Source organism: Vibrio sp. J2-3(2022) (assembly GCF_021725735.1).
GTDB classification, from domain to species: Bacteria; Pseudomonadota; Gammaproteobacteria; order Enterobacterales; family Vibrionaceae; genus Vibrio; species Vibrio diabolicus.
Window position 1 is genome coordinate 440885 of sequence record NZ_JAKKCK010000003.1, and the last position, 57671, is coordinate 498555.

Sequence of the window (57671 nt, forward strand, 5' to 3'; positions counted from 1 at the left end):
GTACTTTGTTGTTCGCTACTCAGCCGAACGGTCAGAAACTCGCTCACTGATCCCTCCAAAACGACGGCGAACTACGGTCACCGTCTCTCTATTTGTACTTTGCAAAAGGCTTCGGATACGTACACGTGATTCATCCACCAACACTTGTGCATCCAATTCAAAAAAGGCGCTATCCACACCCAAATAGCCTTTGGCGTTTTTCTTTACATCTTCGCTCAAGCCAGCCATTTCTGACTCTGCTAAAAATTCATCAATGCTATCCCACCCATCAAATGGGCGTTTTTCAATTAGCTGAATCGCATCACTACTGCTTAAGTTTGGTGAGAACATTGCCACCAAAATCGGAGCTTGCTCGACTTCAATCGTATTTACGTTTAAACGCCAATCATCACTAGGCAATGCGCAGATTAGCGGTTCCAATTTTTGGAAAATCTCACCACTCACCTGATAAACCGCTCGTAACTCGGTGGCATCTGCCATCCAGCCATTTGACGCTAAATACGCGGGTTTCATCGCTTCATATGTGCTGTCTTCGACCCCGGTTGTGGAGCGAACGGTGTCATCAGCATCAATGTATTCCCAGGTAGAGTCTGCAATGATTTCTGCCTGATACGATTCAACATCCGATTCTTCCAATAAACGCTGTAGCACGTTGACTAAATACGGTCTTGCGATTTGCTGTCCTGTCGGTTGCACACGGCTCAATACATTGAGGTTAAAGCACGCTTGTTTGTCTCTAATTCGTCCCGCCGCTTGACCATAATCTAGCGGATAGACTTGTTCTTTTATTGCCCACGGCTGACTCATATTGATCGTATCGGTGTCTTTGTAGCTTTGCTCGATACCGACTTTTGCCAACGCCTCTACCCCAAGGCTATACCAATACGCTTGCTGGTAGTTAACTTGATTGGCGCCCCGCTGAAACTGCAAAAACAAACGCTCCGACATACTGGCGGCAACTGTCGCCATAATCGCCAGTAACATCAGCACAATAATCAAAGCGACACCGCGCTGACGATTAACCATTATTGCTGCCTCCTGAACTTCCTTCTTTCTGACTCAATGTGCCATCAGGAGTCAGATAGGTGCGGGCAATCTCTCCATAATCTTTGAGAGTAAGGATCACAGAAACCGCTTTCGGTAGCGATTTTTCATCATCCCACTCTTTTTTCCATTGTTTACCATCGTAAAAACGCATATCAAACGATTCGACCTGCGTCAGCAATGGGGTAACGATGCCTTGTTGACCCACTGGCGTGTCAGGGTAGCGCCACCATACTCGTTGTAATGTTTCTTCTTTTAAACGATAGCCAACCTTAGTGACCTCCCCTCGGGGAAACTGCTGTTGAGGGTTGTGCCATCCTAAGCGAGCAAACATTAGCCCTTTAGTGTCGGAGTCGAGCAAGTAATCTGACCAAAAAATCAGTTGGCTCGCGGGCTCTTCACCATTTGTCCGCGTTTGGCGCATCGCCATTTGACGAAAGTCATTATCCATCATCACCATGGCGCGCTGAATTTCATTTAAGCGCTGAGTTCGCTCTTGTGATAGCGCATTGCTGCGCTGCACTTGCGATACCACTTGATACGCGGCGACACTTAAACTGGCAAAGATGGCAATCGAGACCAACACTTCAATAAGTGTAAAACCTTTTGCCAGTTGGCGCTTACTTGCACGTGGATTCTTATTGCGCCACATAACTTCGTACCGTCACGACTGGGCTCGCGTTTTTCTCGAGCGCGACACTCACATCAAATGCTTTCAGCAATGGCTGCGTGGTGGCAACAGGCGTGATTTTCCAGTACCAAGTGCGCCCAGCCAGCTCTTCTGTGCCGTTCTTTACTTTAAGTTCACTGGTACTCAACATCACGTTGGCCATCTGATTATCCACAACCATGGCTGCAAACATTTTTTCTTCTAAATAACTGATCGTATTAATATGCTGGCTCACCGAGCGAATGACGCTGATGGCAGCGGTGGCGAAAATAGCCAGTGCGACCAATACTTCCAGTAGTGTCATGCCTCTCGTCCGGCGATGACTCCAATGTGGGCGAGCTTGCTTAGAATTGCGCATTCTCATCCTCTTTCACTTCTTCGCCCGGCGCTAGTAACAAGATTTGTCCACTTTCTTTGCCGATGACTCGCCACCCGTCATTAAAGGCGTCACCATTTTGCGGAAAAAAAGACAGAGTAAATGGCGTAACTTCTGCACTGGAGAAGATAAACACTTGCGGTGGCTTAACTTTCTTTTCGTCGTCGTCTTCTTCAGCAAACATGTCTTCATCAAAAAGAGAGCCCGGTTTGAATAGGCGATCATCATTATCCCAAGCACCGCCACCTAGCTCGAGCAGTAGCGTAATGTCATCTTCCAACTTGGTTTTGCTCGGAATCTGCTTTAACTCCAGAGGCTGCCAACCTTCCGCGGTCAAACTCAGTAGAGCGTACGTTGATTTAGCGTCATCCACACGAACGCCAAAGTCTTTACCGCTTAGTACGGCTTCTTCGTTAAGCAGCTGTAAACGCTGAAAAAAGCTTTGAGCATACTGTTTGGAAAGATCTTTTTGGCTGATCGGTAATGTCGTGATCACGGCCACTGCCGTGAGGGATAGCAAAACCAGCACCAATAGAATTTCTATCAATGTAAAACCGTTGTGTTTTCGCATTTGCTTCATTAGTGCTGGCTTAGGCTCTATTTATTGGAAATCTTGCATGTTCCAGTTGCCAATATCTGCAGCTGGACCTTCTCCACCCTCTTGGCCATCTGCGCCTAGAGTGAAGATGTCAATCGTACCGTTATCGCCAGGGCTTAGGTACTGGTACTGGTTACCCCAAGGGTCATTAGGAAGACGTTTGATGTAACCGCCATCACGGTAGTTACGAGGCTCTGGGTTAGAAGGCTTGCTAACTAATGCTTCCAGGCCTTGGTCTGTCGTTGGGTAAACGCTGTTATCCAACTTGTACATATCTAGGGCATTTTCCAGCGCTACGATGTCCGTAATCGCTTTTTGTTGGTCAGCCTTCTCTTTGTTACCCAATAGGTTTGGAACAACGAAACTTGCCAAAATACCAAGGATAACGACAACAACCATCACTTCTAAAAGTGTGAAACCGTGTTGTTTACTACGCTTAAATTTCATTTTTTTCTCCGAAAGTTAGATTCAAGCCATGCCGTAAGTAGACACGTCTTAATTCGAATTTATCCGCTCATCAAGTTATTCATTTCTAGCATTGGCATCAAGGTCGCCATCACAATAAACAACACTAATCCAGCCATTAAGGCAATTAATGCCGGAGTGAATACGCCTAACGCAATATTGACTGTAGATTCAAAGTTTTGATCTTGGTTATCGGCAGCACGCGTCAACATGCTCTCCAATTCACCACTTTGCTCACCACTGGCGATCATGTGTAGCATCATTGGTGGAAACAGACGAGTTTGATCTAACGCCTTACGCAGGCTGGCACCTTCTCGAACGTTATCTGCAGCAAGTAACACTTGCTGCTTCACATAGCGATTAGACATAACATCCACCGCGACACGCATGCCTTCTAGAATTGGAATCGCACTGGAAGTACAAATCGAAAGTGTTCGTGCGAATCGTGCGGTATTCAAACCTCGAGAGATTTTGCCCAATAGCGGTAGACTCAAGATTTTTCTATCCCAAGCTAAGCGAAAGTCTGGTTTTTGCAACGCCAGTTTGAGCCCATAGAAAAACACCACCAGCACGACGAAGATGATAAGCCCCCAATCTTGCACAAACTCACTGGCTGCCAGTAAGAACTGTGTTGACTGAGGTAACTCTTGTCCCATCTGAATGATTGGCTCAATGATTTTGGGTACCACTGTCGCTAATAAGAAAGAAACAATAACAACCGCAAACACCACTAAAACCACCGGGTAAATCATGGCTTGAAGCAGTTTGGAACGCATCTTCTGACGGTTTTCGACGTAGTCCGCCAAACGCTCTAATACCGTATCAAGATGGCCTGACTTTTCACCCGCCGCAACCATGGAGCGATAGAGCTCATCAAACACGTGGGGGTAATCAGCAAAACTGTCGGCGAGCGGATAACCCTCGGTTACTTTCGAGCGAACCGCAGCCAGCATAGAACGAATTCTCGGCTTTTCAGCCTGCTCAGAGACCGCGCGCAAACATTCTTCCAGAGGCATACCTGATTGGACTAACGTGGACAATTGACGTGTGATTAGTGCCAGCTCAGATGTTGAGATGCCGCGCTTAAAGCTGACTGAGCCTGAAGACTTAGCCGATTTAGCTTTCGTCTCAACCACTTCAATCGGGATCATCCCTTGCTCTTTGAGTCGCTGGCGCACTTGTCGGGCGTTGTCCCCTTCTATCGTGCCTTTTTTATGCTTGCCTTTTGCATCTAGCGCTTTGTACTCAAATGCCGCCATTAGGTTTCCTTCGTCACTCGCATCACTTCTTCAAGTGACGTAATACCACGACGTACTTTGCTTAGACCATCACTGCGAATACTTGGCGTATGGGCGCGAACAGCTCTCTCAATTTCTTGCTCACCAGACTCTCGGTGAATCAATTCTTGCACTTGCTCATCGACCATAATGAGCTCGTGGATACCTGTTCGACCTCGGTAGCCTTTTTGGTTACACGCTTCGCAGCCTTTAGCACGGTGTAGCTCTAGTGGTTCATGCGCTTCCATACCAAACAGTTTCTTCTGTTCAGCATCGGCTTCATACGGTTCTTTGCAACTCGGGCAAAGCGTACGAACCAAGCGCTGTGCTAACACACCCAATAACGATGAAGAAATAAGGAATGGTTCAATGCCCATATCGCGTAGACGCGTGATCGCACCAACAGCGGTGTTGGTGTGAAGGGTCGACATTACTAAGTGACCCGTTAAGGACGCTTGCACTGCAATTTGTGCGGTTTCTAAGTCACGGATCTCACCGACCATCACCACATCAGGGTCCTGACGCAGAATAGCACGCAAGCCACGCGCAAAAGTCATGTCGACCTTCGGGTTCACCTGAGTCTGACCGATGCCATCAATGTCAAATTCAATCGGGTCTTCAACCGTTAAGATATTGCGTTCGTTACTGTTGATCTCTTGCAAGCCAGCGTACAAAGTCGTCGACTTACCAGAACCCGTCGGGCCGGTGACCAAGATAATACCGTGAGGACGCTGAATAAGATGACGGAAATTGTCGTGCACGGAAGGCGTCATACCTAAGCTATGCAAATCGAGACGCGTCGCGTTTTTATCCAACAGACGCATAACTACTCGCTCACCATGTGACGACGGCATTGTAGAAACACGCACATCAACCGCACGACCACCAATACGCAGCGAGATACGACCATCTTGAGGTACACGCTTTTCTGCAATATCCAGCTTCGCCATGACCTTCACTCGCGACACTAACAGTGGTGCAAGCTTACGACTTGGAGTGAGCACTTCACGCAATACGCCATCGACACGGAAACGAATCGAAAGGGTTTTCTCGAAAGTTTCGATGTGAATATCCGACGCCCCTTCTTTGATCGCTTCACCCAACATCGCATTGATCAACTTAATGATTGGTGCATCGTCTTCTGACTCTAGCAAGTCTTCATCATGCGGCAGCTCTTCAGCCAATGAGAAAAAGTCGTCGCTATCGGCACCGATGTCTTCCATCAATTGACGCGCTTCAGACGAGTCACGCTGATAGGCTTCGGTCAGCTTTTTATCAAAGGCTTCTTTATCGATAGGCTGCGGTACGAAGCTTTTCTTCAGCACACGACGGACTTCGACCAGAGCCGCTGGGTTGAGCGGCTCGACATAGTAAAGAATGGGCGGACGCTCAGGATGCTCTGTCTCTAGCACCAGTTTAAAGCGATTGGCAAAACTGAATGGCAGACGACGCATACTTGGCGCTGTGTCTAACATATCAACCATTAGTTGTTTTCCATTTGATCAATAAACGCTTGGATCTCGGTTGGGTGCTGACGCTCCTGGCCAAAGGCCGGCATGACAGGGATCTTCTCGTCAGCCATCAACTTCAATCCTTGATCCGCTTTGTAGAGCTGCTCTGCGCGAATAAAGTTGTATTTGCGCTGTGTAATGCCGTCTGCGGTCATACCATCACGAATAATCGTCGGCTTGATGAACACCATCAAGTTACGCTTTTCTGTTTGCGTGCTGGTTGATTTGAACAAATGACCAAGCACTGGGATGTCACCCAGTAGCGGTACTTTTGACTCACTTTCGAGTGCACGTTCATCAACCAAGCCACCAAGAACCAGCATCTGACCATCTTGGATCATGACTGAGGTATTTAACTGACGCTTAGCAAAGCGAACGTCAACCGCACCGTTTGCACCTAATACATTGGACACTTCTTGCTCGATATTTAACTGAACAGAGTCACCTTCGTTAATTTGTGGCACAACCTTAAGCTTGATGCCCACTTCTTTACGATCAACCGTTTGGAATGGATTATCGTTGTTTGAGCCAGCCGTAGAGCCTGTGATAACAGGCACTTCTTCACCAACAATAAATGATGCTTCACCATTATCCATTACGGTGATACTTGGAGAAGATAGAATGTTTGAGTTGGAGTCAGTCGCTACGGCACTGACTAAGGCAGTCCAGTCCCCCATCACGATGCTCATCGCAGCACCGTTAACACCGCTCAGTGCCGATGCAAGAGTAGAATAGTCACCAGATTCAGTAACATCATATGGCGTTCGTTCGCCATTCGCATTTGTGTAGTATTCAGTTCGAGTTTGATCTTTTGCTTCTTCTAGACCAACCATCACCTGACCAATCGGTGCACCAGAGTTACCGTACTGAATCACCGCACCGGTTTCCAGTGAGCCCCACTGAACACCTAAGTTAATGCCGTCACCTTCTGACATTTCAACGATCAGCGCCTCAATCAAGACTTGAGCACGACGAATATCAAGCTGAGCAATAACATCTTGTAGCGCATTCATGATATCTGGTGGAGCCGTTAATACTAAGGCGTTGGTCGCTGCGTGCGCAGCAATCACCACTTCACCACGCTGGGCACCTGACGCTTTCTGGCCGACTTGCTTTTCAGCTTGTAGGTTATCGGAGACACCTTTTAGTACATCCACCAAATCTTCAGCTTTCGCGTTCTTCAGGTAAACCACGCGGTTGTTACCTTTGGTCGCCATTTCAACGTCAAGTTGACGAATCAATCGCTTCAGACGCGCACGTACTTTAGGATCGCCAGAAATCAAAATCGCGTTGGTACGTTCATCGGCAACAATTTTAGGCTCAAGGAACTCAGGCGTGCTCTTCTGATTGGTGCTTTTATTCAGTGCTTCAACAATACGCACCATTTCAGCAGCAGAAGCATTGCGCAGTTCCACCAGCTCAATTTCTTTATCACCCGCTTGGTCAACACGCTTAATGATTTCTGCTAAGCGATTTACGACCGCCGCACGACCTGTGATTAAGATGATGTTCGCTGGATCGTAGTGAACTACGTTACCAGCACCAGCATTATCAATCAGTTGACGAAGTAGAGGAGACAACTCACGAACCGACACATTACGCACCGCAACAACTCGAGTGATAACGCTGTCGCCTTGCGCGCTGCCATCACCTAATACAGGGATTGCTGACGTTTTTGAGTCTTTCGCTTTGATAACCTTAAGTACACCGTTGTCCATTTCTACGACGGCGTAGCCGTATACTTCGAGTACGTTAAGGAAAAAGCTGTAGTATTGCTCTTCGTTAAGCACGTCATAGCTGCGGACATCGATTTTACCGCGCACTGAAGGGTCAACAATGATGGTCTTTTCGAGATTACGACCCACTATGTTGATGAATTCTTGAATATCAGTGCCTTTAAAGCTGGCACTAAATTCGTTTGCTATTGCACCTGGGACGCAGAGTAAACTTCCTGCTAGTAGCCAAGCACTTTTGCTGAACCAATGTTTCACGTATGTCTCCCTGAACTTACGCCGGTTGCCTAAGTCTTACAATTGGATATAGATATCGTACTGTTGGCCGTCGCGCTCAACAGTTAAATTTAATTCTTGCGGATCGCTCATCACTTGCATCAGTTGTACTGAAGAAGACGGGTCGCTTAAATCGATCCCGTTAAGTTGCACCGCAATATCACCAGGTTCTAGACCCACATCATTAAACAGCGCGGCATCACGACCAGGTGACACTCGATAACCAACAATGCCCCCGTCTCTTTTGACGGGTGAAATGGTGATGTATTTGAAAACGCTTTGTGGATCTTTCGCAATTTCCTCTCGGATTTGCTCTAATTTTTCTCCAACGTCAGACGTTGATTCTGCTCGTTGAGATTGGGCTCTGGCTATCTGCGGCGATTCAGATAGCTTCTTATATTCTATACCCTGCATCATTAAGGTCTCGTCTCGACCTTGGTTATCAATGATGACGCGATCCACTAATACGGCTTTTAGTGTCGCACGCGTACCTTCAATTTCTTCACCTAAACCATACGTTGCTTGCTTGCCACGGTTGGCAATGACAGCAAGGCTGGTATTCGCATCACTGCTTGCAACCGCGCCAACCAGTGTAAGGTTAAGGCGCGTCTTAGGAGCGTCTTTAACAACAGGTTGTTCTACAACTGCAGGCTTTTGTTCAGTGAATTTACCGAATAGGTTGGCATTCTGAAGGGCATTAAAATCTATCGCGTCGCCTTTATTGCTCGCAACAACGCTGCTCGTCGATGGACGCCATTGCGGCACTTCCGACGATTGAGGTATGGCTAACCATACAATTTTGCCAAGTATCCATCCGGTTATCGCAATAAACAGACAGGTGAGCAACAAGCTAAGTTTGGCTTGAATTGTATAATTATTGGACTTGATCTGAGCCAGTAGCGGTCTGCTTGATAATCCTGCACTTAGCTCTAAACGTTTCACTGAATGGATTCCTTTATTCTAACGTTCGTCATGTAAGCTATAACAATAGCTATCGACTTTAAATTGCTAAATTTGCAATAAAATTATTACTCAACAAAGAGCAGTGAACTATATCACAAGTTGTCTTTCATACCTTTTTCTTATGCAGTTTTTGCCAACTCCCTTGAAAAAAATACGCCTTGACTCCATCTGTAGGTGAATAATCCATCACTCATTGCCATATTCGGGCAGTGATTAGATAGCGTAGTGTTCTATGAGTTCCCTAAATGAAGCCGTTAGGCTAGATAAATGGCTATGGGCCGCAAGATTTTATAAAACCCGCTCTATCGCTCGTAACATGGTCGATGGTGGTAAAGTCCACTATAATGGCCAACGAAGCAAACCGAGTAAAATCGTTGAAGTGGGCGCCGAAGTAAGACTTCGTCAAGGCAACGAAGAAAAAACGGTGATCATCGAAAAAATTTCTGATCAACGCCGAGGCGCTCCCATCGCACAGACCTTGTATCGCGAAACTAATGAAAGTATAGCGAAACGTGAGGAACACGCGACTCAACGTAAGCTTAATGCCCACAACCCAAGTCCAGAACGCCGCCCAGATAAAAAGCAGCGCAGAGACATCATTAAGTTCAAACACCAATAAAAGCCGGAATTACCAACGAGGAAAGCACTCCATGGCAAATAATGTTTTAAACCGCTACCTATTCGAAGATCTTTCAGTGCGTGGCGAGTTGGTACAATTGGATGAAGCGTACCAACGTGTTATCTCCAGCAAGGAATATCCGGCAGCAATAGAGAAACTGCTGGGTGAGCTACTCGTTTCAACCACTCTTTTAACTGCCACTCTTAAGTTCGAAGGCTCAATCACCATTCAGCTACAAGGCGACGGCCCTGTATCTCTTGCCGTTATCAACGGTGACCACAAGCAACGCGTTCGTGGCGTGGCTCGCTGGGAAGGCGATATTGCCGATGATGCAAGCCTCCACGATCTCATGGGTAAAGGTTACCTCGTTATCACTATCGAACCGAAAAACGGTGAGCGTTACCAAGGTGTTGTTGGATTAGAAGGTGATACTCTAGCCGACGTACTAGAAGGCTACTTCGCAAACTCAGAGCAGCTAAAAACGCGCCTATGGATCCGCACGGGCGAGCATGAAGGTAAAGCCCACGCAGCAGGTATGTTGATTCAAGTAATCCCTGATGGCACTGGTTCACCAGATGATTTCGAGCATCTAGAGCAACTGACTGACACGGTAAAAGATGAAGAGCTATTTGGTCTAGAAGCTAACGAACTACTATACCGCCTATATAACCAAGACAAAGTGCGCCTTTACGAACCGCAACCTGTCGAATTCCATTGTGGCTGTTCTCGTGATCGTAGTGGTGCCGCTATCATCACCGTTGAGAAAGCTGAAATTTATGACATTTTGGCTGAAGTAGGATCCGTTTCTTTACATTGTGATTACTGTGGCACGACCTATACGTTCGACGAAGCGGAAGTCACCGAGCTGTATGCACAAGCTTCTGCGGACAAGAAAACCCTGCATTAATTTACATAGCTTATCAAGCACGTAATTTACCCTACAAAATGCCAGCTTAATGCTGGCATTTTTGTGATCAACTCCTCGTAATGCCTCGCTTCAAGCGTAATAAAACAACTGCTTAATTTTAAACAATTAATAATGATTTTGCCCTAGCGCAAAGGATTGCGTGCACGATAAACTATTCCCACCAATATGTGACGGGTTACCTAAAACCTTATTGAAATCATGGATAAATTTTGAGCTATCTCCCTGTTTTCTCCCCGCCCCGTTGCTAGCATGGTGAGCAGATTAAAATTAAAACATTCTTACAAAATCCCTACAAAAATCCTTATAAGGAGCACCTATGACCGTTATGGAACATACTAAGGCTGCAACACTTGATCTAACCAAGCACGGACTGCATAACGTTAAAGAGGTTATTCGCAACCCTAGCTACGAAATGTTGTTTGAGGAAGAAACGCGTGAAGACCTAACAGGTTATGAGCGTGGCGTGGTTACTGAACTAGGTGCGGTTGCCGTTGACACTGGCATCTTTACTGGTCGCTCACCAAAAGATAAATACATCGTCAAAGACGCTACGACAGAAGAGCATATGTGGTGGACGTCTGATCAAGTAAAAAATGACAACAAACCAATCACTCCAGAAGTCTGGGACGAGCTGAAAGAACTGGTCACAAACCAGCTTTCTAACAAGCGCTTGTTTGTTGTTGACGGTTACTGTGGTGCAAACCCAGATACGCGTTTGAGCATTCGTGTTATCACGGAAGTCGCATGGCAAGCGCACTTCGTTAAAAACATGTTTATCCGTCCAACAGAAGAAGAATTGACAACATTTGAACCAGACTTCGTGGTAATGAATGGCGCAAAATGCACTAACCCAAAATGGGAAGAGCAAGGTCTGAACTCAGAAAACTTCACCGTATTTAACCTAACCGAGCGCATGCAACTTATCGGTGGTACTTGGTACGGCGGTGAGATGAAGAAAGGCATGTTCGCAATGATGAACTACTTCCTTCCATTAAAAGACATCGCATCAATGCACTGTAGCGCTAACATGGGCAAAGACGGCGACGTAGCGGTATTCTTTGGTCTCTCTGGTACCGGTAAAACCACACTATCAACTGACCCTAAACGTGCGCTAATTGGTGATGATGAGCACGGTTGGGATGATGACGGCGTCTTCAACTTCGAAGGTGGTTGTTACGCGAAAACCATCAAGCTATCGAAAGAAGCGGAGCCAGACATCTACAACGCAATTCGCCGTGATGCACTGCTAGAAAACGTAACGGTACGTAGCGATGGTTCTATCGACTTTGATGATGGTTCGAAAACAGAAAACACTCGTGTTTCTTACCCTATCTACCATATCGACAACATCGTTAAGCCAGTATCAAAAAGCGGTCACGCGAATAAAGTGATCTTCCTATCAGCGGACGCATTTGGTGTGCTACCTCCAGTGTCTAAATTGACACCTGAGCAAACTAAGTACCACTTCCTATCTGGCTTTACTGCAAAACTGGCAGGAACAGAGCGTGGTATTACTGAGCCAACGCCAACCTTCTCTGCATGTTTTGGCGCAGCGTTCCTAACGCTTCACCCAACTAAATACGCAGAAGTACTGGTTAAACGTATGGAAGCAGCAGGCGCTGAGGCTTACCTAGTGAACACAGGTTGGAACGGCACTGGCAAACGTATCTCGATTCAAGATACGCGCGGAATTATTGATGCGATCCTTGATGGTTCGATTGAAGATGCACCAACTAAGCACATTCCTATCTTCAACCTTGAAGTACCAACTTCACTACCAGGTGTGGATCCAAGCATTCTAGACCCTCGTGACACGTACGTTGATCCACTTCAGTGGGAAAGCAAAGCGAAAGACTTGGCTGAACGCTTTATCAATAACTTTGATAAATACACGGACAATGCGGAAGGTAAATCTCTGGTTGCCGCTGGCCCTCAGATTGATTAAGTCGAGTAACAACGACGTCGCGTAAACCACAGTGGTAAGTGGGCAGCCACTTATCACTTTACGTAGACCAAGTTACAAAAAACCGCTTCAAGCCCCTCTTTTGAGGGGCTTTTTATTGAATACCGCAGAATATTGATACAAGCTAAAGCCTATCTAGTTTTATTTAATAGCAAACGTAGGTTCTAGCAGGGATGAAAACAGCGCGTCGAGTTCTAATTCTGTTACTGGTTATCTTAGTTGCCATTCCGGCCACTATGATTGCGCTGTTAACAACATCTTACGCCGATGCAACTTGGCGTCTGCTATCAAACAGCATTTCCTTGCCCTTTCAAGCAGAAAGCGTGCGTTACGATTTTCCCTACCACCTAACTTTACAGGGTGTGAACACAAACGTAGACGACGCTTCTTATATCGAGCAAGTCGATTTATGGATGAATCCCGATGTTTATCGCGATGGTAAATGGATCGTTGATAGCTTATTGATTGATGGACTTAATTTGCAGTATGGCGCGCCAAAGCTCAAGCCTTTAGATAACGTTTTGTTCCATCAAATCGCGCTCAAACATATTGATTACGCCGACGAGCAGTTTTCTGGTAATGGCATTGACCTTCAAATTCAATCACCACAGTGGAATGGCCAGTTAATACCATATGGCGAGGTTCAACTTGCAGCCGACCAGATCTATTGGAATGGCGAAGCCTTTAATCAGGTCTTGGTCGACATGGACTACAAACCGCAAGACAGTACGCTCTATGGCACTTCATTTAACTGGCGTAACAGTCAAATTTCAGGGCAAGGCGAGCAGTATCCACAAGGCTGGTCTTTAGTGAATGTGACCATCAATAAGTTGCAACTCAATCATATCCAGCTCCAATCACTGCTTGCTAAGCCTTGGCAAGCAATACCATTCAAGATTAATCACATTAATAGCTTAGACTTACTGAACGCCGATATTGAATGGGGCGATTGGCACTGGCAAAACTTAGAGCTCTCCGTAGAAAACGCCACACTGCCACTATCTCTCTGGGAGACAACGGCTCAAGTTTCATTGCAGGCGGATAGCGTCCGATTCCAACAGCAAACCGCAATAGAGCCGCGTTTAAGTGCTGCTATAGAGCCTGGAAAAATCCAGCTCAACGATCTCAGCTTAGATTGGCAGCAAGGTCGTGTGCAGGTCTCTGGGGTGTTCACTCCAACGCAATGGCAACTCGAAGAAGCCTCCATTCAAGGCCTCAAGTGGGCAATACAACCTGAAGATAACCAAAACTGGTGGCACGCAGCCATCAGTAAGTTAGATCATGTAACAATCCAACGACTCGACATCGAGCGCAGCCAGATCATTCAGCTATCTCACGAACCTTATTGGCAGTTCTCCGGTTTAAACATCGAAGGGCAGCAGCTTGATCTTAAACAGGTCAATCAACGTTGGGGCCTTTGGCATGGCGATCTGGACGCTAGCGTTGTAAACGCCAGTTATAACCAAGTGCTCACGTCTCATGCTGCACTTGCCATGCAAAGTGAGAATGGCTTTTGGAAACTGACACGCCTTTTTGCACCACTCGAGCAAGGCTACGTAGAAGGCATCGGACAGATAAACCTAAGTACTCCGAGCCAGCCTTGGGCACTCAACCTCAATGCCGATGGCATTCCCTTATCACTCTTCCACGATTATTTACCCAACACACTGGCCATTGATGGTTTTTCCGATCTCAGCCTCGATCTACAAGGGTTATCAGGTGATCGCAACATGTTGGCCTACAGCTTATCGGGTGAAGTGGAAGCCAACCTACGAGATACCCGTTTAAAGTCCCAAGCGAATCATTCTCTCAAAGCCATTACCTTAAGTCCGCTGCGTTTAACCGCACAACGAGGGGAAGTCGCCATAGAACCAGTCACCATTTCAGGGAAAGCTATGAGTGGTAGGGTTTGGGGCGAGTTTGATATGGCCAACAACCCGCTAAGTGGCATTATTTATCAATGGAAAGAGTCGTGCGGGAGCGTTGAGGGCGATCTACTCAGTGGCGAAATCCATCATAATGAGTGTTTAAAAGCACCAGCACCAAAAGAACCGGCTGATGTTGAAAGCACTCCACAAACAAGTGAATCAGCCATGGAGCTGCCAACTGCGATTGATAACCTCAATGTGGAGATTCAAGAGGAAGAATTTTCCGAAGAAATTGTCGAAGAAGACGAAGCATCTGTCACTGATCCCACCACAGAGGAACAAATCCTCCCACCGACAGAGCGAGAAAACGAAACAGATAAGCGCCCTACAGATCAGTAAGGCGCCCTCTCAATTAACAGCTGAGTAATTGCGAATAGTTCGGTATCAGCATATAGGTACCAACAAAATCTACGGCTGGCGTGTCGCCACTATAAATCACCACGTGAATGACGATGCGTGCTTTACGCCCTGACTCCAATCGATCTAGGTCACCACTGATCCCATCCAACGAAGTACTTGCCACGGGGTTTTGTTCGACTGGTTGACGATAACGAATCGAGCTGTCGGCCAACACAATATCACCATGCAAACCGCGCTCTTTAAGCAGCAGCCACGTCATACCCCACCCCGTCAAGGTAGCTAAAGTAAAAGCCGACCCCGCAAACATGGTGTTATGCGGATTAAGGTTTGGATTAAGTTGCGCGCAGCATTCAAACTGGTAACCCGTGTACTGGTTAATTTTTATCCCCATTTTGTCGCTAATTGGGATCTGTTGCTCCCAGCGCTGCTGAAGTTCAGTGCACCATTCTGGGCGACGCAACACATTCGCCATCGGATCCAATGGTTTCACCATTTGCTGGTGACGCACAGGACCGCGCTCGTCGGTCAGTTCACCGCGACGCTCAAAGCCATTTTTCTCGTAAAATGCGATGGCATCTTCACGGGCATTACACACCAAGCGCTTCGCCCCTTCTTGGCGTGCTAACGACTCTAGCGCGACCAAAACCAGCGAGCCCATACCTTTACTGCGGCGATTATTTTTAACCGCCATATAGCGGATTTGGCCATCATTATCCGGCGTAATGTATAAACGACCGATCGCCATAGGACGACCTCGGCCATCAACAATCATACGGTGATGGCTCATTTCATCGTATTCATCGCGTTCAGAGCCAATTGGCATACGCCATGGCTCACGAAGCAGTTGCCAGCGAAACTGATAATACTTGTTTATCTGATTATCGGTTTTGGGAGTAATGAGTTTGAACATATCAATCCTTTGAAAGCACAACACTAATAAATGTCGGGAAAATCACTCCAAGCCAATTCCATGAGCTTGGAGTTAAAGCTTAGACCATGGCGCTTGTGTTACCAGACTAGACCTGCAACCAAAACGTCACCGGACCGTCATTCACTAAGGACACTTTCATATCGGCAGCGAAGCGGCCACGCTGTGTGGGTAAAACTTGTTCACACAAATCAGAAAAGTAATCATACAAGCGCTCAGCATCAGCAGGATGCGCACCGCGAGAAAAGCCAGCACGAGTGCCTTTTTTTGTATCCGCAGGTAACGTAAATTGAGAAACTACCAGCACTTTGCCTTCTACCTGTTTGACATTCAGGTTCATCTTACCTTCATCATCTTCGAACACGCGGTAGGTCGTAACACGCTCCATCAAGCGTTTTGCTTTGGCCTCATCGTCGTCTTTCTCTACTCCTAATAAGACCAGCAGACCACGATCAATTTCCCCTACGACTTCACCATCCACACGGACGGCAGCTTCACTGACTCGTTGAATTAGCGCTATCACTACTCTCGCTTCCTTCATCTGTTAACTGAGATTCAGCGGTCGAGTGTATCATGTCTAAATCTTCACTCCAGTGCTCTCGCTCACCAAGCGCAGCTGTGACTTCCGCACCCAATAACACGATCATCCAGCATAAATACACCCAAACAAACAAGATAGGAATCGCGGCTAACGCTCCGTAAATGAGCTGATAAGATGGGAACTGCGTGATGTAGAGTGCAAAGCCCTTTTTACTTAATTCGAACAGTATCGCAGCGACTGCTGCCCCCATCGCGCCATGAGCCAGGTGCACTTTTTTATTCGGCACCAGAATATATAAGCCAAGGAAAGCGAAAAAAGACAACAACAGCGGTAACCAACGTAAAAACAGATTGAACGCACCAGATAATGTCTCGTTCTCTAAAATTTGCAGTGATGTTACGTAGGACGTCGCCGCGATACTCGCACCGACCATGATCGGCCCTAACGTGAGTACCATCCAATACATAGAGAATGAAAAGACTAAACGGCGCTTGTCTTTAACTCGCCAAATGTAGTTTAAGTTCTTATCAATGTTCGAAATCAGCATGACTGCAGCAATGAATAAAAACCCACCGCCAACCGCGCTCATTTTGCCCGTATTCGCCACAAATTCCTGCAATGCCGTATGTACAGCTTCCCCAGATGCCGGAACAAAATTCTCAATAATGTAGCCTTGCAACACCTCACCGACGTTCGCAAAAACGGGAAATTTCGACAATATTGATAACAATACCGTCAGCATTGGCACAATGGATAACAAGGTAATGTAGGCAAGATAGCCCGCGTTCACATTGACGCGATCATGCGTTAATCGCTTAAGAAGATACTTAAAAAACGCGACGCAACTTGGCAGTAGATTGATTAATCTTGCCTTGTAACTCTCTGATAACTGGTTCATAGTTCATCCCATAATTAGCGTCGAGGACATAAGAATGCCTTATTTATTAGCAATTGTACTATCAATTTTCACTTTAACAGGGTGTCAATCTGCTTATTACTCAGCGATGGAGCAAGTTGGGTACCATAAACGAGATATTATGGTCGACCGCGTTGAAGATGCCAAAGAATCTCAACAAGATGCACAAGAAGAATTCACCAGTGCACTTGAAGCCTTATCTGCGATCACTAATTTTGATGGTGGTGAGCTAGAAAGTGTCTACAACAAAATCAATGACAAGTACGAAGACAGCGAAAAAGCGGCGCAAGACGTTCGTGACCGCATTGCTGCGATTGAAGACGTTTCCGGCGCACTGTTTGATGAATGGCAAGACGAACTAGAGCTGTACTCGAGCGCGAAATTGCGCCGCTCAAGCGAGCAAAAGCTACGTGAAACCAAAGCCTCGTATAAAACCATGCTTAGCGCAATGAAGCGTGCAGAGAAAAAGATGACGCCGGTACTAAATACACTGCGCGACAACACGTTGTACTTGAAACACAACCTTAACGCCAGTGCAATTGGCTCTCTACAAGGTGAGTTCTCTAGCTTAGAGAAAGACATTCAGTTTGCCATCAAACAGATGAACGAAGCGATTGCAGAGTCTGATAAATTCCTGCAAAAGCTCAATCAAAAGTAAATGATTCAAACCTCCTCCTAGCGAGGAGGTTTTAGTCTGCGACCTCACCAACTAAACCGATGACTCTTCGAACAAAGCCTACTCGTTCTAGCACACTGCCCCATGGCACTTCTACCACTTCGTAACCCAACTCAGCATATATATCCACTAAGGATTGATGAATCTCCAATGCTTCTTCAAAGCTGTGTGGACGCACTTCATCTTGCACGTAAATGGATGCTTCAGGTCGACAAGTAAACACCTGACTATGATACCCAGCACTTTCGGTTAAGAAAGCTTGGTCAACCTTACAACCGCCCACTTGTAAGTAAGCAATGATGTCTGGGATGGCGCGATCAACAAACGCAATGTCATGACAACGCGCATCACTCTTTTGCTTGCTCATCAAGTCGAGACACAATTGAGCAAACTCAGGCAGGTTCGTCCACGGCAAGATACCGTCGTCTAACTGGTTTTGCTGTTCAATCAGCGTACGAGAGCTCTCTGCAAACGTCGCATACCCTTGCCGCTCTAATGCATTCAGTAGGGTGGTTTTCCCCGCACCTGGGCCACCAGTAATCACAATTGGCTTCATGCTGATATTTTCATTCTCTAGATACAAAAAGCCCTGAGCATAACTCAGGGCTTCTTCTTAATTGAATCGCTTAACGAAAATTATTTCGCGCCACGAGAAGCACGTTTACGATCGCTTTCCGTTAGGAATTTCTTACGGATACGGATGCTTTCAGGTGTTACTTCTACTAGCTCGTCGTCATCGATGAACTCAAGCGCTTGCTCTAGCGTCATGATGATTGGCGGAGTTAGAACCTGTGCGTCATCGGTACCAGATGCACGAACGTTGGTTAGCTGCTTACCTTTCAGTGCGTTTACTGTTAGGTCGTTGTCGCGGCTGTGAATACCGATGACCATGCCTTCGTAAACTTCCACACCGTGACCGATAAATAGACGACCACGTTCTTGAAGGTTGAACAGTGCGTTAGTTAGCGCTTTACCCGCAGCGTTAGCAATCAGAACACCGTTGATACGCTGACCGATGTTACCGCCTTTGTGTGGGCCGTAGTGGTCAAACGTATGGTATAGAAGACCAGAACCAGAAGTCAGTGTCATGAATTCCGTTTGGAAGCCGATCAGACCACGAGATGGCATGATGAAGTCCATACGTACACGGCCTTTACCGTCTGGAGCCATATCTTTCAGCTCACCTTTACGTAGGCCGATATTCTCCATGATACCGCCTTGGTGCTCTTCCATTACGTCGATAGTTACCGTTTCAAACGGTTCCATTAGCTGACCATCTTCTTCTTTGATGATTACTTCTGGACGAGATACGGCAAGCTCGAAGCCTTCACGACGCATGTTTTCGATCAGGATAGACAGGTGAAGCTCACCACGGCCTGATACGCGGAATTTGTCTGGATCGTCTGTTTGTTCAACGCGCAGTGCAACGTTGTGTACCAGTTCCTTCTCTAGACGCTCAAGGATGTTACGTGAAGTGACGAACTTACCTTCTTTACCAGCGAATGGAGACGTGTTTACTTGGAACGTCATGGTTACTGTTGGTTCATCAACAGACAGTGCTGGTAGTGCTTCTACTGCGTTTTGTGCACAGATAGTGTCAGAGATTTTAAGCTCGCCAAGACCAGTGATTGCAATGATATCACCCGCGTTAGCTTGCTCAACTTCGTGACGCTCTAGGCCTAGGTAGCCCATTACTGTGCCCACTTTACCGTTGCGAGTTTTGCCGTCTGCACCAACAACCGTTACTTGCTGGTTTGGCTTAACGCTACCACGAGTTACACGGCCAACGCCGATAACGCCAACGTAAGAGCTGTAATCCAACTGAGAGATTTGCATCTGTAGTGGACCATCTAGATCAACTTCTGGTGCAGCTACTTCGCCAACGATAGTTTCGAATAGCGGTTCCATGTTCTCGCCAGTTTCGCCTTCTTCTAGAGAAGCCCAACCGTTAAGAGCAGAAGCGTAAACCACTTTAAAGTCTAACTGTTCGTCAGAAGCACCTAGGTTGTCGAATAGGTCGAACACTTGGTCCATAACCCAATCAGGACGTGCGCCAGGGCGGTCAATCTTGTTGATAACAACGATTGGTTTTAGACCATGAGCAAACGCTTTTTGTGTTACGAAACGCGTTTGAGGCATTGGACCATCAACCGCGTCAACGATAAGTAGTACAGAGTCTACCATCGACATGATACGTTCAACTTCGCCACCGAAGTCCGCGTGTCCCGGAGTATCTACGATGTTGATACGGTAATCGTTCCAGTCGATTGCTGTGTTTTTAGCAAGAATGGTAATACCGCGCTCTTTCTCGATGTCGTTCGAGTCCATGACTCGCTCTTCAGCTTCACCGCGAGACTCAAGCGTGCCTGATTGTTGTAGCAGCTTGTCAACCAACGTGGTTTTACCGTGGTCAACGTGCGCGATGATCGCGATATTTCTTAATTTATCAATCTGTGGAGTAGCCATGGATATTGATTCACTTAGATAGATGAAATGCCCCCACGCTGAGAACGGGTGCTCTCTGGCGACATTTGCTGATTAAAAAAACGGCCATAATGTACCAGATTTTAGCAAAAAGCCTAGAAATATGTGATCTACTCCCGAGCATTTCTGCGATTTTTACGCTTAATGCCCATTTTCTTCCTCAGAACGAATTGATTAAACGCAACTTTATTCCAATCGATGCATAATTCAAATTGACTCTTGCTCAAAAACTGGGCTGAATAAGCAATGCGCCTGTCACATTATGGTGCAATAATGATTTTCCGCACCACAATAGTGCAAGTAAAGATCATTTTGGTGCAATCATCTGCACCAAGCTAGCGCCAAAAAAACACAATTGCTTGAAATTAATGGAATATTTTTTTTGGCACGGTTTTGGCTTTAGTTAAAACAGCATCGATTAATGAAAAGTCAAATTGATTAATCAATGCCAGGTTTCATGAATAATTCATAAATCGAGCTTTTACCGCTTATTAACACTGGAGGTTATCCAAGATGTCAGTAGAAAACGTTCTATCGCTGATCCAAGAAAACGAAGTTAAGTTTGTTGACCTACGCTTCACTGATACAAAAGGTAAAGAGCAGCACATTTCGATCCCTGCTCACCAAATCGACGCAGACTTCTTCGAAGAAGGTAAAATGTTCGATGGTTCATCAGTTGCTGGCTGGAAAGGTATCAACGAATCAGACATGGTAATGATGCCTGACGCATCTTCTGCTGTGCTTGACCCATTCACGGAAGACGCAACACTAAACATCCGTTGTGACATCTTAGAGCCGGCAACAATGCAAGGCTACGACCGTGACCCACGTTCTATCGCAAAACGCGCTGAAGACTTCATGCGCTCTACTGGCGTTGCAGATACTGTACTTATCGGTCCTGAGCCAGAATTCTTCCTATTTGACGACGTGAAATTCGCGACTGACATGTCAGGCTCTTTCTTCAAGATCGATGACGTAGAAGCAGCATGGAACACAGGTTCTGATTACGAAGAAGGTAACAAAGGTCACCGTCCAGGCGTTAAAGGTGGTTACTTCCCTGTAGCTCCAGTGGATTCATCTCAAGACATCCGTTCTGCTATGTGTCTAGTCATGGAAGAAATGGGTCTTGTTGTTGAAGCGCACCACCACGAAGTGGCAACAGCGGGTCAAAACGAAATCGCAACTCGTTTCAACACGCTAACAACCAAAGCTGACGAAATCCAAATCTACAAGTACGTTGTACACAACGTTGCTCACGCGTTTGGTAAAACGGCAACATTCATGCCTAAACCACTTGTTGGTGACAACGGTAGCGGTATGCACGTTCACCAATCTCTAGCGAAAGATGGTGTAAACCTATTTGCTGGTGACAAGTACGGCGGTCTATCTGAAATGGCGCTTTACTACATTGGCGGTATCATCAAACACGCTCGTGCAATCAACGCATTTGCTAACCCATCAACAAACTCGTACAAACGTCTTGTACCAGGCTTCGAAGCGCCAGTTATGCTTGCTTACTCTGCACGTAACCGCTCTGCTTCAATCCGTATCCCTGTGGTACCAAGCCCGAAAGCACGTCGTATCGAAGTTCGCTTTGGTGACCCAGCGGCTAACCCATACCTATGCTTTGCATCAATGCTAATGGCTGGTCTTGACGGTATTAAGAACAAGATCCACCCAGGCGAAGCAATGGATAAAGACCTTTACGATCTACCAGCAGAAGAAGCAGCAGAAATCCCAACGGTTGCATACTCACTGAAAGACGCACTAGCAGAGCTAGATGCTGACCGTGAATTCCTAACAGCGGGTGGTGTATTCTCTGACGACTTCATCGACTCTTACATCGAGCTAAAATCTCAGGACGTAGAGCGCGTGAACATGACAACTCACCCAGTTGAGTTCGAACTTTACTACTCTGTATAAGGTCGACACTGTGTAAAATGTAAACACAGCAACAAAATATTAGGCTCGCCTCGCAGGCGGGCCTTTTTTGTATTCGTCAGTCAAGATTCGACGTTTAACATGAGGGGATAATAAAAATACGCTTGGACTTTTTACCTTGTAGGTCAAAGAGCTAAGCCATTGAAACGTGAAATCATCGATCAAAAGAAGGTGAGCAATGAAAGTTCAGCTTATTCCATCGCTATGTGCTCTCAGCGGATTATTAATCGTCTCCATCGCATCAGCGCAGGTTGCTTATACATGGGTAGATAAAAATGGCGTGGTTCATTTTAGTGATACGCCAAACCAAGGTGCAAAAGCCATCGCGCTGCCAAACCTTGAAGCCAGCGCACCGGCTCCTAAGGTAGAAAGCACGGAATCACTCGCCCCTCAGACCAAGCTATCTAAAGAGCCACAAAACAAGCCGGAAAAGAAAACCGATAAACCTCTCCCATTAAAGCTCTCGATGCTGACTCCTCAACATAACGAAACCATCCGCAGCAACCGAGGCATCATCAATATTCAACTGGAAACCAATCGCAAGCTTGGTATCGGTGAACAGTTGCAACTGCTGCTCGACGGAAAACCTTATGGTGCGCCACAAAGCCATATGACGTGGCAGTTAAACAATATTGACCGAGGTACCCACACACTGGCCGTGCACGCGAAAAGAAGCGGCAAGCTTATTGCATCTACTAGCCCTATAACGGTGCATTTACATAGAGCAAGTGTTAAGCCGACCGTAAAAGGGGCAAAATAGAATATCTGGTGAAAAAAATAGCATCACTGCGGTGCTTTTCACTTTTTCTTCTGAGATTTATTCGCCATACTTAACGTTCAATTGCACCATTATTGTGCAACGCACAATCTTAAAGCAAAACAAGGACGTAATGTGGATACCAGTCTTCCTAGTGCCATTCTCAACAACATGGTGACAGCAACGCTGATTCTTGATGATGGATTGGCTATCCGTTATGCCAATCCGGCTGCCGAGTTGCTGTTTTCTCAAAGCGCGAAACGTATTGTTGAACAATCGCTTTCTCAATTGATTCAACATGCGTCGCTGGATCTCGCGCTGCTCACTCAACCATTGCAAAGTGGCCAAAGCATCACCGACAGTGACGTCACTTTCGTTGTTGATGGCCGCCCCTTAATGCTAGAGGTCACAGTTAGCCCAATCACTTGGCAAAAACAACTGATGTTACTCGTCGAGATGCGCAAAATTGATCAACAGCGCCGACTCTCTCAAGAACTGAACCAGCACGCCCAGCAACAAGCGGCGAAACTGTTAGTCCGAGGGCTTGCACATGAGATCAAAAACCCGCTAGGTGGATTACGTGGTGCAGCGCAATTGCTAGAAAAAATGCTGCCAGATCCCTCTCTCACCGAATATACGCACATCATTATTGAGCAAGCCGACCGTTTAAGAGCGCTCGTTGATCGATTACTCGGGCCACAAAAGCCAGGTAAGAAGACACAAGAAAACTTGCATCAAATTCTGGAAAAGGTCCGCCAGTTGGTTGAATTAGAATCGCAACGTTCAATCGTGATTGAACGCGATTACGACCCGAGCTTGCCAGAAATTTTGATGGATGCGGACCAAATCGAACAGGCGATGCTTAATATCGTCAGTAATGCGGCGCAAATTCTTAGCCATCAAGAACACGGTAAAATCACCATTCGCACCAGAACGGTGCATCAAGCTAATATTCACGGCAAACGCTGTAAACTCGCTGCGCGTGTCGAAATCACAGACAACGGCCCTGGCATTCCACCGGAATTACAAGACACGCTGTTCTATCCCATGGTCAGTGGCCGCGAGGGAGGAACTGGCTTAGGGCTGTCTATTTCACAAAATTTGATCGACCAGCACAATGGAAAAATAGACGTAGAAAGCTGGCCTGGTCACACAACATTTACTATTTATTTGCCGATCTGATTGCGCTAATGGACTTCAAGTCGCATCAGTTTTTCGGTTTGCTGCAAGGATTACTACATGAGTAAAGGATATGTTTGGGTCGTTGATGACGACAGTTCCATTCGCTGGGTGATGGAGAAAACGCTCTCCTCTGCCAACATAAAATGCGAAACCTATGCCGATGGGGAAAGCGTTTTGATGGCGCTCGAACGCGAAGTACCAGATGTGCTGGTATCAGACATTCGCATGCCGGGCATTGATGGATTAGAGCTGCTAAAACAAGTACAGCGCGATTACCCAGACCTTCCCGTGATTATCATGACCGCCCACTCAGATTTGGATGCGGCAGTGAATGCGTACCAAAAAGGCGCCTTTGAATACTTACCAAAACCTTTTGATATCGATGAAACCTTAACTCTGGTTGAACGAGCGATTGCGCACAGTCACGAAAATAAACGTGAGCAACTCTCTCCAGAAGACATTCCTGCGGAAACGCCAGAAATCATCGGTGAAGCGCCAGCCATGCAAGAAGTATTTCGCGCCATTGGTCGTCTTTCTCGCTCCTCAATTTCAGTATTGATTAACGGTGAATCGGGCACGGGTAAAGAGCTCGTTGCTCATGCGTTGCACCGCCATAGTCCTCGCGCCAACAAACCTTTTATTGCACTCAATATGGCGGCGATTCCCAAAGATCTGATTGAGTCAGAGTTGTTTGGTCATGAAAAAGGGGCATTTACCGGGGCGAACAATGTTCGTCAGGGTCGATTCGAACAAGCCAATGGCGGCACCCTATTTTTAGACGAAATCGGTGACATGCCGTTAGATATTCAAACCCGTTTGCTGCGTGTTCTGGCCGACGGACAGTTTTATCGAGTGGGCGGTCACTCCCCAATCAGCGTCGACGTAAGGATTGTCGCGGCAACACACCAGAATTTAGAAAAGCTGGTGCATGAAGGCGATTTCCGTGAAGACTTATTCCATCGCTTGAACGTGATTCGAGTGCAGATTCCGGCATTGCGTGAACGTAAGCAGGACATCGAAAAACTTACGCAGCATTTTCTTATCCGAGCGGCTGATGAGCTGGGGGTCGAAACCAAAACTCTGCATCCGTCGACCGTTGAAATTCTTAACCGCCTTGATTGGCCGGGCAACGTGCGTCAATTAGAGAATATTTGCCGTTGGTTAACCGTCATGGCCAGTGGTAGCGAGGTATTGCCAAACGACTTACCAAGCGAACTGCTCGAAGAGAAAAAATCCATTTCGGACTCTGAGCATGGCAGCTGGCAAGAACAATTGGCGGATTGGGCACGTCAATCACTCGCGGCAGGAGATAAAGAACTGCTTTCTTATGCTTTACCAGAATTTGAGCGCATTTTATTAGAGGCCGCTTTGGAGCACACTAAAGGTCACAAGCAAGATGCCGCTAAAGTATTAGGCTGGGGGCGAAACACGCTTACCAGAAAATTAAAAGAATTGTACTGACAATCACTTACGTGGTGCGTTAACAACGAGAGTCGTTTGCCACTCGATATTAACAAAAATATCAGTACAATTGTGGCGCACCACCATCTATGTGATTAGGCAATGTCTACTGCTACGACTCAAATTACACTGCGTACCGCTGTTCTCATTCCATTTGTCATGATCTTCTTACTGGCGATCGGTGTCATTGTCTACGTCCAAAAACAAAGCTACGAAGAAGTGGTCACAGATATCAGCGACAAACAACTTTCCGTGTTAACCGAAAGTGTCCACGACCACCTTAATAGCTATCTGCGCAAGCCGTTTACTGCAGTTATGGCTCTCGCACATAACGTCAGCTATCACAACCTTTATCACCCTCACGACACCTCAGATATTCAAAGCTACCTGCTGAGTGCATTCAAAAACCTTTACCAATCGATACCGCAGTTGGATGTCATCGCATTTGGTTCAGAAAGCGGTGACTTTGCCGGGTTCCGCCGCGAGCTTTCCGACGATTACACCTTAATGGTTCAAGATCGATATACCGATGGTGATCTGATTATTTATGGCACCAACCATGTGAGTAATAGCATTCGAACGGTTATCTCTCCATACGATCCTCGCACTCGCCCATGGTATACGCCCGTCGCAGAGACTCAAACCTCGATGTGGTCTGAGATTTATACGAATGCCGATGAACGCCAGGATATTACGCTGTCAGCCATGACACCGGTGTATAAACACGACCAATTTGCTGGCGTGTTGGTGACAGACATTCGCATCAACACATTTAACGAATTTCTACGTGAGTTAAAATACAACACCAAAGCTTCGGTCTACATCATGGACCCAGAGCATCGTTTAATCGCTCACTCAGGCCCGGGAAGCGTTATCTCATGGGGCACAAAGTTTTCTGATAAAGGGCAGCGTTTGTTTGCGGCTGAAAACGCAGATCCGATCATCAAAATCAGTGCGAGCCGCGTTCGGTCGTTTGATCTCAACAATACTAAGCAACCTTACACCTTTTCATTTGAGCATGACGGCCAACGTATTTTCAGCCGACTAACCCCATACCGAGATCAAAACGGTTTAACATGGTTTATTGGCACCTCTATATCTGAATCCGAGTTGCTGGGTACATTGCCGAAAAGCCAACAAAAGAGTTGGCTGGTCGGGTTTATCGTCAGCTTATTTGGTATCGCCATCAGTTGGATCATTTTCAACCGAGTCACCAGACCGATTAACGCGACGGCCGACGCCGCCCAACACCTTGCGAATGGCGATTGGGACAGCAGTATGCCAAAACCTGGTTATGTGTATGAGACAACGGTACTTGTGCATGCCTTTAATGAGATGACGAGTAACCTCAGAGCCTCATTTAAAGCGTTGCGTGAGCAGTTGGTTTATGACTCTCTGACACGCTTATACAGTCGTCAGGGCTTGGTCGAAATCTGTGAGAACCAATCTCACCTGTGCCACGGCAGTTTATTTTTACTTGGTATCAACAAATTTAGAGATATCAACGACAGTGTGGGTCATCATAACGGTGATCAACTGTTGGTCAGCATCGCAGAAAGGCTAAAACAAGAGTTTAGTGATAACGCGTTACTGGCTCGGATTGGCGGTGATGAGTTCGCAGTGTTTCTCTCAAACGCCGATACTGAAGCCAAAGTTAAACAAACAGAGCGTCGATTACAGCAACTCTTTTCCACCCCATTTATGGTGGAAGGTGAGAATGTAGTGATGAAGATTTCACTTGGCATTGTGCAAACCCAACCAAATGAAACCATGCCGCTGTGGCTTCGCAACGCCAGCATCGCATTAAGCTACGCCAAGCAAGACTCACTGACCGGTGTCTGTCATTACAGCCCTGAACTGGCAAGCGCTTCAAAGTTCCGCACCCAAATGCTGACTAAGATTCAAACTGGCATCGAAAACCAAGAGTTTGTCCCTCATTATCAACCTATTGTGGATCTCGCTAGTGGTAATGTGTGTGGCGCAGAAGCGCTGGCGCGCTGGCACAGTGACTCAGGAATGGTGTCACCATTAGATTTTATTCCAATCGCAGAAGAAAGCGGCATGATCAAAGCCATTGGCCAACAAATTCTGTTACAAGCTTGCCGCGATACATACCAAGCCATTCAAAGTAATCAGTGGCCATCAGACTTCCAACTGCATGTGAACATCTCCGTTAATCAACTGTCCTGCCCTGATTTTGTCGATACGGTGACCAACGTATTGGATACCACGAAATTACCCGCCAGTAATCTAACACTGGAGATCACCGAGTCGCGCATTATTGATAGCGCACCAACCACGCTGGAAAATATGACCAAACTGCGTGATATGGGGATTGGTATCGCGATCGATGATTTCGGTACCGGTTACTCATCACTGGGTTATCTTCACTCACTGCCATTTACTTGTTTAAAGATTGATCGCACCTTCATCAATCAACTCACGCAAGAAAACTTAGACAGTTCGGTCGTTGCTGCGGTCATCAATATCACCGCGGGCCTCAAAACCAATGTCGTCGCAGAAGGCGTAGAGGATAGCAATCAAGCACAATTATTGCGGTCTTTAGGCTGCAACCAAGTGCAAGGCTTCTATTACAGTCGTCCAATGCCACTAGAAGAGTGGCCAACAAATTTGGTTAACATGAAGTAGAAAAGAGCGAGAATCGTTGATTTCCTAGTCATCCTCTACTGACAATCTACCTAACTGTTATTTATACTTAACTGCAAATCTTACCCATGTATTGTCACAGATGATGTTTGGGCCCTGTTCCAGTTCATAACTATCCGGATCGACATAATGATAACGAAGAACCTTCCTCTTACTGATTTGCACCGCCACCTAGACGGTAACATTCGTACTAAAACGATTCTTGAGCTTGGCCAAAAATTTGGTATTGCTCTGCCAGCGTACGATATTGAGTCTCTAACTCCTCACGTTCAAATTGTCGAAGCGGAACCCTCTCTTGTTGCTTTCCTTTCTAAGCTCGACTGGGGTGTTGCGGTACTGGGCGACCTAGATGCATGTCGTCGTGTGGCGTACGAAAACGTGGAAGACGCACTAAACGCTCAAATCGATTACGCTGAACTGCGTTTCTCACCATACTACATGGCAATGAAACACAAGTTACCAGTAGCGGGTGTTGTTGAAGCAGTCGTGGACGGTGTGCAAGCGGGTATGCGCGATTTTGGCGTGAAAGCCAACCTGATCGGCATCATGAGCCGCACATTTGGCACCGACGCGTGCCAACAAGAACTGGACGGCATTCTGAGCCAAAAAGATCACATCGTTGCCGTCGACTTGGCGGGTGACGAACTGGGCCAACCGGGCGATCGCTTTGTGTCTCACTTCAAACAAGTACGCGACGCTGGCCTTGGGGTAACGGTTCATGCTGGTGAAGCAGCAGGTGCAGAGAGCATGTGGCAAGCAATCAATGAGCTGGGCGCAACTCGTATCGGTCACGGCGTAAAAGCGATCCACGATCCAAAACTGATGGATTACCTAGCAGAAAACCGCATTGGTATTGAGTCTTGCCTAACATCAAACTACCAAACAAGCACGGTAGAAACGTTAGAAAACCACCCTCTCAAACAGTTCCTAGAGCATGGCGTTCTTGCGTGTCTGAACACTGACGACCCAGCGGTTGAAGGTATCGAGCTGCCATACGAATACGAAGTAGCGGCACCAGCAGCTGGTCTGAGCCAAGACCAGATTCGCCAAGCACAAATCAATGGTCTTGAGATTGCATTCCTTTCAGAAGCAGAAAAAGCGGAACTGAAAGCAAAAGTAAAAGATCGCGCTTAAATCCAGCGAAAACATAAAAAAATGCCAGCATCTGCTGGCATTTTTTTATATCTTGAATCGGCGTCTATGATTAGATAACACGAGAGAATTGTTGCTGACGCGCCTTCGCTCGCAGGTACTTATCGAAGCTCATACAAATATTACGGATCAGCAAACGACCTCGCAGCGTCACACGAATTTCATTGTCATCCACTTCCACCAGCTCATCGTTGATGAAGGTCTGAAGTAGCTGCAAGTCTTCTTTAAAGTACTGATCAAACTTCACTTTAAACTCAGAGTCGATCGCTTTCTTGTCTAGTTTAAAATTACAAATCAGCTGCTTGATCACTTCGCGACGGAGCAAGTCATCAGAATCCAGCGAAACCCCTTTCCACAGTGCGTGACGAAGTTCGTTGACTTGAGCGTAGTATTTCTTCAGCTCTTTCTGGTTTTGCGCGTATGCATCGCCGATCATCGAGATTGCAGAGACACCAAAGCCAACCAAATCACATTCACCTTGTGTGGTGTAGCCTTGGAAGTTGCGATGCAAAATACCTTCGCGCTGAGCGACGGCAAGCTCATCGTCCGGTAAAGCAAAGTGGTCCATGCCGATAAATTGATAGCCAGCGCCAGTCAGTGTCGCGATGGTATCTTGCAGAATCGCCATCTTCTCTTCTGCTTTAGGCAGATCTTCGTCTTTAATCTTACGCTGCGCTGCAAATAGCTGTGGCATGTGCGCGTAGTTAAATACGGACAGACGGCCCGGCTGCATTTCCAGTACTTGTTCTAACGTCTTGGCAAAAGAGGCTTTGGTTTGCTTTGGCAAGCCGTAGATCAAATCTAGGTTTGTCGAACGGAAACCCAACTCTTTTGCGCGCGCAACCATCGCAAAGATGAACTCTTCATCTTGCTCACGGTTCACCAATTTTTGCACTTCTTTGTTGAAGTCCTGAACACCGATGCTCAAGCGGTTAAAGCCTTCACTACGCAGGTGATCCAGCATGGTGATCTGAATTTCACGCGGGTCAACTTCGATACTGATTTCAGCATCACTGCTAAAGGTAAACTCTTGGCGCAACAGGCTCATTACGCGTGTAATTTGCTTTTCAGAAAGGAACGTTGGCGTACCACCACCAAAGTGCAATTGCGTTACCGTTCTGCCCACCAATAAGGCTGCACGTTGACGAATCTCATGCTCAAGCACATCGAGGTATTCGTCCGCTTTGTGCGAGTGGCGCGTAATGACTTTATTACAACCACAGTAGTAACAAAGCTTGTGACAGAACGGAATGTGCACGTACAGCGATAATGGGCGGTCTGGGTACTGAGTGCATGCCATATCATAATCAGAAATGGTGAACGCTTCATGGAACTCCAGCGCCGTTGGGTACGACGTGTAGCGAGGACCGGAATAGTTGTACTTATCCAATACCGCTTGATCCCAGACGATTTGCTGCTTCGATTCAGTGTGTTGATTCGACATGGTGGTACTTTCCGTTAAATGCTAGGGCAACGAAAGCCGTCACCCGATATTCAGAGCCGCTATTTTGCCATACGACGATGACAAGCGTGGCAACGCCGACTGGCTTTTTAAGTATAAAACTAAAGAAGTGCTAGCGTGATCACGATACCCCCAGCAGTCATAAGGAAACCATTGGGGGTAACTATTAAATCATCTGAATATTGATTTGATTATTCAGTGGCTGGACGTTTTTCTGCAACACTTTGAGCTCCTCAATGATCGCATCAGTGAGGCGGCTTTCCGCTTTATGACGCGTCAAGTTCTGTTGCATACGCTCTTTCTTGGCAAGTTGTTGGCGTTCTTCACCACGCGCCATATCTTTCACGATATGGTAAAGCTCAGAAATTGCAGGGTACGTTTTATCGAAATCGACACGGTCTTCACCTTGTACATAATCCATGATGTTATACACACGAATACTGATTTCAGATAAATCGCATTGGCCTTGAATACCCGCCTGACACAAGGTATGCACATTCTCAAAAATGTTGGCGTTACGTTTATCTATCGCCAATTTTTGATGCTTTAGCTGCAATTCCTTTTGCTTTTTCAATTGAAGCAGAAGGTAACCTGCATAAGAAGCAAGTGCGATGATAATCACAACACCAGCAATAGCTAATAAGGTTACATTCATAGCTTAATTATCCTTTGTAGTCGTCGAAGTTAATGTCGTCGAAATCTGCCAGCAAGTCATCATCATTGCGCGTGCTTTTCTCAGCAGGAGCAGTGAAGTCTTCCTCTTCTTCAGGTTCCAACAAACCTAGTTGGTCCATTAGCTTCTCAATGCGGTCGAGCTTCTCATCGACGTATTTCTGTAGACCTGTGCCTAGGTTTTCACCCGCTTCAATACGGTCTAGCAACACGTTCAATTGCGCGTCATTTTCTAGCATCTCTAGTTCTTGCTCTGCCGACAAACGACGCTCTTGCTTCGTCATTTTCTTCGCAGGCTCAACAACCAGAGGAATTTTCTTTTTACTGCCTAAACGCGGGTCGCGGTTTTGTGCAGCAGCTTGCTTTTTCTGCTCGTTAACTTCTGAGTTACGGTTACCCGTTTTCAAGCCTTTGCGCTTTTTAGCACGCTTGCGTAGGCGGCCTTCCACATCAGATTCTGTACGGTTACGAGTTACAACAAACTCAGGTGCGCCAGCGGCACCTGGCTTTCTAGATTTTTTACTACGGCTCATTACTGGGGTTTCCTCAGTAAAATTACATCATTACCAATAAATTCGAGTTCGAGCTTATCCCGCTCTGCTAGGAACTGGAACGTGTCACGACTAAAGAACACTACATGAGTGAGATCGTTCTTATAATGCCATGATTTGAAAGCCTCCACGTCGATGACCATTTTCGTCATCAGGCCTATCCAGCCCCCTTGCTTAACTAAATTCAACCATTGCTTCCACACCAAATCTGGGTGGTAGAGGTGCTCTATCACCTCTGTTGCTGTCATGAAGTCATACGTTTTTTCTAAAACCGACGTATCAGGGTGGTAGTAGAGGTCGTACAACGCCATGTTGTGCCCCGCCTCTTCCAGCATTAAGGAGAGCGTTGGGCCAGGACCACAACCAAAGTCGATACCATTTGATTGTGGAGAAATTCGCTCTGTGATCGGGTCAGCAATACGCGACAAAAAGCGTCGGTAACCTAAATCTTCAGGGTTGTTCTCATGCAAATCATAGTGAGCTTTTTCGGTTTCCGCATCCAAACGTTGGTCTGGATTCACAAACACCAAACAGCACTGCTCACATTGAAGATATTCACGTCGCTTATCTTCAAAATAGTGGTGAGTACGCTGATTTTGGCATAAAGGACAGGTATGCATGCTGACTTCCTCAAACAGGGATGCGAAACATACCAGAAAGTGAACTCAGATTGGAGTGTTACTGAGTATTTTTTCAGCAATTTTTGTTAAAAAACTTTGTTTACAACCCATCGAAGTAAATAAGTGCAGTAATCGTAATTCAGATTGCGACTTACCAAGGGAAAAGAATATAAAAAAAGCGACAGTCAGACTGTCGCTTTCTAAGTGCCATCAATTGGCGAAACTGTGTTGCACGCATTTGGTGCATCAATGTTCCCTTTGTTTTTCGAGCTTTCCCTGCCAAAAAGAGTTGTTTTTCATCTTCCTGATGAGTTTTGGCTGTCCGTTTACTTCCTGTCTACTGAGCAACTTCCTGTGCCTGATCCGTTTCACTGTCTTAACCGTCAGACGAGATGACCATCCTTATCAGATAGGCTCCCTACCTATCTAAATCCCTTTCTAAATCACCAAGCATCCGAGCTACATCCTTGGAGACCTAAACCGTGGTCTTAAATCCTTACATTCACCCCCTGTGAACAACTTCTACTTTACGCCATCCCGCGGTGCTCACAAGTAATGGGTTGAAAAAATAATCCACCTATTTTTCTAAAACATCAAAATTATCATTTAATCAAAAACTTAAAAACACCAACAAGAAAAAGCCAACATCAAGTATGGCAAATGTCTCACAAACTACCGAGCTAACTATCGCTTTCGAACTCAAAGTCGACTGTGATATTTGTCACGAACAAAAATGCCCTAGCGAATTCACTAGGGCATTTTTGTATAAGTTGCTCGAACGATGTAGGGACATCTACCCAATAAACTCAAGATGCAGGATCTTGAGCGATTTAGGTATATTAGTGCAGACCGCCAACGTATTTAGACAGCACTTCGATATCTTCGTCTGTCATTTTCTTCGCGATGTCACGCATCATGGCATTCATATCATTACCACGGTCGCCATCACGGAATTTTTCTAGCTGAGCTTTGATGTAGTCAGCATGCTGACCAGAAATTTTCGGGAAACCTGAAAGCTCAGTACCATTGCCACGAGGACCATGACATGCAATACATGCGGTTAGGCCACGCTCGGCATCACCAGCGGTATAAAGCGTTTTGCCTTTTGCTACCACATCTTCAGGTGTTGAGTTTTCTGAAACTGGTAGCGAAGCGTAGTAAGCAGATAGGTCTGCGATATCTTCATCGCTCAGTGGCATTGCCATACCACTCATTACAGGATCGTAACGACCTTGTTTACCACCACTTGTCATGCCTAGCTTAAGTTCTTTTAACTGCTTCTCAAGATACTTAGCGTGTTGGCCTGCGAGTTTCGGGTACGTTGTTATTGCACTGTTGCCATCTGCTCCGTGACAGGCGACACAGGTTTGTGATTTTGCTTTACCAGCCTCAATATTACCTTGGGCCCATACTGAGCAACTGGCTAAAAGACTCAAAATTAGCGCTAATTTCTTCATGACATTCCATTATAATTATCAAGCTTCCAGTACCACGGAATGTGAACATACCGCGTACACTCATGGTACAATAGGCGACCTTATGCCGAGCACGGTTATTTTACACATTTTCACAAAAAAGTAATCAATCGACTACACAAAGTCGAGATGGAGTTAACAGTGAGCGTAAAAATTCATTACCAAAATACGCATTTCATCACCAGCGCACCCGATATTCGTCACCTACCGGAAGACGAAGGTGTCGAAATTGCGTTTGCAGGACGCTCAAACGCTGGTAAATCGAGTGCACTTAACCGTCTAACTAATCAAAAAAGCTTAGCCAAGACATCAAAGACACCTGGTCGTACGCAATTAATCAACCTTTTCAAAGTAGAAGAAGGTTGTCACATTGTCGATCTACCTGGATACGGTTTTGCTCAAGTACCGGTAGAGATGAAAAACAAATGGCAGAAATCTTTGGGTGAATACCTACAGAAACGCGAGTGCCTAAAAGGCTTAGTGGTTCTGATGGACATTCGTCATCCAATGAAAGATCTCGACCAGCAAATGATTTTCTGGGCCATCGATAGCCACATTCCTGTGCAAGTTTTGCTAACCAAAGCAGATAAACTAAAAAGTGGCGCACGCAAACAAACCCTGCTGAAAGTTCGCAAACAAGTGGAAACTTTCGGTGGCGACGTTTCCGTTGATGTGTTCTCTTCCCTTAAAGGGTTAGGCGTTGATCAGCTGCGCGCAAAACTGGATACCTGGTTTGCACCGGCGCTCGCACACCTGATAGAAGAAGGCGAACTGGATACCCCAGCAAGCGACGAAGAATAATTAACAATATTTGTTAAATCTTTTCGATACGGCCCTACCATTTGGTGGGGCTTTTGTTTATCTGAGCTAAATAACAGGCAATAAAAATCCCCACCTTCCTGGCAGGGATAACGGGAGAGAAAAATTGGTAATTATTGTTATGTGACGAAGCATTGCTTAACTATCGGATGATTTCAATAGCTTAAAAAGCCGCCTAACTTTAGCTTTCGCTTAATCAACTCACAACCATAACCAATAAAGAAAATACAATTCAACAAGTTAGACAGAAACCTACCCATTTTCCCGTCAACTTAGTTTCCTTCAAGAAAAAATCATAGTGTGATTGGCATAAATTTACAGACTGAATAGTTTGCGAGTTTTTGAAGAAAATTGGAGTGTAGACAATAGGTTAAAGGTGGGAGAAATATAAAGACAAGTCGTTACCAACCCAACACATTGAACAAAAAGAAAAATTTTCTTTCGCCCAATAAAAAACGCCCCAGTCAAAAGCTGACTGGGGCGGCTGAATCAGCCTAATCCAATAACGTGAAACAAAAGGTCTGAAAGATAGAACATCTTACCTCTGTACCCTACGAGTATTAATGTACAACAATTGGTCAGAATTGCAAAGAATTTTTGTAGTTTTTTTTCATGAAATTTTTATTAAGCAACATCAAAGTTAACTTTGCGCTAGCTTTTTTAATCGCAAAAAAAAGCCAGCGTTTGTGCGCTGGCTCATAATTAATTGGTTATTTTGGTCTAAAAGTGACTAATGAGCTTGATCCCAGTTGTCACCGTGCCCTGCTTCTGCAACCAACGGTACTTTTAGCTCTGCTGCAGATTCCATCAATTTCTGTACTTTACTTTCAATTTCGGACAATGATGACTCTTCAACTTCAAAGACCAATTCATCGTGTACTTGCATTAACAACTTCACACGGCCATTGCCTTCTTCCTGAATCCACTGATCAACCAACAGCATCGCTTTCTTAATGATGTCCGCAGCTGTACCTTGCATCGGTGCGTTGATTGCCGCACGTTCAGCAGCTTTACGACGCATACCGTTGCGCGATTTGATTTCTGGTAAATGCAAACGTCGACCAAAAATCGTTTCAACATAGCCCTTATCTGCAGCCGTGCTGCGCGTGTCTTCCATGTACTGCATAACGCCAGGGTAACGCTCAAAGTATTTATCCATGTAGGCTTGTGCTTCGCCGCGAGGGATACCAAGCTGCTTCGCCAAACCAAATGCACTCATGCCATAGATAAGCCCGAAGTTAACGGCTTTAGCACGGCGACGCTGCTCGCTCGATACTTGTTCAATATCCAGGCCCATAATTTCTGCCGCAGTTGCAGCGTGAATGTCTTTACCATCACGGAAGGCATCCAATAACGCTTGGTCGCCAGAAAGGTGCGCCATGATGCGCAGTTCGATTTGCGAGTAGTCGACCGCTAAGATTTTATGGCCAGCTGGTGCGACAAACGCTTGGCGAATACGACGGCCGGCTTCGTTACGAATTGGAATGTTTTGTAAGTTCGGATCGGTAGAAGATAGACGACCTGTTGCGGTTACTGCTTGATGGTAAGAAGTATGCACACGCCCTGTTGTTGGGTTGATCATCTTCGGCAGCTTGTCCGTGTACGTCGATTTAAGCTTCGCCAAACCGCGATATTCCAAAATCAATTTTGGCAGTGGGTAATCTAAGGCAAGCTCTTGTAGCACTTCTTCATTCGTCGATGGTGTACCTGATGGCGTTTTCTTCACCACCGGTAAACCCATTTTTTCAAATAGGATGGCTTGTAATTGCTTTGGCGAGTTCATGTTGAACTCTTGCTCAGCGATTTCATACGCCTTCTTTTCAAGCTCATCAAGGCGAGCGGTAATCTCGACCGACTGCGCACTCAGCTTCATTTCGTCAATAAAGACCCCGGTGCGTTCAATGCGCGAAAGAACTGGCACCAACGGCATTTCAATCTCTTCGTACACTGTCTTTAGGCTTTCATCCTGCTCGATATTCGCAAACAAGCGATTGTGCAGACGAAGGGTCACATCCGCATCTTCTGCCGCGTATGGCGATGCTTGTTCCAACTCGATTTGGTTAAACGTAAGCTGATTTTTGCCTTTACCTGCAATTTGCTCAAAAGAAATGCAACTATGCTGTAGGAAGCGCAGCGCTAAGCTGTCCATATCGTGTTTACCGCCGACACTGTTGTAAATGTACGATTCCAACATCGTGTCGTGCTTGATACCTTTTAGTTCAATGTCATAACGAGCCAATACAGACGCATCATACTTTAAGTTTTGACCAACTTTTGCTTTCGCTGCATCTTCAAGAATTGGCTTAAGCTGTCCTAGAACCCAATCACGATCAAGCTGTTCAGGTGCATCTAGGTAGTCATGTGCAACAGGCACATAAGCGGCAATGCCTTCATCGACAGCGAATGACAAACCAACCAGGTTCGCTAGCATGTAATCTAGGTTGTCGGTTTCCGTATCAAACGCAAACAACTCGGCCGTTTGAAGTTTGTCTAGCCACGCATTGAAGGTTTCTTCATCCAGAATCGTTTCATATTGGCTGCGGTCGATTGTCACTGCGGAAGTTTCCATCTCGGCATGAGAAGCAGAGGCTTGAGCAGAGCCAGCAAGCTCAACAGCTTCTACCGACCCAGAACCGCCTTCAAGTAGTTCGTTCAACCAAGATTTAAACGTCAGTTGGCCATACAGCTTCACTAGTTCGTCTTTATTTGGTTCCGCTTTCAGCAGTGATTCTGGCGTTTCTTCAAGTTCAACATCCAATTTAATGGTCGCGAGCTCGTACGACAGCATGGCATTTTCTTTGTTATCGATGAGCTTCTTCGCCATGGTTTTAGAACCACGGAAACCGAGCGCAGCAATGTCATCGAGATTTTCATACAGCTTAGTCAGACCGCCAATACCTTGCAGTAGTGCGGTCGCTGTTTTATCACCCACGCCTGGCACACCAGGGATGTTATCTACTTTATCGCCCATCAGCGCTAGGTAGTCGATGATTAACTCAGGAGGAATGCCAAACTTTTCAACCACACCTTCACGATCCATAACGACGTTCGTCATGGTGTTGATCAGGGTAATATTATCATCCACCAACTGCGCCATGTCTTTATCACCAGTACTGATCAATACAGGCATGCCCTTTTGTGATGCTTGATGCGCCAACGTACCAATGACGTCATCCGCTTCGACACCAGGAACACAGATCAGTGGTAAACCCATCGCGCGAATAACATTGTGCAATGGTTCAATTTGGCAACGCAGATCATCCGGCATTGGCGGACGATTAGCTTTGTATTCTGCATACATATCATCACGGAAGGTTTTTCCCTTCGCATCGAAAACCACCGCGATGCGCTCAGACGCAAACTGACGCATCATGCTGCGTAACATGTTCACGACACCGTAAACGGCATTAGTTGGAATTTCACCATTGCTCATGGTGCCCGGGTAGGCGTGAAAAGCGCGATATAGGTAAGAAGAGCCGTCGATAAGGATCAACGGATTTTCAGGAATACTTGCCATAATTGTCTGTATCCAATTCAGTACTTGAGAGATCTGCCTAGGATGCCATGACTGCTGATCCGAATCTATCTTGTTCGCTCGATCTAGGTCGCGTAAATTTTTCGATTTTATTCACGAAGACAACCTCACCTTGTGGATAACTCTGTTTATAGAAATTATCCACTGGTTATCCAATGATAGAAAACACAAAAAACACACATGGTAACTTGTTGTTTTTAAATATTTATTTTATAAAACGGCGAGAAGATCAACGATCCTTAAATGATCATCGTGTGTGGAAAAAATACGAATAGTGACGTCAAATAGAAATCGTAGAAAAGAAAAAAGCGACCCGAATGGGGTCGCCTAGCAGAAGTGGTAAAGCAAATTCTGTAAATAGAGCAGCTTAACCAAGAAGCTATAAATTACACTGGAAGCAATGTGAGCAATGTCGTGTCAAAAAGAATTCGTGCAAGTTCTCGGAAAAATGTTTCATCACTTCTCAACTTTCAGTTAATCAACTTCTGTTAATAAGTCATTCAACGTCCTTGTGAACTCTTCCTCATTCCCTAAGACAGGCTTAATAATAATGATTCTCATTTCTTAGTCAACAGTTAAATGAGAAAAAATCTCATTTATTTTCACATCGCTTTAATGAAATGAACTCGAGACTCACGAAGATTAATTTTTTCTTCAAATTTTTCAATGATATAGCCATTCCTCAATAACAATCGAAGCATAGCAGGAAACTGATTTCGAGATTTCACTTTTAACGTGTTATAGCCTTGCTCAGCCGCCCAATCTTCTTGTGCTTCCAAAAGTAATTGTGCCACGCCTTCATTTCGAGCCTCAGGAACGACACCACCTAACCAGCTATAGAAAACACCATCCTCTAATTCGTAACCTATTTTGAAGCCGACAATCGTGCCATTTTTTTCTGCAACGAGGATTAAACTGTTTTTCTCTTCTAAACGTTGAGTCATGGAGTCTACCGTTTCTCCTTTCGAAAATTCGGTAACACGTGCCACAACTTGAAGTGCTTCTTCCAATGTGCCTTCACGAATCAGCATTGTCATTGTTCTCTTCTCCAAAATAAAAATACCCAAGCACCTTGGATTGTTACTGTTGTAATCCGCCTGAGGTTACTTGGGTATATACAGACGAACAACTCTTGTTGGTCTGGTGTTTCTCACTGAGCGATAATTACTCTTCAGTCGCTTCCGGAGTACGATTTAGGTGTTGAGCAGTTTGTGCATTCTCTTCTGCCAACCACTCAGCCACATCTTTCGCAAAGTACGTTAAGATGCCGTCAGCACCTGCACGTTTGAAGCACAGTAGTGATTCCATCACAATTTCGCGCTCTTTGAGCCAGCCATTCATGATCGCCGCTTTATGCATCGCGTACTCACCAGACACCTGATAAGCAAACGTCGGTACCTGAAGTTCGGTTTTAACTCGGCGAACTACATCTAAGTATGGCATACCAGGTTTAACCATCACCATGTCCGCACCTTCATTGATGTCTAGCGCCACTTCATGGATCGCTTCGTCAATGTTTGCTGGGTCCATTTGGTAGTTTTTCTTGTTGCCGCCTTTTAGATTTGAAGAAGAGCCAACCGCATCACGGAATGGTCCGTAGTAGTTCGACGCGTACTTAGCCGAGTAAGCCATGATTTGTGTATGAATGTAGCCCGCATTTTCTAATGCTTCGCGGATCTTACCAATACGGCCATCCATCATGTCTGAAGGCGCGACGACGTCAGCACCCGCTTCAGCGTGAGACAAAGCCTGCTTAACCAGTACTTCCGTGGTTTCATCATTCATTACGTAACCATCTTCATCGATGATGCCGTCTTGGCCGTGCGTCGTGAATGGGTCAAGTGCCACGTCTGTGATCACACCGATTTGAGGAATATGTTCTTTAAGCGCACGTACTGCTCGCTGAACCAAACCTTCTGGGTTGTAGGCTTCAGTAGCACATAAGCTTTTAGCGTCTTGGTTTACGACAGGGAAAAGCGCGATTGCTGGAACGCCTAGATTTGCAAGGTATTGCGCTTCTTCTAGCATTAAATCAATCGACAAACGCTCTACACCCGGCATGGACTCCACGCTCTCACGACGATCTTTACCCATTAGGATGAACATTGGGTAAATCAGATCATTAACAGAAAGTTGGTTCTCAGCCATCAAACGACGACTAAAATCGTGCTTACGTAAACGACGCATACGGCGTGCAGGGAATGGACCTTGAATTGATACAGACACCATTTTCTCCTTGTCTGGACGGTTATGATGATCAAATCATCTGGTGAACAAAATCATATCACTCTTGATGCATGTTGCGAGTGACAATCTGGAAAAAGGTAATGAAAAAAACTGAAAATGACCCAGCACTCACACTCAAGTATACTTCGAATACGAAACCAACCATGAAGCACAGAGAGTAACGATGATCGATACCCACGCGCACATCTATGCCAGCGAATTTGATAACGACCGCGATGAAGTAGTACAACGCGCCTTAGCGCAAGGCATTAATAAGATCCTGTTGCCAAACATCGATCTGGACTCTATTGAGCCCATGCTACAAACCGAAGCGGCATATCCTGACGTGTGCCACTCAATGATGGGACTCCACCCTTGCTATGTGGATAACAACGTTGAGCAAACGTTGGAAATCATCCGCGGCTGGTTTGAGAAACACAAGTTTATTGCGGTGGGCGAAATTGGTATCGACCTGTATTGGGACAAAACCTATCGCGCCAAGCAAGAGATGGCATTCGTGACTCAGCTAAACTGGGCAAAAGAGATGGATTTACCAGTCGTTATCCACACTCGTGATTCGATTGAAGAAACACTCACTTTGCTAAGACAAGAGCAAGATGGTCGTCTGCGTGGTGTATTCCACTGTTTTGGAGGCAGCTTAGAAGAAGCGCAAGCAATCAATGAGCTAGGCTTCCACTTAGGCTTGGGTGGCGTATCGACCTTTAAGAATGGCGGGATGGATAAAGTCATTCCACATTTGGATATGCAGTGGGTCATTTTAGAAACCGATTGTCCATACTTAGCGCCAGTACCGCACCGTGGTAAGCGTAATGAACCAGCCTACACTTCTCTCGTTGCACAACGTGTTGCCGACTTGCGTGATGTCGATGTCGCAACTATCGATGCAATAACGACTGAAAATGCCAAAAAGCTGTTTAATATTTAATTCACGAAAATTGAAAAAAGCGACGAAATCAACGTCGCTTTTTTATTACCTAAACTATTGAATGAATGATTCAACCTATTGAAATAATAGAACAACCCACACAAAGTTATTGATAAACATAATAATTAACTAGCAACTCTACTTACCTCTCATATCACCACTTTACTTCGTCTGTTTTGCAAAACTGTCGACAATTAGACATATTCTTTTTCTATACTGCTTTATGCCCATTAATTAGCGCAAATGTAAAACAGCATGAATATGGAAGTTGAAGTGTGTACACATGGTGCTTACTTACAACGCGTACCGCGCAGTTTTTTTCAAAAGCTGCTGGGCATCAAGGAAGTATACGTATGCACAAAGTGTGGTTACGTCATGAAAGTTAAGTAATTAGCCCAAGAAACAAACCAACCGCAAAAAAAAGCGGCTCAATTGAGCCGCTTTTTACATCTACAGTAAACTTATTCTTCGGTTTCCGCTTCTGCCTCTTCGCCTCGACGCGTATAAAAACGCGCAAAGAATAAACCGACTTCAAACAGTAAGCACATCGGAATGGCGAGTAAGGTTTGCGAGATCATGTCTGGTGGCGTTAACACCATACCTACGACAAACGCCGCCACAATGATATAAGGCCGTTTCTGTCTTAGATCTTCTGGTGTGGTGGCCCCAGTCCAACACAACAAAATAATCGCAACAGGCACCTCGAATGCGATACCAAACGCCATAAATAGCGCCAGTACAAAATCGAGATAGCTAGAAATGTCGGTCGCAAACTCTACACCACCCAATGAGATAGCAGTAAAGAAGCCAAACACTAGTGGAAACACCACAAAATACGCAAATGCCACACCGCAATAAAACAGCAGTGAGCTGGAAAACAGCAACGGCATAATCAAACGACGCTCATGTTTGTATAAGCCAGGAGCAACAAAGGCCCAAACTTGATACAAAATAAACGGCACCGCAATAAATACCGAAGCGATTAACGTCAACTTCAGTGGCGTGAAAAAGGGTGAAGCCACATCCGTAGCAATCATGGTTGCGCCTTCAGGTAGACGCTCTACTAAAGGTGCGGAAACAAACTCGTAAATGTGGTTAGAGAAATAAATTAGTCCGACAAACACCACCAACACTGCCAAAATTGAGCGCAGTAGTCGGTTGCGAAGCTCCAACAAATGACTAATTAAAGGTTGTGTCTGCTCGACGGTAGACATGGCAAACCTCTTATTAAAAACCAGATCAAAAAGGAGCTACCAATCACTAGTAGCTCCTCCTAATGAGACTATTCGGCTTTCTTATCTGCCGCTGTAACCTTGCTCTCTTCCGCTTTCTCTACCTTTTCTGCTGCTGGCTCTGTTTTTACAGGCTCAGCCTCTGAATCGGTGTTCTTTGCGTAAGGACGATTTACAGATTGCGCTGCCTTCTTCAATTCTTCGACTGAAGATTTCAACTCAGGGGACAAATCATCCATCCCCATTTGCTCTGCTTTGCGCAAGTTTTCTTGCAGCTCTTGGACTTTCAGCTCGTGTGACAATTCGTCTTTGACGCTATTTGCCATACTCTTAGCGGCACCGATAAAGCGAGACACGCTGCGAATAGCATGAGGCAAACGCTCCGGCCCAAGAACGACCAGACCAACAACAGATATTAATACCAGTTCCCAAAAACCGATATCAAACACGTTTTACGCCTGCTCTTTGTCTTTTTTCGTTTCAGGAGCAGCTTCTTTTTTCTGCTGCTCTTCTAGACTTTTTGGTTCGAAGTCTGCGTCTTTGTCATTTTTCGCAGGTTCATCTTCGCTCATCGCTTTTTTGAAGCCCTTAACGGCACCACCCAGATCGCCACCGATACCGCGTAGTTTCTTAGTTCCGAATAGCAATACAACAATTACAGCAATGATTAGAAGTTGCCAAACACTGATACCACCCATTCTCTTTACCTCGGGTCTTTAAATAAACAAAAATATTTCAAGAGTTTAACGTCTATTGACGATAAGCTCGCCAACTAAGCAGCCAAAATGTGACACCTGCGATACCGCTGGCCAACGAAAGCTGCTCAAAAGCATTGTTCACCAATATTGCCGAGCATACGACTAAAGTGGCGCCAACGCCAAATAAAAACTTTCCTGTCGCCTGCTGGCGCTTGCTCTGACGATACCCTTGGTAAAGCTGATCCATGCGTTGGTTCATCGCTTTACCTTGTTTCAGGCTATCGTAAAGCAGCTCTGGCAGTTCCGGTAACTTCTCTGCCCAAAATGGTGCGCGATCTTTAATCGCATTCACCAAAGCTTGCGGCCCAACTTGATTCATCATCCATTCTTCAAGGAATGGTTTTGCGGTCTCCCACAAATCAAGCTGAGGGTACAACTGCCTACCAAGACCTTCCACGTACAGCAGCGTTTTTTGCAGCAATACAAGCTGTGGCTGAACCTCCATATTGAATCGACGTGCCGTGTTGAACAAATTCAACAGCACATGACCAAAGGAGATTTCGCACAGTGGCTTAGCAAAAATAGGCTCACACACAATACGAATCGCGAACTCAAACTCATCGACATTGGTATCGGCAGGCACCCATCCTGAGTCCACATGTAACTCCGCAACTCGGCGGTAGTCTCTATTGAAAAACGCCAGGAAGTTTTCCGCCAGATAACGCTTGTCTTCACTATTAAGTGTACCAACGATTCCGCAATCTAGCCCGATCCACATTGGGTTCTCTGGGTGTTCTGGTTTGACGAACACGTTCCCCGGATGCATATCGGCATGGAAGAAGCTGTCTCGGAACACCTGAGTGAAGAACACACTCACGCCGCGCTCCGCGAGCAATTTCATATTGGTGCCATTTGCTTTCAAGCCTTCAATATCAGAGACTTGAATGCCATATATTCGCTCAGAAACCATGACAGTTTCATTACTGAAGTCAGGAAAAACTTCAGGAACATACAATTCTTCGCTGCCTTCAAAGTTGCGGCGCAACTGAATGGCATTCGCCGCTTCACGTCGTAAGTCGAGTTCATCAAGCAATGTTTTCTCGTACTCACGTACAACTTCAACTGGTTTCAAACGACGTGCTTCAGGCATCGCTCCGGCGACTATACGCGCCATTCGGTGCATCAGTTTTAGATCTGAATCAATGACCGGGCGAATATCTGGGCGGATAACCTTTAATACCACTTCTTGGTTAGAGTCTTTTAAACGCGCAGTATGCACCTGAGCAATCGATGCTGACGCCAGTGGTTTGATATCAAACTCGGTAAACCAGTTTTCTAACGGACCACCTAATGCTTGCTCCATCTGCTTTTTTGCTAGCTCACCATCAAATGGCGCGACTTGGTCTTGAAGCAAAGCTAGGGGATCAGCAATATGCGGAGGAAATAAGTCACGGCGCGTTGACATCATCTGACCGAACTTAATCCAAACTGGCCCCAGCTCTTGCAACGCTAAACGCAGGCGCTCACCGAGTGGTTTTTCTGGATGCTTGTTCTTAATCCAGAACAGGCTTTTGCGCAGTAATAACGGAGCTTTGGTCAGTTGGTGATCGGGAAGCAGCTCATCTAAGCCGTATTCCAGTTGTACTTTGGCGATGTGGTATAAGCGCTTTAGTTCTGCTGGCGTCATGGTTTCTCCAATGCCGGCTTATTTGCATCCAGCTTATTCAGCAAAGCAGTCAAGCGTGCTTCAACGCGAGAAGCCTGGCTGCGAACCTCATCAACCTGGTCGCAAAAATACGCCACTTCTAGAGGAGCAGGTGCCAACTTCCACTCTTCAGTCACTACTTGCGCAAGATGACGCTGGTGTTTTTCTGCTTGAGATGCGAGGAAGTTGCCTATGTTTTTTGAACCTTGCACAAAGGTATGTGCGGCGACATCGCCAGTCACGCGAGACAACCACTCTTCAACATCTGGCTTGCAATCCACCATCAACTGAGAGAATTTCTGCGCCAATTGAATATCGCCTTCAAGCTCAAGTTTATCTTGTTTAATAAGGCGAGTGATGTTGGCCTGGTCACGCAGCTCTGGCAACACGCTCAAGTTGAGCGATAAGTAGCAGTTTGGCTGTCCTTCATAATGACCGAGCACATCAATTTGCTGACTAAAAACGAACGTCAGTGTTTTATTGATCTCTTTCAGGTGAACTTGAATAACTTGACCTTTTAGACGCGCTAAACGACGGCCCAATGCAGGGTCGTCTTTGATCAGAGTATTCAGTGACGTTTCAATCACAGCGGTGATAAGTGGTTCAAATGGCATGCCGTTAACCCTTAGAATTTATAACCGCGATGCAAAGCCACAATACCACCAGTTAAGTTGTAGTATTTGGTGTTTTCAAAACCTGCGTCTTGCATCATGCCTTCCAGCGTTTCTTGGTCTGGATGCATACGGATTGACTCCGCTAGGTAGCGGTAACTCTCTGAGTCATTCGCAACTAGCTCACCGATTCTCGGCAACAAGTGGAATGAATATGCGTCGTATACTTTCGATAACGGCTCTAGCACTGGTTTTGAAAATTCCAACACCAATAGACGGCCGCCTGGCTTCAGTACGCGGAACATTGAACGAAGCGCTTTGTCTTTGTCAGTCACATTACGCAAACAAAAACTGATGGTGATGGCATCAAAATAATCATCTGGGAACGGCAGTTCTTCTGCGTTGGCTTGAACGTAATGCACGTTACCCACAATTCCGTTATCGCGCAGTTTATCGCGACCAACATTAAGCATTGAGTTATTGATATCGGCAAGGATGACATGGCCTTCATCACCAACAATACGCGAGAATTTCGCCGTTAAATCACCCGTACCACCACCTAGGTCAAGAATACGTTGGCCAGGGCGAGCGCCACTACAATCGATAGTGAAGCGCTTCCAAAGGCGGTGAATACCACCAGACATCAGGTCATTCATGATGTCGTATTTTGTTGCCACGGAGTGGAATACTTCGGCAACCTTAGTCACTTTTTCGTCTTTTGCCACTGTAGAGAAACCAAAGTGAGTGGTTTCATTCTCTAACGCTGTATTGGATTGCAAACTTGTGTCCGTCATTCTAATTCCTCTTAGGCAGCGCTTTCTCTCTGCGGGGCGTTTGCTGACAAATAAAATCGCCCACTGCACTGCGGGCGATTAGTTTACTTTATCCTCAGCCGGATGTCTTTCTACTAACGGGTCATTTTCTGAAAATGAATCACTCTGCGCTAACTGTGCGAGGTCAGAAGAAATTGGTCGTTTGATTTCAACCCCAAGGTGCTTAAAGCTTTCGGCTTGACGAATCACATTCCCGCGCCCTGTGGCAAGCTTGTTCATTGCGCCTTGATAGCTTTGATTCGCCTTATCCAGCGCACCGCCAAGCCCTTCCATGTCGTCCACAAACAATCGTAGTTTGTCGTAGAGTTTTGTCGCGCGCTGCGCAATCATTTTGGCGTTTTCATTCTGGCGTTCATTGCGCCATAGATTATCAATGGTGCGCAGTGCCACCAGCAACGTTGTTGGGCTCACCAAAATGATGTTTTGCTCCATCGCGTCTTTGATCAAACTTGGATCGGCTTGAATCGCAACTTGGAACGCAGGCTCAACCGGAATAAACATCAGCACATAATCCAAACTCTGAATACCTTTGAGTTTGTGGTAGTCCTTCATGCTTAAACCCTTAATGTGAGCACGCAGTGCGGCTAAGTGCGCACTCAAAGCCTGGTCTCGCTCGGCATCAGTTTCGGCGTTGAAATAGCGCTCATAGGCAACCAGCGCCATTTTGGAATCCACAACCACTTGTTTGTTTTGTGGGAGATGAACAATCACATCAGGTTGGTAGCGCTTGCCTGCTTCATTTTGCAAATTCACCTGAGTCTGATATTCGTGCCCTTCACGTAAGCCAGACTCGGCAAGCACCCTAGCGAGCACCACTTCGCCCCAGTTACCTTGCTGCTTGTTGTCCCCTTTCAACGCTTGGGTCAAATTAACCGCTTCGCGCGTCATTTGCTCATTCAAACGTTGCAGGTTTTTCAGCTCATGCACTAAGGTATGGCGCTCTTTAGCTTCTTGGCTAAAGCTGTCATTAACGTGCTTTTTGAATCCTTCTAGCTGCTCTCGGAGCGGTGACAACAAACCCTCCAAACTCTGACGGTTTTGCAAGTCGACCTTCGCGGTTTTTTCTTCAAACAGTTGGTTGGCCAAGTGCTCAAATTGCTGTTTCAGGCGCGCTTCCGCTTGCTCTAGAATTTGCAGTTTTTCGGCATTGGCTTGGTTGATTTGCTCATGACGTGCTTGCTGCTCACGCAGTTGCGTTTCTAGACGTGATTTGTGCTCACGCATCTGACCAAGCTCATCAAAGTATTGCTGGCGCTCTTGCTTTACGGCCTCGAAGTAACGCAGTTTTTCCATTGCTGCCATCAGCTTTCCATGTGTTTGGCGTACTTCAAACGCGGCTTTATCGCGCTCATCATCTAATTCATCCAACTCTTGCTGGGCATCGGCAAGGCTTTGTTTAACCTGTTCAAGCTGCTGTTGGTGAAGCTGCTTTTCTGAAACAAGTTGTTGTTCGAGAAGCTGAGTTTGGGTGATAAAACGCTGTTTCACCCACCAACCGACGGCGACACCACTAAGCGTGGCAGCGCAAAGAGAAGAGAGAATGAGAGATTGGTACTCAAGAATCCATTGCATAATAGCGAGTTAGCCTGTGTTTTGTATCTATAACAATGGTATTTAGACACTGGATAAATGTCCAGTTTGTTGGATGAAAAATCCTCGCATACACTAGGCCTTCCTATAATATTCTTTCTTCCGCTCAAATGAACCAGACCGAGCGGCACATCATCACGCAGAGGCATCATGAACGAGCGTCGCGCCCTAGGATTTGGGCTCTCAGCAGTATTACTTTGGTCTACCGTTGCAACCGCATTTAAACTCACGTTGGCAGAATTTACGCCAATCCAAATGCTGTGCATTGCCAGTATCGTCTCTGCGATTGCGCTGACGGTAATCTGTGGTGTGCAAGGCAAGTTGGGCCAATTAAGTGCCACCTTCCTCTCAAACCCTTGGTATTACCTACTGCTTGGGTTGATTAACCCCTTGGCGTATTACGTCATTCTCTTTAAAGCGTATGACTTGCTTCCTGCATCTCAAGCCCAAGCAATTAACTACAGCTGGGCCATTACCTTGACGCTAATGGCTGCTGTTTTCTTAGGGCAGAAGATCCGAGCTAAGGATTGGCTCGCTTGCGGTTTTAGTTATATAGGTGTGATTGTGATTGCCACACAAGGCAATGTTCTCGGCATGCAATTCGAGAGCCCGTTGGGCGTGGGGCTGGCGCTGCTATCGACACTGTTGTGGGCTGGTTACTGGATTTTAAACACCAAAAATAAGGCCGACCCTGTGGTTGGTGTATTACTTGGTTTTTTGGTCGCTATTCCATTTGCCATTGGTTTAAGTATTTATGAAGGTGCGAGCTGGCAGGCAATCTCAATTAAAGGTTGGGCAGCGGTGACGTATGTCGGGCTATTTGAAATGGGGATTACTTTCGTCCTATGGCTGAGCGCCCTCAAATCGACGCAAAACACAGCCCGCATCAGTAATCTGATCTTTGCTTCGCCATTCATCTCACTGATGCTATTGGCAACCATCATTGGTGAAGAAATTCATCCATCAACCTTGATTGGTTTAATACTGATCATCAGTGGATTAGTGGTCCAACAAGTATCGTGGGGTAAAAAAACCAAAGCCATGAGCACTTCTCAATGATGAACAAAAAACCTCAACAAACGATGCAATGAGTTGGATAAAAAAGAGATATAGCTAACAGTTTAATGATAGAAAGCGCCTTACGCTGCTGGGAATTACCTAAGCGTTGGATACGATACCAACACGGCCCAATAGCTTAAGCTAGATTCTAATACCACTATCTTTGGGCGCTTCAGGACACGTTATTAATTATGTTTCGCTTCGCTATTCCTTCGCCTTTGATGGCAGACTGGCAACAGGCTCTGCAACAATGCTGTGATGCTACTCAAGCTCAGGGACAACTTTATACTCTGAGCGATACCCAGCAGTGGCTATCAACTGAGGTGTCCACCTCGGCTCAAAATCATCGCGCTATCGTCGAAGTGGTAGTGCAAGTTACCGCTCAATTTACACCGACAGACTTGACGATAAGCCACACATCCTTTGGTCAGCAAACCTTGAGCATAGGCCCGATTTGGCTACCAAATGGCGATCTGTTTGCCGTATTAGCGCTAACTCACCCTGACGATCAAATCACAGTAGTCTCTGCTTGGCTGAGTGCATTAGTGGGAAGAATGAGCTTTGATATCAGCTCACACTACCAGCAAGAACGAACACGCCATCAAACTACAGCGACCACACCATTACCGACGCTGCAAGAGTTTATCGACTGCCTTGAAGACCATATTTGGATAAAAGGCATGGATGGTCTTTATTCGATGACCAACCGAAGCGTAGAAAATGCGTGGCAAAAGACCAACAGTGAGATCATCGGCAAAGACGATTTCGCACTGTTTAGCCACGAGCGAGCAGAGAAGTTCATTGAGGCCGATAACTTGGTCGTGGCGACAGGCACGCTGAACATCGTCGAAGAATGCCGCCAAATTGATGAAAACAATAACCCAACTTGGCTAGAAACCATTAAGTCTCCTGTCCGTGATAATGACGGTAACTTAATTGGCATTCTGGGCATGACGCGCAACATCACACGCCGGAAAATGGTCGAAACGCAACTCTCATTGGCGTCCAAAATTTTTAATAACTCACAAGAAGGCATGGTCATTACTGATCGCAATGCCAACATCATTGATGTAAACACAGCCTTTACTCAAATCACCGGCTATCGCTCTGAAGAGGTGATTGGAAAGAACCCTAGAATTCTGCGCTCAGGTCATCATGACCAAGGCTTCTATAAACAGTTGTGGCATCAGCTCGAAACCAAAGGTCAATGGAAAGGCGAGTTCATCAACCGAAAGAAAGATGGCAGCATTTACCCGCAGTTAGCGACCATTAGTGCCGTAATGGACGATAAAAATCATCTCATTAACTACATCTGTGTATTTGAAGATATTTCCGTGCGTAAAGCACACGAAGAAAAACTGCAGCGCATGGCCTTTTATGATCCGTTAACGAATCTACCTAATCGCACCCATTTACTTAGCTTGCTTGAGCAACACATTGAAACCGGGCACAAGAACCAACAGACGTTTGCCACCCTATTTCTGGATATCGACCATTTCAAGCACATCAACGATAGCATGGGTCACTTTTGTGGTGATCAGTTACTGTCTAAGTTGGCTATCCGTCTGCAAGATATTCTTCACTTAAATGCGCATGTGGCTCGTATTGGCGGCGATGAGTTCGTGATCATTTTGCCGGACGTCCACAGTGATGTGGCTTTGCTGGAAACCGTCGGTGATATTCTCAGCGTTTTCCAACAACCGTTCGACTTGGCAAATCACGACTCACTGCGCGTCTCGACCAGTATTGGCATAGCCTTATACCCAAGAGACGGCCAAGACAGCGAAACCTTACTCAAAAACGCAGATACAGCAATGTACTTAGCGAAGAAAAATGGGCGCAACGGCTACGCATTTTACTCGCCAGATTTAACCGATAAATCCGTATCTCATGTGCGCATTCAATCTGCTTTACATCAAGCGATAGAAAAACAGCAACTTCGATTAGAGTTCCAGCCACAATATAACTTGGATCAACATGCGATTGTTGGCGTTGAAACCTTATTACGCTGGCAGCACCCCGAATTTGGCCTTGTACCACCAGCCGACTTTATTCCAATTGCAGAAAAAACGGGGCTTATCCAAAGCATTGGCGAGTGGGTCTTGCTACACGCTTGTCAGCAAGGAAATGCTTGGCTGAAGCAAGGCATTGAGTTTGGCAGAATTGCGGTTAATGTGTCGGCATTACAGCTTCAGCAATCGAATTTCATTCAGAGATTGAGTGATATCCTCAATCAAACCGATTTTCCTGCTCAACGGCTGGATTTGGAGATCACCGAGAGCTTTTTACTGATCGACCCTCAACAAGCCATTGCGTCGTTAAATCAACTAAGAGGCTTAGGCATCGAGATTTCTCTGGATGATTTCGGCACAGGCTATTCGTCTTTGTCTTATTTGAAAGGTTTACCCATCAATAAGCTGAAAATTGATCGTTCGTTTGTCAGTGATGTACCCAGCAACAGCGATAGCAATGCGATTGTAAATGCGATTATCGCCATGGGCAAAACACTGTCATTGAAAGTGGTAGCGGAAGGAATAGAAACTCAGGAGCAAGCCGATTACTTGTTCGAAAAAGGCTGTGTTTACGGTCAAGGGTATCTTTTTAGCCGACCAGTAAGTGCGGAAAAACTTTTTCGTTGAGCCAGCTTGTCGCCCAAGTCATTCTCGTGGAGCCACATCCTCGGGGATGGTTTGGCTTGGTTGACTTTGAGTTGATTGACACAGCTCTAGACGTTCAACCAAAATATTAATGCAGACCAATAGCGGTACACCGATTAAGAGCCCCATACCGCCCCAAAGCCAACCCCAGAACACGAGCCAAACGAAGATCACTAACGGATTTAAATTGAATCTTTTCCCTAATAACGTTGGCGTGACAAACTGACTTTCAATCAAGTTGATCAACAAATAGATAGACACCACAGTGAGCATAAAACTGACCGACTCCAACTGCAGATAAGCCACAAAACCGAAACTCACCATGGAGATGACTGGGCCGAGATACGGCGCAAAATTCATCACGCCAGCAAACGCGCCCCACAAGAACGGGTCCTCAAGGCCTAGAACAAAAAACACCGCCCCAACACTCAACCCAAGTCCCGCATTCACCAACGTGATAGTGCCAATGTATCGAGATAGGTCTTTCTGTAGTGCTTTGACCAGTTCAATCGCTTGGCGCTGCTTGGCAAACCCATGCAAGTACGACACTGACTTTCGAAATAAGCTGCGTCCATGATTGAGCATAAAATAAACCATAAACAGCACGATCATCGCTTGTGTCAAAATGGTCGGCGTCGTGGTCGCGAGTGTCTTCACCAAAGAAAATACGGTGTTATTCCCGACTTCATCCATACCCATATCGCTGGCAATATTCAGCGGCGTATTAAGGTGATCCGCCGAGGCTTGAGTCACTTCACTCACTTCTTGCGACACATTTTTCACGATACTGGGTAGTTCAGACCACCACTGCTTAGCTGGCTCCGACATGGCAGCAAGGCCAATAATTGAAGCACCAACCAAGAATGACAGAGTCACCACGACGGTAATCGCGCGCGGTAAACCTTTGTCTTCAAGATAATTAATGAAAGGACTGCATAACAGAGAAATAAAGGTACTAAGCACAATAGGTAACAAGATTGGCTTAGCAAAATACAACCCTGGAACGAGCAATAAGACAAGAAGGGTTGCACCAATCGCGGTGTTGGCAGGGATGTTCAATTTCGCTGTCATAAAAAGGCTCAAGGTCGGTAGGAATCATTATCGGCGAAAGCCGTTATTGGGGTTGCTCGACTTCTGTTTGTGTCGCGGTCTCTTCTGTCGAAGCAGTAGTGCCTGCTTGTAGTTCAGCATTTCGCTCTTGTTCTACGCCCGACTGGTTAGAAGACGCGGCCCTAACTGGCTTGGCAAGCGAATCCGTTAGTTCGGAGACACTACTCGCCAATAGCCCCATGGAAGAAATAGAGGAAGTCAGTCGAGACAATCGACCCGCTTTGGCAGCGGTAACGGCAACGACAGCACTAATACCTAGCGTCGTCCAAGGATTTTCTTTCACAAACTTCTTAGTGGTAAACGTGAACATTTCCATCGACAAGCAGCATTGCTCTAAAGATGCCTTACCTTCCATCCGCTTGATTCGCATGGCTCGATTGAGCTTTTGTAGCGAGCGCATCCCACCCCTCCTGCAACTGTTCTGTCGTATTTTTGAATCCAAGGAAACCAACTAAACGCTTCTGCCACCAAGCTAAAGACAATAATGCCAAACCTAAGGACGCAATAAATACGCCCACTGCAACATACACGTTAGCGGTCAGCTGATAAGCCACCACACCAGAGGCAAGGCACAAACTGAACACGAACAATACCGACAATAAGGTAAAAACAATGGTGCACAGCAAAATCTGTCGCGCTGCGGACGCATTAATTTTCACCTCCAAGAGGAACAAATCCAACGTTGAACCCGACCACGCTTTCAGCGATTGAGTCAATTGGTCCAGTTGTGAAAGAATACTGCTCAAACCATTGATGGTTTGTTGGATATCCTGCTCTTGTGCCCCACTTGGGGCTCGACCGCTGTCTGCTGCGGCCGAGCCTGGTTGCTGGTTGGTGACTTGTCCGGAGTTATTCATTGGAACCCTCGCCTTCTGTTATGTGGCTTAATCCGTTGGACCGTGATTATTTGATCAGCTTCGAAACCGCCCAACCCGCAAGGAAGGCACAACCAATGCTCAGCAATGGACGCTCCTTGATAACGTTCTCTGCCGACTTGGTCGCCTGCTGAACGTGTTCCGCGCCCACATCAAATTTCTCTTTAGCTTGGTCTTTCATTGCGCCGACGGCTTCCGTCGTGGCTTGCTCCGCTAAGTGATATGCTTCTTCTAACTGCTCTTGAGGTTTTACTGTGCTTTCTTTTGTTGTAGCCATAACTAGCCTCCGTTGATGAGTTGAGTAGTAAATAAAGTGAAACAACTTTTGAACTCACTTACTCACTACAAAGCTATATCCGTGCCAAAATTATAAATACATGTTTTTAATTGGTTTTTGTTTTATTTCACGACAAACCCTTATCTGTACGTGTAATTCTTTCCAGACTTCCCCAGCATTCTTGTAATTTTTTCTTAGCGCCTTGTCTGCAACCCTCCAATTCTTGCGCAATAAACTCATAACCAATTGATTAATAGAAAAATAACATTCCTTGGCATACAACCTGCAACTAAAGATGAAACATCTGTGTTTGTTCCCCATACGTACAAACACTCCCATCACCAACCAAATCAGGAGTGAGATATGAAAAATGAAAATATCGCCTCAATCATTGAGCTTATCGAGAGCGGAAATGACATTTACAACAAGGCCATTGAGAACATTGACAACACTTCTTTGAATAATGTGTTGGTAGAACTGCTTAGAGTACGTGAGCGAGCGGTGCTTGAGCTTACTCCCTACACATTGGCAAATAACCAGGAAGACTCTGCCGACGACACTCCGGTTTCCTACACCATTAAAGCGCGTGAGGTATACAGCGATGTGATGAAGGAGGTGTCTTCTGACAAAGAGTCCATGTATTTGGAACAGCTCGAAGGTGTTGAAAGCAAGGTGCTCAAAGAGATCGAAAACCTAATTACTAGCCACCCAGAGCAAGCGGATAATTCGGTTCTACTGAAAGTTCGCAGTGATATCAAAAGCTGTAAAGAAAAGCTCAGCAGCATCAGCCTTATCAGCTAATCCTTAATGGTCGCCTTGCAATCAAGCGCTGGCAGAGAAAATGGCCAACTTGTTTTGGCCATTTCTGATAAGGCCACAGGCACCTCAATACAACCAAAACTAGAAAACACTAAACCGAGTAATCAACACGGTAGTCATAAATAAAGAGGTCAGTATGACATTGGATAATAATCGAGTAAGGGAGCTACTCGTAAAAATGACACACCATCGCCAAACGTGTTTGCCTCTCGTTAATCCGCAATCGCATATGACACTCGCAAGAGCGGCGTATCGATTCGTTAAAATAGAAAAAGTGATGATCAAAAAGATGGCGAAGTTGTTCTTCGACCAAGATGGTGAACAATTCATTGCAGAAAATGCCACCGAATACGGCGTTGCCGAATTAGGTAATTACAAAGAAATGCATTTCATGAACAAGTTGTTGTTAGATGATTTAAAAGCGCTACTCAGAGCCATTGACGACACTAACTTAACGGCGCTTGTTTCTTACTGGTTAGCTGCTTTACAAGTCGAAAACGATGAAATTGAAAAGCACTTACCCCAGGGTGAGTAGTCATACTCACCCCCTTCTTCCTTTCACTTCGAGAACGATAAATAGACGCTCTCTCAGATACAAAAAATGCCGATATAAAAAAGCCGCTGCACCTACGCAGCGACCTTATTGGTTCCTTCAAAACTACGACTAAACCGGTAAACAAAGGCACGCTATAAAGCACTAGGCAAATGGCGCGTTATCCACCGCTTATCTGTTTTAAAGCTAAGCCGATTTACTTCTCCCGCTTGGGACAAATACATTCAACGATTTTGGACGAAGCTTAATCGCTAATTGCTCATCAGAATAAAGCTCACCATCAATCACATACTCAATCGGTTTGTTCGCAGAAATAGTGACATTCTGAGCCGTCGCGTATTGAAAATGAGTCGATTCCTCCTGCGCACCTACGCTGGTTAATGTCAGATCAGACAATGCGATGAGGCGTCCACCTAAAGATTCGGTGTTATCTAAATACGTGATATGCAGCTTGCCATCGTCAGGCTGCGGAGCACCACCACCTTGCGCGAGCAACGTACTAAAAGGAGCGATGTTCGCAACGACAAAGCTATGAACTTCTAGCGTTTGTGATCCATTTTCGCGGTTTCCATCTTCAAATGGCGCATCCATCGCAACAGTCAACGTCTGCGTCTCTTCCGCCACCACCGCGTTAAAAAAGCCCGTTAAGTAGGCCAATTGTCCAAAGGTGTTTTTCTCTTCTCGCTGCGCATGCTCGATCATTTTCTGCTCTAGGCCAATACCTAGGACTAACAATATAAGCCTCTGATTACACTCAGCCGTATCAATACGTTGGCAGTGACCTGCTAGCAATGCTTCACACGCTTTTTCGACTGGTGAGAATTTTGCGCCAACTCCATAGAGCACATGACATAACGCATTGGCGGTTCCGAGCGGAACAATACCGAGTTTGATATCGGTACCTACCAGCTGGTTCGCCACTTCCGTCACTGTGCCATCGCCACCCGCTACGATAATTTGCTTAGCCCCACTTTCTTTTGCCTGCAGCGTGAGCTGCTCAGCGCTGAGATTTGTGGTGGTTTGATGAATACTCAAGCGATATTTTTTGGTTAGTTCACGAATCAAGTGCTGTTCGTTTTCCTCCCATTTGCCGCCACCTGCAACAGGGTTAACCACCATCCAAGTGGACTGATCCAGACCCAGTACGCCTTTTTCACTTATCGCTCGTAACGTTTTGATCTGCAATTTATTCAATCTCGCGGTACTGCGCACGTCATTGATTTTTTTCATCACAGATTCAACCGTCAGCGACGGATCTTTGCTCAGTAGATACGCCGCAACAACAAACACCGATCGACCACGCCCTAACGCACAATGCACAACCACAGCTCGCGAGCACGAGATTTGCGTATCAATCCAGTTAATCGCATGACGCAAGCGTTCCAACGTTGGGGCTTTGTGGTCGAGCACCGGAATCGAAAGGTAATGAAACTGCTTGTCGGTCATCGCACTTTCAAGCCCAGCAAATTCTGCGGTGACATCGACAATACAAGAGATGTCATTGGATTCGAGAAAATCTAAGTCACTCTGAAATAGCCGACGGGAGAGGTATAAATTATCGCTGACTTTTTGGATCGGAGGCACAGTATCGCGCCGTCTTTCCCAGGCATTATACGCTCTAGCGCCCAGTAAAAAGGGGATGAATGCCCAGCGGATCCACCTGACAATCTTGCCGTCTTGGTTTTTTCTAAAAATGGAGGGAATGTCGAAAACGTAGGCTACGCTGACTAATGCTAAAGAAAGAGATACCCATAAGAACAACAGGCTAACCATGATTTGGGGAATATAAATAGCGGCCAATAAACTGATCAGAGCGCCAAGAATATAATATTTGATGATAAACATTCGCTCTCCTTGCCTTCAGCGAGTGCGCTTTTTTAGTGAAAGTGAGAATAAGCTGGTTTTAGTTTAGGCTAATTAGCTTGGTAAA

General features: G+C 46.0%; 52 protein-coding genes (1 of these 52 cut by a window edge). 17 read left to right on the top strand and 35 right to left on the bottom strand.

Annotated features, from left to right (window positions below; all coding sequences use genetic code 11):
• The 10 genes in view from gspL to gspC are tightly spaced (at most 59 nt apart) and all read right to left on the bottom strand, a layout consistent with a single transcriptional unit that may run on beyond the window.
• A protein-coding gene (gene gspL, locus L3V27_RS14500; RefSeq protein ID WP_005394975.1) for a type II secretion system protein GspL crosses the window boundary here: on the bottom strand, positions 1-47 show its beginning. The gene continues 1156 nt to the left of window position 1, outside the view; the window shows 47 of its 1203 coding nt (coding positions 1-47); the start codon lies at positions 45-47; its stop codon lies off the left edge, out of view.
• Positions 16-1026, bottom strand: a complete 1011-nt coding sequence (gene gspK / locus L3V27_RS14505) for a type II secretion system minor pseudopilin GspK (RefSeq protein ID WP_006741791.1) — start codon at positions 1024-1026, stop codon at positions 16-18. The genes gspL and gspK overlap by 32 nt, the downstream gene beginning before the upstream one ends.
• Complete coding sequence (gene gspJ, locus L3V27_RS14510; protein WP_006741790.1) at positions 1019-1696, bottom strand: type II secretion system minor pseudopilin GspJ; 678 nt, start codon at positions 1694-1696, stop codon at positions 1019-1021. Before gspJ ends, gspK begins: the two co-directional genes overlap by 8 nt.
• Entirely contained in the window at positions 1683-2072 is a 390-nt protein-coding gene (gene gspI / locus L3V27_RS14515; protein WP_162860657.1) for a type II secretion system minor pseudopilin GspI, read from the bottom strand. Before gspI ends, gspJ begins: the two co-directional genes overlap by 14 nt.
• Positions 2059-2661 (bottom strand): GspH/FimT family pseudopilin, encoded by a 603-nt coding sequence (locus tag L3V27_RS14520; protein WP_237312149.1) that lies wholly within the window; start codon positions 2659-2661, stop codon positions 2059-2061. The genes gspI and L3V27_RS14520 overlap by 14 nt, the downstream gene beginning before the upstream one ends.
• Positions 2662-2691: 30 nt before the next feature.
• Positions 2692-3135 carry a type II secretion system major pseudopilin GspG gene (gene gspG / locus L3V27_RS14525; RefSeq protein WP_005394985.1) on the bottom strand — a complete coding sequence of 148 codons (444 nt, stop codon included), beginning with the start codon at positions 3133-3135 and terminating at the stop codon, positions 2692-2694.
• Positions 3136-3194: 59 nt separating this feature from the next.
• Positions 3195-4412 carry a type II secretion system inner membrane protein GspF gene (gspF, locus tag L3V27_RS14530; RefSeq protein ID WP_005394987.1) on the bottom strand — a complete coding sequence of 406 codons (1218 nt, stop codon included), beginning with the start codon at positions 4410-4412 and terminating at the stop codon, positions 3195-3197.
• Complete coding sequence (gene gspE, locus L3V27_RS14535; protein WP_005394994.1) at positions 4412-5914, bottom strand: type II secretion system ATPase GspE; 1503 nt, start codon at positions 5912-5914, stop codon at positions 4412-4414. The genes gspF and gspE overlap by 1 nt, the downstream gene beginning before the upstream one ends.
• Positions 5914-7932 (bottom strand): type II secretion system secretin GspD, encoded by a 2019-nt coding sequence (gene gspD / locus L3V27_RS14540; RefSeq protein ID WP_005394995.1) that lies wholly within the window; start codon positions 7930-7932, stop codon positions 5914-5916. Before gspD ends, gspE begins: the two co-directional genes overlap by 1 nt.
• Before the next feature lie 36 nt (positions 7933-7968).
• Complete coding sequence (gene gspC, locus L3V27_RS14545; RefSeq protein ID WP_048624610.1) at positions 7969-8892, bottom strand: type II secretion system protein GspC; 924 nt, start codon at positions 8890-8892, stop codon at positions 7969-7971.
• A gap of 253 nt (positions 8893-9145) precedes the next feature.
• Here gspC and hslR point away from each other — a divergent pair, with 253 nt between their 5' ends.
• From hslR to L3V27_RS14565, 4 genes are all read left to right on the top strand, one after another.
• A complete protein-coding gene (gene hslR, locus L3V27_RS14550) occupies positions 9146-9532 on the top strand; it encodes a ribosome-associated heat shock protein Hsp15 (RefSeq protein ID WP_031780440.1) in 387 nt (128 codons plus the stop codon).
• 31 nt (positions 9533-9563) lie between these two features.
• Positions 9564-10439, top strand: coding sequence for an Hsp33 family molecular chaperone HslO (gene hslO / locus L3V27_RS14555; protein ID WP_046874147.1), 876 nt, complete (start codon positions 9564-9566; stop codon positions 10437-10439).
• A 337-nt stretch (positions 10440-10776) separates the two neighbouring features.
• Entirely contained in the window at positions 10777-12405 is a 1629-nt protein-coding gene (pckA, locus tag L3V27_RS14560) for a phosphoenolpyruvate carboxykinase (ATP) (RefSeq protein WP_237312151.1), read from the top strand.
• 191 nt (positions 12406-12596) lie between these two features.
• On the top strand, positions 12597-14690 hold the full coding sequence (locus tag L3V27_RS14565; RefSeq protein ID WP_237312153.1) for an AsmA family protein: 2094 nt from the start codon (positions 12597-12599) through the stop codon (positions 14688-14690).
• Positions 14691-14703: 13 nt separating this feature from the next.
• Here the strand turns inward: L3V27_RS14565 and L3V27_RS14570 are convergent, their stop codons facing one another.
• The 3 genes from L3V27_RS14570 to L3V27_RS14580 form a co-directional block, all read right to left on the bottom strand.
• On the bottom strand, positions 14704-15621 hold the full coding sequence (locus L3V27_RS14570) for a bifunctional GNAT family N-acetyltransferase/hotdog fold thioesterase (RefSeq protein ID WP_005395003.1): 918 nt from the start codon (positions 15619-15621) through the stop codon (positions 14704-14706).
• Positions 15622-15727: 106 nt separating this feature from the next.
• Positions 15728-16162 (bottom strand): D-aminoacyl-tRNA deacylase, encoded by a 435-nt coding sequence (gene dtd / locus L3V27_RS14575; RefSeq protein WP_012841223.1) that lies wholly within the window; start codon positions 16160-16162, stop codon positions 15728-15730.
• Entirely contained in the window at positions 16134-17078 is a 945-nt protein-coding gene (locus tag L3V27_RS14580; protein ID WP_005379281.1) for a virulence factor BrkB family protein, read from the bottom strand. The genes dtd and L3V27_RS14580 overlap by 29 nt, the downstream gene beginning before the upstream one ends.
• 34 nt (positions 17079-17112) lie before the next feature.
• Here L3V27_RS14580 and L3V27_RS14585 point away from each other — a divergent pair, with 34 nt between their 5' ends.
• Positions 17113-17754, top strand: coding sequence for a DUF2959 domain-containing protein (locus tag L3V27_RS14585; RefSeq protein WP_031780441.1), 642 nt, complete (start codon positions 17113-17115; stop codon positions 17752-17754).
• 31 nt (positions 17755-17785) lie between these two features.
• Here L3V27_RS14585 and L3V27_RS14590 read toward each other — a convergent pair whose 3' ends face one another.
• Together L3V27_RS14590 and typA are read right to left on the bottom strand one after the other, a co-directional pair.
• A complete protein-coding gene (locus tag L3V27_RS14590) occupies positions 17786-18328 on the bottom strand; it encodes an AAA family ATPase (RefSeq protein WP_237309216.1) in 543 nt (180 codons plus the stop codon).
• 80 nt (positions 18329-18408) lie between these two features.
• Positions 18409-20238 carry a translational GTPase TypA gene (typA, locus tag L3V27_RS14595; protein WP_046874152.1) on the bottom strand — a complete coding sequence of 610 codons (1830 nt, stop codon included), beginning with the start codon at positions 20236-20238 and terminating at the stop codon, positions 18409-18411.
• Positions 20239-20769: 531 nt separating this feature from the next.
• On the opposite strand from typA, the gene glnA reads away from it, so the two are divergent.
• From glnA to add, 6 genes are all read left to right on the top strand, one after another.
• Positions 20770-22179, top strand: a complete 1410-nt coding sequence (gene glnA / locus L3V27_RS14600) for a glutamate--ammonia ligase (protein ID WP_005395023.1) — start codon at positions 20770-20772, stop codon at positions 22177-22179.
• Positions 22180-22375: 196 nt separating this feature from the next.
• Positions 22376-22957, top strand: a complete 582-nt coding sequence (locus L3V27_RS14605) for a DUF4124 domain-containing protein (protein ID WP_176318921.1) — start codon at positions 22376-22378, stop codon at positions 22955-22957.
• A 132-nt stretch (positions 22958-23089) separates the two neighbouring features.
• On the top strand, positions 23090-24136 hold the full coding sequence (gene glnL, locus L3V27_RS14610) for a nitrogen regulation protein NR(II) (RefSeq protein ID WP_012841226.1): 1047 nt from the start codon (positions 23090-23092) through the stop codon (positions 24134-24136).
• A 57-nt stretch (positions 24137-24193) separates the two neighbouring features.
• Positions 24194-25597, top strand: coding sequence for a nitrogen regulation protein NR(I) (glnG, locus tag L3V27_RS14615; protein WP_005395036.1), 1404 nt, complete (start codon positions 24194-24196; stop codon positions 25595-25597).
• Positions 25598-25699: 102 nt separating this feature from the next.
• Positions 25700-28246, top strand: coding sequence for an EAL domain-containing protein (locus tag L3V27_RS14620; RefSeq protein WP_237312155.1), 2547 nt, complete (start codon positions 25700-25702; stop codon positions 28244-28246).
• 147 nt (positions 28247-28393) lie between these two features.
• Positions 28394-29398, top strand: a complete 1005-nt coding sequence (gene add / locus L3V27_RS14625; protein ID WP_005395038.1) for an adenosine deaminase — start codon at positions 28394-28396, stop codon at positions 29396-29398.
• Positions 29399-29468: 70 nt separating this feature from the next.
• On the opposite strand, the gene hemN is transcribed toward add, so the two are convergent.
• The 5 genes from hemN to L3V27_RS14650 form a co-directional block, all read right to left on the bottom strand.
• Complete coding sequence (gene hemN / locus L3V27_RS14630; protein WP_237312157.1) at positions 29469-30860, bottom strand: oxygen-independent coproporphyrinogen III oxidase; 1392 nt, start codon at positions 30858-30860, stop codon at positions 29469-29471.
• Between the two features lie 184 nt (positions 30861-31044).
• Complete coding sequence (locus L3V27_RS14635) at positions 31045-31533, bottom strand: DUF2489 domain-containing protein (RefSeq protein WP_005379254.1); 489 nt, start codon at positions 31531-31533, stop codon at positions 31045-31047.
• 7 nt (positions 31534-31540) lie between these two features.
• A complete protein-coding gene (yihI, locus tag L3V27_RS14640; RefSeq protein WP_005394455.1) occupies positions 31541-32083 on the bottom strand; it encodes a Der GTPase-activating protein YihI in 543 nt (180 codons plus the stop codon).
• Positions 32083-32721 (bottom strand): class I SAM-dependent methyltransferase, encoded by a 639-nt coding sequence (locus L3V27_RS14645; RefSeq protein ID WP_237312159.1) that lies wholly within the window; start codon positions 32719-32721, stop codon positions 32083-32085. The genes yihI and L3V27_RS14645 overlap by 1 nt, the downstream gene beginning before the upstream one ends.
• 839 nt (positions 32722-33560) lie before the next feature.
• Positions 33561-34178, bottom strand: coding sequence for a c-type cytochrome (locus L3V27_RS14650; RefSeq protein WP_005379248.1), 618 nt, complete (start codon positions 34176-34178; stop codon positions 33561-33563).
• A gap of 159 nt (positions 34179-34337) precedes the next feature.
• On the opposite strand from L3V27_RS14650, the gene yihA reads away from it, so the two are divergent.
• Positions 34338-34997, top strand: coding sequence for a ribosome biogenesis GTP-binding protein YihA/YsxC (yihA, locus tag L3V27_RS14655; RefSeq protein ID WP_005394452.1), 660 nt, complete (start codon positions 34338-34340; stop codon positions 34995-34997).
• A 748-nt stretch (positions 34998-35745) separates the two neighbouring features.
• On the opposite strand, the gene polA is transcribed toward yihA, so the two are convergent.
• From polA to hemB, 3 genes are all read right to left on the bottom strand, one after another.
• Positions 35746-38532: a DNA polymerase I gene (gene polA / locus L3V27_RS14660; RefSeq protein ID WP_046874157.1), complete on the bottom strand. Its 2787-nt coding sequence runs from the start codon at positions 38530-38532 to the stop codon at positions 35746-35748.
• A 620-nt stretch (positions 38533-39152) separates the two neighbouring features.
• Entirely contained in the window at positions 39153-39587 is a 435-nt protein-coding gene (locus tag L3V27_RS14665) for a GNAT family N-acetyltransferase (protein WP_012841227.1), read from the bottom strand.
• A gap of 127 nt (positions 39588-39714) precedes the next feature.
• Complete coding sequence (hemB, locus tag L3V27_RS14670) at positions 39715-40776, bottom strand: porphobilinogen synthase (protein ID WP_031777176.1); 1062 nt, start codon at positions 40774-40776, stop codon at positions 39715-39717.
• A gap of 184 nt (positions 40777-40960) precedes the next feature.
• On the opposite strand from hemB, the gene L3V27_RS14675 reads away from it, so the two are divergent.
• Positions 40961-41722: a TatD family hydrolase gene (locus L3V27_RS14675; RefSeq protein WP_104971128.1), complete on the top strand. Its 762-nt coding sequence runs from the start codon at positions 40961-40963 to the stop codon at positions 41720-41722.
• A gap of 461 nt (positions 41723-42183) precedes the next feature.
• Here the strand turns inward: L3V27_RS14675 and tatC are convergent, their stop codons facing one another.
• From tatC to rmuC, 7 genes are all read right to left on the bottom strand, one after another.
• Positions 42184-42936, bottom strand: a complete 753-nt coding sequence (tatC, locus tag L3V27_RS14680) for a twin-arginine translocase subunit TatC (RefSeq protein WP_005394442.1) — start codon at positions 42934-42936, stop codon at positions 42184-42186.
• A 68-nt stretch (positions 42937-43004) separates the two neighbouring features.
• A complete protein-coding gene (gene tatB, locus L3V27_RS14685; RefSeq protein WP_005382959.1) occupies positions 43005-43403 on the bottom strand; it encodes a Sec-independent protein translocase protein TatB in 399 nt (132 codons plus the stop codon).
• Positions 43404-43406: 3 nt separating this feature from the next.
• On the bottom strand, positions 43407-43652 hold the full coding sequence (gene tatA / locus L3V27_RS14690; RefSeq protein WP_005382958.1) for a Sec-independent protein translocase subunit TatA: 246 nt from the start codon (positions 43650-43652) through the stop codon (positions 43407-43409).
• 52 nt (positions 43653-43704) lie between these two features.
• Positions 43705-45339 (bottom strand): ubiquinone biosynthesis regulatory protein kinase UbiB, encoded by a 1635-nt coding sequence (ubiB, locus tag L3V27_RS14695; protein ID WP_104974618.1) that lies wholly within the window; start codon positions 45337-45339, stop codon positions 43705-43707.
• Positions 45336-45971 carry an SCP2 domain-containing protein gene (locus L3V27_RS14700; RefSeq protein ID WP_065646522.1) on the bottom strand — a complete coding sequence of 212 codons (636 nt, stop codon included), beginning with the start codon at positions 45969-45971 and terminating at the stop codon, positions 45336-45338. The genes ubiB and L3V27_RS14700 overlap by 4 nt, the downstream gene beginning before the upstream one ends.
• Positions 45972-45982: 11 nt before the next feature.
• The gene (ubiE, locus tag L3V27_RS14705; RefSeq protein ID WP_005394436.1) at positions 45983-46762 is read right to left on the bottom strand and encodes a bifunctional demethylmenaquinone methyltransferase/2-methoxy-6-polyprenyl-1,4-benzoquinol methylase UbiE; all 780 of its coding nucleotides are present in this window, start codon (positions 46760-46762) and stop codon (positions 45983-45985) included.
• Between the two features lie 78 nt (positions 46763-46840).
• Entirely contained in the window at positions 46841-48373 is a 1533-nt protein-coding gene (gene rmuC / locus L3V27_RS14710; RefSeq protein ID WP_005394435.1) for a DNA recombination protein RmuC, read from the bottom strand.
• Positions 48374-48541: 168 nt separating this feature from the next.
• Here rmuC and L3V27_RS14715 point away from each other — a divergent pair, with 168 nt between their 5' ends.
• Entirely contained in the window at positions 48542-49450 is a 909-nt protein-coding gene (locus L3V27_RS14715) for a DMT family transporter (RefSeq protein ID WP_237312161.1), read from the top strand.
• Between the two features lie 191 nt (positions 49451-49641).
• Positions 49642-52089 carry a bifunctional diguanylate cyclase/phosphodiesterase gene (locus L3V27_RS14720; protein WP_237312162.1) on the top strand — a complete coding sequence of 816 codons (2448 nt, stop codon included), beginning with the start codon at positions 49642-49644 and terminating at the stop codon, positions 52087-52089.
• Positions 52090-52107: 18 nt separating this feature from the next.
• Here L3V27_RS14720 and L3V27_RS14725 read toward each other — a convergent pair whose 3' ends face one another.
• The 4 genes from L3V27_RS14725 to L3V27_RS14740 are packed head-to-tail and all read right to left on the bottom strand — an operon-like array spanning position 52108 to position 54369.
• Complete coding sequence (locus L3V27_RS14725; RefSeq protein ID WP_005394430.1) at positions 52108-53178, bottom strand: AI-2E family transporter; 1071 nt, start codon at positions 53176-53178, stop codon at positions 52108-52110.
• A 43-nt stretch (positions 53179-53221) separates the two neighbouring features.
• Positions 53222-53617, bottom strand: a complete 396-nt coding sequence (locus L3V27_RS14730) for a hypothetical protein (protein ID WP_237312164.1) — start codon at positions 53615-53617, stop codon at positions 53222-53224.
• The gene (locus L3V27_RS14735; protein WP_104970021.1) at positions 53562-54074 is read right to left on the bottom strand and encodes a hypothetical protein; all 513 of its coding nucleotides are present in this window, start codon (positions 54072-54074) and stop codon (positions 53562-53564) included. Before L3V27_RS14735 ends, L3V27_RS14730 begins: the two co-directional genes overlap by 56 nt.
• A gap of 46 nt (positions 54075-54120) precedes the next feature.
• Positions 54121-54369, bottom strand: coding sequence for a hypothetical protein (locus L3V27_RS14740; protein ID WP_005394426.1), 249 nt, complete (start codon positions 54367-54369; stop codon positions 54121-54123).
• A 363-nt stretch (positions 54370-54732) separates the two neighbouring features.
• On the opposite strand from L3V27_RS14740, the gene L3V27_RS14745 reads away from it, so the two are divergent.
• Both L3V27_RS14745 and L3V27_RS14750 read left to right on the top strand, forming a co-directional pair.
• Entirely contained in the window at positions 54733-55170 is a 438-nt protein-coding gene (locus L3V27_RS14745) for a DUF2383 domain-containing protein (protein ID WP_005394423.1), read from the top strand.
• A 154-nt stretch (positions 55171-55324) separates the two neighbouring features.
• Positions 55325-55723 carry a hypothetical protein gene (locus L3V27_RS14750; protein ID WP_005379193.1) on the top strand — a complete coding sequence of 133 codons (399 nt, stop codon included), beginning with the start codon at positions 55325-55327 and terminating at the stop codon, positions 55721-55723.
• Between the two features lie 204 nt (positions 55724-55927).
• Here the strand turns inward: L3V27_RS14750 and L3V27_RS14755 are convergent, their stop codons facing one another.
• Entirely contained in the window at positions 55928-57586 is a 1659-nt protein-coding gene (locus L3V27_RS14755; RefSeq protein WP_005394415.1) for a diacylglycerol kinase family protein, read from the bottom strand.
• Positions 57587-57671: the final 85 nt, after the last annotated feature.

Coding starts and splice junctions, on each gene's coding strand:
- glnG (WP_005395036.1), top strand. CDS start 24,194: ATGAGTAAAGGATATGTTTGGGTCGTTGATGACGACAGTTCCATTCGC.
- L3V27_RS14715 (WP_237312161.1), top strand. CDS start 48,542: ATGAACGAGCGTCGCGCCCTAGGATTTGGGCTCTCAGCAGTATTACTT.
- tatC (WP_005394442.1), bottom strand. CDS start 42,936: ATGTCTACCGTCGAGCAGACACAACCTTTAATTAGTCATTTGTTGGAG.
- L3V27_RS14740 (WP_005394426.1), bottom strand. CDS start 54,369: ATGGCTACAACAAAAGAAAGCACAGTAAAACCTCAAGAGCAGTTAGAA.
- L3V27_RS14645 (WP_237312159.1), bottom strand. CDS start 32,721: ATGCATACCTGTCCTTTATGCCAAAATCAGCGTACTCACCACTATTTT.
- typA (WP_046874152.1), bottom strand. CDS start 20,238: ATGGCTACTCCACAGATTGATAAATTAAGAAATATCGCGATCATCGCG.
- L3V27_RS14590 (WP_237309216.1), bottom strand. CDS start 18,328: ATGAAGCCAATTGTGATTACTGGTGGCCCAGGTGCGGGGAAAACCACC.
- glnA (WP_005395023.1), top strand. CDS start 20,770: ATGTCAGTAGAAAACGTTCTATCGCTGATCCAAGAAAACGAAGTTAAG.
- hslR (WP_031780440.1), top strand. CDS start 9,146: ATGAGTTCCCTAAATGAAGCCGTTAGGCTAGATAAATGGCTATGGGCC.
- ubiE (WP_005394436.1), bottom strand. CDS start 46,762: ATGACGGACACAAGTTTGCAATCCAATACAGCGTTAGAGAATGAAACC.
- L3V27_RS14650 (WP_005379248.1), bottom strand. CDS start 34,178: ATGAAGAAATTAGCGCTAATTTTGAGTCTTTTAGCCAGTTGCTCAGTA.
- L3V27_RS14700 (WP_065646522.1), bottom strand. CDS start 45,971: ATGCCATTTGAACCACTTATCACCGCTGTGATTGAAACGTCACTGAAT.
- L3V27_RS14745 (WP_005394423.1), top strand. CDS start 54,733: ATGAAAAATGAAAATATCGCCTCAATCATTGAGCTTATCGAGAGCGGA.
- add (WP_005395038.1), top strand. CDS start 28,394: ATGATAACGAAGAACCTTCCTCTTACTGATTTGCACCGCCACCTAGAC.
- yihI (WP_005394455.1), bottom strand. CDS start 32,083: ATGAGCCGTAGTAAAAAATCTAGAAAGCCAGGTGCCGCTGGCGCACCT.
- L3V27_RS14635 (WP_005379254.1), bottom strand. CDS start 31,533: ATGAATGTAACCTTATTAGCTATTGCTGGTGTTGTGATTATCATCGCA.
- L3V27_RS14585 (WP_031780441.1), top strand. CDS start 17,113: ATGCCTTATTTATTAGCAATTGTACTATCAATTTTCACTTTAACAGGG.
- L3V27_RS14725 (WP_005394430.1), bottom strand. CDS start 53,178: ATGACAGCGAAATTGAACATCCCTGCCAACACCGCGATTGGTGCAACC.
- gspK (WP_006741791.1), bottom strand. CDS start 1,026: ATGGTTAATCGTCAGCGCGGTGTCGCTTTGATTATTGTGCTGATGTTA.
- hemN (WP_237312157.1), bottom strand. CDS start 30,860: ATGTCGAATCAACACACTGAATCGAAGCAGCAAATCGTCTGGGATCAA.
- L3V27_RS14720 (WP_237312162.1), top strand. CDS start 49,642: ATGTTTCGCTTCGCTATTCCTTCGCCTTTGATGGCAGACTGGCAACAG.
- gspI (WP_162860657.1), bottom strand. CDS start 2,072: ATGCGCAATTCTAAGCAAGCTCGCCCACATTGGAGTCATCGCCGGACG.
- gspF (WP_005394987.1), bottom strand. CDS start 4,412: ATGGCGGCATTTGAGTACAAAGCGCTAGATGCAAAAGGCAAGCATAAA.
- pckA (WP_237312151.1), top strand. CDS start 10,777: ATGACCGTTATGGAACATACTAAGGCTGCAACACTTGATCTAACCAAG.
- rmuC (WP_005394435.1), bottom strand. CDS start 48,373: ATGCAATGGATTCTTGAGTACCAATCTCTCATTCTCTCTTCTCTTTGC.
- L3V27_RS14675 (WP_104971128.1), top strand. CDS start 40,961: ATGATCGATACCCACGCGCACATCTATGCCAGCGAATTTGATAACGAC.
- L3V27_RS14620 (WP_237312155.1), top strand. CDS start 25,700: ATGTCTACTGCTACGACTCAAATTACACTGCGTACCGCTGTTCTCATT.
- L3V27_RS14570 (WP_005395003.1), bottom strand. CDS start 15,621: ATGTTCAAACTCATTACTCCCAAAACCGATAATCAGATAAACAAGTAT.
- gspG (WP_005394985.1), bottom strand. CDS start 3,135: ATGAAATTTAAGCGTAGTAAACAACACGGTTTCACACTTTTAGAAGTG.
- L3V27_RS14580 (WP_005379281.1), bottom strand. CDS start 17,078: ATGAACCAGTTATCAGAGAGTTACAAGGCAAGATTAATCAATCTACTG.
- polA (WP_046874157.1), bottom strand. CDS start 38,532: ATGGCAAGTATTCCTGAAAATCCGTTGATCCTTATCGACGGCTCTTCT.
- gspJ (WP_006741790.1), bottom strand. CDS start 1,696: ATGTGGCGCAATAAGAATCCACGTGCAAGTAAGCGCCAACTGGCAAAA.
- L3V27_RS14565 (WP_237312153.1), top strand. CDS start 12,597: ATGAAAACAGCGCGTCGAGTTCTAATTCTGTTACTGGTTATCTTAGTT.
- L3V27_RS14520 (WP_237312149.1), bottom strand. CDS start 2,661: ATGCGAAAACACAACGGTTTTACATTGATAGAAATTCTATTGGTGCTG.
- L3V27_RS14735 (WP_104970021.1), bottom strand. CDS start 54,074: ATGAATAACTCCGGACAAGTCACCAACCAGCAACCAGGCTCGGCCGCA.
- L3V27_RS14755 (WP_005394415.1), bottom strand. CDS start 57,586: ATGTTTATCATCAAATATTATATTCTTGGCGCTCTGATCAGTTTATTG.
- L3V27_RS14605 (WP_176318921.1), top strand. CDS start 22,376: ATGAAAGTTCAGCTTATTCCATCGCTATGTGCTCTCAGCGGATTATTA.
- L3V27_RS14750 (WP_005379193.1), top strand. CDS start 55,325: ATGACATTGGATAATAATCGAGTAAGGGAGCTACTCGTAAAAATGACA.
- hslO (WP_046874147.1), top strand. CDS start 9,564: ATGGCAAATAATGTTTTAAACCGCTACCTATTCGAAGATCTTTCAGTG.
- gspE (WP_005394994.1), bottom strand. CDS start 5,914: ATGGTTGATATGTTAGACACAGCGCCAAGTATGCGTCGTCTGCCATTC.
- tatA (WP_005382958.1), bottom strand. CDS start 43,652: ATGGGTGGTATCAGTGTTTGGCAACTTCTAATCATTGCTGTAATTGTT.
- L3V27_RS14665 (WP_012841227.1), bottom strand. CDS start 39,587: ATGACAATGCTGATTCGTGAAGGCACATTGGAAGAAGCACTTCAAGTT.
- ubiB (WP_104974618.1), bottom strand. CDS start 45,339: ATGACGCCAGCAGAACTAAAGCGCTTATACCACATCGCCAAAGTACAA.
- L3V27_RS14730 (WP_237312164.1), bottom strand. CDS start 53,617: ATGCGCTCGCTACAAAAGCTCAATCGAGCCATGCGAATCAAGCGGATG.